The 57,352-nt window shown below is 57.2% G+C and carries 53 protein-coding genes and 1 tRNA gene (2 of these 54 cut by a window edge); 31 read left to right on the forward strand and 23 right to left on the reverse strand.

Annotated features, from left to right (window positions below; translation table 11 throughout):
• Positions 1-67, forward strand: partial view of a LysR substrate-binding domain-containing protein gene (locus B4056_RS14745; protein ID WP_071668841.1) — the final stretch only. The gene continues 854 nt to the left of window position 1, outside the view; 67 of the gene's 921 nt are visible here — the last part of the coding sequence; the start codon falls outside the window, past its left edge; it ends in the stop codon at positions 65-67.
• On the opposite strand, the gene smrA is transcribed toward B4056_RS14745, so the two are convergent.
• Positions 64-627 (reverse strand): DNA endonuclease SmrA, encoded by a 564-nt coding sequence (gene smrA / locus B4056_RS14750; RefSeq protein ID WP_071668842.1) that lies wholly within the window; start codon positions 625-627, stop codon positions 64-66. The genes B4056_RS14745 and smrA overlap by 4 nt on opposite strands.
• Positions 628-878: 251 nt before the next feature.
• On the opposite strand from smrA, the gene B4056_RS14755 reads away from it, so the two are divergent.
• The 4 genes from B4056_RS14755 (at position 879) to B4056_RS14770 (ending at position 5,562) form a co-directional block, all read left to right on the forward strand.
• On the forward strand, positions 879-1,631 hold the full coding sequence (locus tag B4056_RS14755; RefSeq protein ID WP_039384441.1) for an FNR family transcription factor: 753 nt from the start codon (positions 879-881) through the stop codon (positions 1,629-1,631).
• Positions 1,632-1,749: 118 nt separating this feature from the next.
• The gene (gene uspE, locus B4056_RS14760) at positions 1,750-2,706 is read left to right on the forward strand and encodes a universal stress protein UspE (protein WP_071668843.1); all 957 of its coding nucleotides are present in this window, start codon (positions 1,750-1,752) and stop codon (positions 2,704-2,706) included.
• Positions 2,707-3,008: 302 nt separating this feature from the next.
• Entirely contained in the window at positions 3,009-3,965 is a 957-nt protein-coding gene (ydgH, locus tag B4056_RS14765; protein WP_039384446.1) for a DUF1471 family protein YdgH, read from the forward strand.
• A 205-nt stretch (positions 3,966-4,170) separates the two neighbouring features.
• On the forward strand, positions 4,171-5,562 hold the full coding sequence (locus B4056_RS14770; protein ID WP_039384450.1) for a basic amino acid/polyamine antiporter: 1,392 nt from the start codon (positions 4,171-4,173) through the stop codon (positions 5,560-5,562).
• Here the strand turns inward: B4056_RS14770 and B4056_RS14775 are convergent, their stop codons facing one another.
• Positions 5,563-5,976, reverse strand: coding sequence for a hypothetical protein (locus B4056_RS14775; protein ID WP_065649316.1), 414 nt, complete (start codon positions 5,974-5,976; stop codon positions 5,563-5,565).
• Between the two features lie 176 nt (positions 5,977-6,152).
• Between B4056_RS14775 and rstA the strand changes: the two genes are divergently transcribed.
• The 5 genes from rstA to B4056_RS14800 all read left to right on the forward strand — a co-directional run bounded on the left by rstA (position 6,153) and on the right by B4056_RS14800 (position 11,340).
• On the forward strand, positions 6,153-6,875 hold the full coding sequence (gene rstA / locus B4056_RS14780) for a two-component system response regulator RstA (RefSeq protein ID WP_039384454.1): 723 nt from the start codon (positions 6,153-6,155) through the stop codon (positions 6,873-6,875).
• On the forward strand, positions 6,875-8,185 hold the full coding sequence (gene rstB, locus B4056_RS14785) for a two-component system sensor histidine kinase RstB (protein ID WP_039384456.1): 1,311 nt from the start codon (positions 6,875-6,877) through the stop codon (positions 8,183-8,185). The genes rstA and rstB overlap by 1 nt, the downstream gene beginning before the upstream one ends.
• Before the next feature lie 12 nt (positions 8,186-8,197).
• Positions 8,198-9,682: a carboxypeptidase M32 gene (locus tag B4056_RS14790; protein WP_039384459.1), complete on the forward strand. Its 1,485-nt coding sequence runs from the start codon at positions 8,198-8,200 to the stop codon at positions 9,680-9,682.
• 158 nt (positions 9,683-9,840) lie between these two features.
• Positions 9,841-10,263: an acid resistance repetitive basic protein Asr gene (gene asr, locus B4056_RS14795; RefSeq protein ID WP_039384462.1), complete on the forward strand. Its 423-nt coding sequence runs from the start codon at positions 9,841-9,843 to the stop codon at positions 10,261-10,263.
• Between the two features lie 270 nt (positions 10,264-10,533).
• Complete coding sequence (locus B4056_RS14800; RefSeq protein ID WP_039384464.1) at positions 10,534-11,340, forward strand: trypsin-like serine peptidase; 807 nt, start codon at positions 10,534-10,536, stop codon at positions 11,338-11,340.
• Between the two features lie 43 nt (positions 11,341-11,383).
• Here B4056_RS14800 and hrpA read toward each other — a convergent pair whose 3' ends face one another.
• The gene (gene hrpA, locus B4056_RS14805) at positions 11,384-15,280 is read right to left on the reverse strand and encodes an ATP-dependent RNA helicase HrpA (protein WP_166713863.1); all 3,897 of its coding nucleotides are present in this window, start codon (positions 15,278-15,280) and stop codon (positions 11,384-11,386) included.
• Between hrpA and B4056_RS14810 the strand changes: the two genes are divergently transcribed.
• The 3 genes from B4056_RS14810 to B4056_RS14820 all read left to right on the forward strand — a co-directional run bounded on the left by B4056_RS14810 (position 15,267) and on the right by B4056_RS14820 (position 17,615).
• Entirely contained in the window at positions 15,267-15,515 is a 249-nt protein-coding gene (locus B4056_RS14810; protein WP_128083770.1) for a hypothetical protein, read from the forward strand. The genes hrpA and B4056_RS14810 overlap by 14 nt on opposite strands.
• Positions 15,516-15,531: 16 nt before the next feature.
• Positions 15,532-16,131, forward strand: a complete 600-nt coding sequence (gene azoR / locus B4056_RS14815; protein WP_094110923.1) for an FMN-dependent NADH-azoreductase — start codon at positions 15,532-15,534, stop codon at positions 16,129-16,131.
• Between the two features lie 341 nt (positions 16,132-16,472).
• Positions 16,473-17,615: a hypothetical protein gene (locus B4056_RS14820; protein WP_288655148.1), complete on the forward strand. Its 1,143-nt coding sequence runs from the start codon at positions 16,473-16,475 to the stop codon at positions 17,613-17,615.
• Between the two features lie 70 nt (positions 17,616-17,685).
• Here B4056_RS14820 and B4056_RS14825 read toward each other — a convergent pair whose 3' ends face one another.
• From B4056_RS14825 to B4056_RS14835, 3 genes are read right to left on the reverse strand one after another with little or no spacing between them, the layout of a single operon-like run.
• Complete coding sequence (locus B4056_RS14825; RefSeq protein ID WP_288655150.1) at positions 17,686-18,015, reverse strand: YdbL family protein; 330 nt, start codon at positions 18,013-18,015, stop codon at positions 17,686-17,688.
• The gene (locus tag B4056_RS14830; RefSeq protein WP_094110958.1) at positions 18,015-18,200 is read right to left on the reverse strand and encodes a YnbE family lipoprotein; all 186 of its coding nucleotides are present in this window, start codon (positions 18,198-18,200) and stop codon (positions 18,015-18,017) included. The genes B4056_RS14825 and B4056_RS14830 overlap by 1 nt, the downstream gene beginning before the upstream one ends.
• Before the next feature lie 2 nt (positions 18,201-18,202).
• Entirely contained in the window at positions 18,203-20,815 is a 2,613-nt protein-coding gene (locus tag B4056_RS14835; RefSeq protein ID WP_288655152.1) for a YdbH family protein, read from the reverse strand.
• 164 nt (positions 20,816-20,979) lie between these two features.
• Between B4056_RS14835 and B4056_RS14840 the strand changes: the two genes are divergently transcribed.
• Entirely contained in the window at positions 20,980-21,972 is a 993-nt protein-coding gene (locus B4056_RS14840; RefSeq protein ID WP_094110927.1) for a 2-hydroxyacid dehydrogenase, read from the forward strand.
• A 15-nt stretch (positions 21,973-21,987) separates the two neighbouring features.
• Here the strand turns inward: B4056_RS14840 and B4056_RS14845 are convergent, their stop codons facing one another.
• The gene (locus B4056_RS14845) at positions 21,988-22,260 is read right to left on the reverse strand and encodes a DUF333 domain-containing protein (protein WP_039384475.1); all 273 of its coding nucleotides are present in this window, start codon (positions 22,258-22,260) and stop codon (positions 21,988-21,990) included.
• Positions 22,261-22,449: 189 nt separating this feature from the next.
• Here B4056_RS14845 and B4056_RS14850 point away from each other — a divergent pair, with 189 nt between their 5' ends.
• On the forward strand, positions 22,450-23,106 hold the full coding sequence (locus tag B4056_RS14850; protein WP_150034376.1) for an MgtC/SapB family protein: 657 nt from the start codon (positions 22,450-22,452) through the stop codon (positions 23,104-23,106).
• Positions 23,107-23,285: 179 nt separating this feature from the next.
• Positions 23,286-24,221 (forward strand): tRNA 2-thiocytidine(32) synthetase TtcA, encoded by a 936-nt coding sequence (gene ttcA / locus B4056_RS14855; RefSeq protein ID WP_288655155.1) that lies wholly within the window; start codon positions 23,286-23,288, stop codon positions 24,219-24,221.
• A 49-nt stretch (positions 24,222-24,270) separates the two neighbouring features.
• Here ttcA and B4056_RS14860 read toward each other — a convergent pair whose 3' ends face one another.
• From B4056_RS14860 to B4056_RS14870, 3 genes are all read right to left on the reverse strand, one after another.
• On the reverse strand, positions 24,271-24,417 hold the full coding sequence (locus B4056_RS14860; RefSeq protein WP_166713867.1) for a hypothetical protein: 147 nt from the start codon (positions 24,415-24,417) through the stop codon (positions 24,271-24,273).
• A gap of 246 nt (positions 24,418-24,663) precedes the next feature.
• The gene (zntB, locus tag B4056_RS14865; RefSeq protein WP_039384477.1) at positions 24,664-25,647 is read right to left on the reverse strand and encodes a zinc transporter ZntB; all 984 of its coding nucleotides are present in this window, start codon (positions 25,645-25,647) and stop codon (positions 24,664-24,666) included.
• Between the two features lie 95 nt (positions 25,648-25,742).
• Positions 25,743-27,362 carry a peptide ABC transporter substrate-binding protein gene (locus tag B4056_RS14870; protein WP_288655157.1) on the reverse strand — a complete coding sequence of 540 codons (1,620 nt, stop codon included), beginning with the start codon at positions 27,360-27,362 and terminating at the stop codon, positions 25,743-25,745.
• Between the two features lie 183 nt (positions 27,363-27,545).
• On the opposite strand from B4056_RS14870, the gene mpaA reads away from it, so the two are divergent.
• A complete protein-coding gene (mpaA, locus tag B4056_RS14875; protein WP_039384479.1) occupies positions 27,546-28,259 on the forward strand; it encodes a murein tripeptide amidase MpaA in 714 nt (237 codons plus the stop codon).
• Here mpaA and ycjG read toward each other — a convergent pair.
• Positions 28,228-29,214 (reverse strand): L-Ala-D/L-Glu epimerase, encoded by a 987-nt coding sequence (gene ycjG, locus B4056_RS14880; protein WP_039384480.1) that lies wholly within the window; start codon positions 29,212-29,214, stop codon positions 28,228-28,230. The genes mpaA and ycjG overlap by 32 nt on opposite strands.
• Positions 29,215-29,363: 149 nt before the next feature.
• Here ycjG and tpx point away from each other — a divergent pair, with 149 nt between their 5' ends.
• The gene (gene tpx / locus B4056_RS14885) at positions 29,364-29,867 is read left to right on the forward strand and encodes a thiol peroxidase (RefSeq protein WP_039384481.1); all 504 of its coding nucleotides are present in this window, start codon (positions 29,364-29,366) and stop codon (positions 29,865-29,867) included.
• Positions 29,868-29,929: 62 nt separating this feature from the next.
• Here the strand turns inward: tpx and tyrR are convergent, their stop codons facing one another.
• The 7 genes from tyrR to pspA form a co-directional block, all read right to left on the reverse strand.
• A complete protein-coding gene (gene tyrR, locus B4056_RS14890) occupies positions 29,930-31,495 on the reverse strand; it encodes a transcriptional regulator TyrR (protein ID WP_288655160.1) in 1,566 nt (521 codons plus the stop codon).
• Positions 31,496-31,706: 211 nt separating this feature from the next.
• A complete protein-coding gene (locus B4056_RS14895; protein ID WP_039384483.1) occupies positions 31,707-32,777 on the reverse strand; it encodes a YcjF family protein in 1,071 nt (356 codons plus the stop codon).
• Positions 32,774-34,171: a YcjX family protein gene (locus B4056_RS14900; RefSeq protein ID WP_288655162.1), complete on the reverse strand. Its 1,398-nt coding sequence runs from the start codon at positions 34,169-34,171 to the stop codon at positions 32,774-32,776. The genes B4056_RS14895 and B4056_RS14900 overlap by 4 nt, the downstream gene beginning before the upstream one ends.
• Complete coding sequence (pspD, locus tag B4056_RS14905) at positions 34,152-34,400, reverse strand: phage shock protein PspD (protein WP_039384485.1); 249 nt, start codon at positions 34,398-34,400, stop codon at positions 34,152-34,154. The genes B4056_RS14900 and pspD overlap by 20 nt, the downstream gene beginning before the upstream one ends.
• 45 nt (positions 34,401-34,445) lie before the next feature.
• A complete protein-coding gene (pspC, locus tag B4056_RS14910) occupies positions 34,446-34,793 on the reverse strand; it encodes an envelope stress response membrane protein PspC (protein ID WP_039384486.1) in 348 nt (115 codons plus the stop codon).
• On the reverse strand, positions 34,790-35,014 hold the full coding sequence (gene pspB, locus B4056_RS14915; RefSeq protein WP_039384488.1) for an envelope stress response membrane protein PspB: 225 nt from the start codon (positions 35,012-35,014) through the stop codon (positions 34,790-34,792). The genes pspC and pspB overlap by 4 nt, the downstream gene beginning before the upstream one ends.
• 59 nt (positions 35,015-35,073) lie before the next feature.
• The gene (pspA, locus tag B4056_RS14920; protein WP_071668851.1) at positions 35,074-35,739 is read right to left on the reverse strand and encodes a phage shock protein PspA; all 666 of its coding nucleotides are present in this window, start codon (positions 35,737-35,739) and stop codon (positions 35,074-35,076) included.
• 164 nt (positions 35,740-35,903) lie between these two features.
• Between pspA and pspF the strand changes: the two genes are divergently transcribed.
• The 8 genes from pspF to B4056_RS14960 all read left to right on the forward strand — a co-directional run bounded on the left by pspF (position 35,904) and on the right by B4056_RS14960 (position 44,921).
• Complete coding sequence (pspF, locus tag B4056_RS14925; protein ID WP_288655165.1) at positions 35,904-36,911, forward strand: phage shock protein operon transcriptional activator; 1,008 nt, start codon at positions 35,904-35,906, stop codon at positions 36,909-36,911.
• A gap of 503 nt (positions 36,912-37,414) precedes the next feature.
• Positions 37,415-39,031, forward strand: a complete 1,617-nt coding sequence (gene sapA, locus B4056_RS14930) for an ABC transporter substrate-binding protein SapA (protein WP_288655168.1) — start codon at positions 37,415-37,417, stop codon at positions 39,029-39,031.
• A gap of 3 nt (positions 39,032-39,034) precedes the next feature.
• A complete protein-coding gene (gene sapB / locus B4056_RS14935) occupies positions 39,035-40,000 on the forward strand; it encodes a putrescine export ABC transporter permease SapB (RefSeq protein WP_039384506.1) in 966 nt (321 codons plus the stop codon).
• Complete coding sequence (sapC, locus tag B4056_RS14940; protein ID WP_039384510.1) at positions 39,987-40,877, forward strand: putrescine export ABC transporter permease SapC; 891 nt, start codon at positions 39,987-39,989, stop codon at positions 40,875-40,877. The genes sapB and sapC overlap by 14 nt, the downstream gene beginning before the upstream one ends.
• Positions 40,877-41,872: a putrescine export ABC transporter ATP-binding protein SapD gene (sapD, locus tag B4056_RS14945; RefSeq protein ID WP_039384513.1), complete on the forward strand. Its 996-nt coding sequence runs from the start codon at positions 40,877-40,879 to the stop codon at positions 41,870-41,872. Before sapC ends, sapD begins: the two co-directional genes overlap by 1 nt.
• Complete coding sequence (sapF, locus tag B4056_RS14950; protein ID WP_039384515.1) at positions 41,872-42,675, forward strand: putrescine export ABC transporter ATP-binding protein SapF; 804 nt, start codon at positions 41,872-41,874, stop codon at positions 42,673-42,675. Before sapD ends, sapF begins: the two co-directional genes overlap by 1 nt.
• Before the next feature lie 141 nt (positions 42,676-42,816).
• Complete coding sequence (gene fabI, locus B4056_RS14955) at positions 42,817-43,605, forward strand: enoyl-ACP reductase FabI (RefSeq protein ID WP_039384517.1); 789 nt, start codon at positions 42,817-42,819, stop codon at positions 43,603-43,605.
• Between the two features lie 194 nt (positions 43,606-43,799).
• The gene (locus B4056_RS14960; protein ID WP_094110934.1) at positions 43,800-44,921 is read left to right on the forward strand and encodes a CMD domain-containing protein; all 1,122 of its coding nucleotides are present in this window, start codon (positions 43,800-43,802) and stop codon (positions 44,919-44,921) included.
• Here the strand turns inward: B4056_RS14960 and B4056_RS14965 are convergent.
• The 5 genes from B4056_RS14965 to B4056_RS14980 form a co-directional block, all read right to left on the reverse strand.
• Positions 44,912-45,808, reverse strand: a complete 897-nt coding sequence (locus B4056_RS14965; RefSeq protein ID WP_094110935.1) for a LysR family transcriptional regulator — start codon at positions 45,806-45,808, stop codon at positions 44,912-44,914. The two genes, B4056_RS14960 and B4056_RS14965, sit on opposite strands and share 10 nt — an antisense overlap.
• A gap of 509 nt (positions 45,809-46,317) precedes the next feature.
• Positions 46,318-46,749: a cell envelope integrity TolA C-terminal domain-containing protein gene (locus tag B4056_RS14970; RefSeq protein WP_223811752.1), complete on the reverse strand. Its 432-nt coding sequence runs from the start codon at positions 46,747-46,749 to the stop codon at positions 46,318-46,320.
• Positions 46,750-46,821: 72 nt separating this feature from the next.
• Positions 46,822-47,013, reverse strand: coding sequence for an Rz1-like lysis system protein LysC (gene lysC / locus B4056_RS17070; protein ID WP_422662155.1), 192 nt, complete (start codon positions 47,011-47,013; stop codon positions 46,822-46,824).
• 277 nt (positions 47,014-47,290) lie between these two features.
• Positions 47,291-47,365 (reverse strand) — tRNA-Lys (locus B4056_RS14975).
• Positions 47,366-48,087: 722 nt separating this feature from the next.
• Entirely contained in the window at positions 48,088-49,677 is a 1,590-nt protein-coding gene (locus B4056_RS14980) for a PTS transporter subunit EIIC (protein WP_039384533.1), read from the reverse strand.
• A 242-nt stretch (positions 49,678-49,919) separates the two neighbouring features.
• Between B4056_RS14980 and B4056_RS14985 the strand changes: the two genes are divergently transcribed.
• From B4056_RS14985 to pdeR, 5 genes are all read left to right on the forward strand, one after another.
• Positions 49,920-52,229 carry an FdhF/YdeP family oxidoreductase gene (locus tag B4056_RS14985; protein ID WP_039384537.1) on the forward strand — a complete coding sequence of 770 codons (2,310 nt, stop codon included), beginning with the start codon at positions 49,920-49,922 and terminating at the stop codon, positions 52,227-52,229.
• A gap of 124 nt (positions 52,230-52,353) precedes the next feature.
• Positions 52,354-54,288 (forward strand): exoribonuclease II, encoded by a 1,935-nt coding sequence (locus tag B4056_RS14990; RefSeq protein WP_094110938.1) that lies wholly within the window; start codon positions 52,354-52,356, stop codon positions 54,286-54,288.
• A 180-nt stretch (positions 54,289-54,468) separates the two neighbouring features.
• Positions 54,469-56,535 (forward strand): carbon starvation CstA family protein, encoded by a 2,067-nt coding sequence (locus B4056_RS14995; RefSeq protein ID WP_094110939.1) that lies wholly within the window; start codon positions 54,469-54,471, stop codon positions 56,533-56,535.
• Positions 56,528-56,824, forward strand: a complete 297-nt coding sequence (locus B4056_RS15000) for a YbdD/YjiX family protein (RefSeq protein ID WP_039384547.1) — start codon at positions 56,528-56,530, stop codon at positions 56,822-56,824. Before B4056_RS14995 ends, B4056_RS15000 begins: the two co-directional genes overlap by 8 nt.
• A gap of 153 nt (positions 56,825-56,977) precedes the next feature.
• A protein-coding gene (pdeR, locus tag B4056_RS15005; protein WP_288655177.1) for a cyclic di-GMP phosphodiesterase crosses the window boundary here: on the forward strand, positions 56,978-57,352 show its start. 1,608 nt of this gene lie beyond the right edge of the window; the window shows 375 of its 1,983 coding nt (coding positions 1-375); it begins with the start codon at positions 56,978-56,980; its stop codon lies beyond the right edge, outside the window.

Here is a 57,352-nt window from a genome sequence, read left to right on the forward strand (position 1 = left end):
CAGCGGCTATCCGCTCAGCCTCAGCGCTGAAGTGCTGATCGCCACGATCCGCAAGTTTCACCATTAGCGGCTGCGCTTTGCATGCCGCTCGCGGTTGTCGAGCCGCGCCTGCTCAGTTTTACGCAAACTCACATAAAGCGCGCCCGCACCGCCGTGCTGCGGCTGTGCGGTACAGAAGCTTTGCACCTGATCAAACTGCTGCAGCCAGCGCGCCAGATAGCTGCGCACAATGTTGGCATGCGACTCGTCATCACGTCCTTTGCCGTGAATAATCAGCAAATTACGCAGCCCCTGCCGGCGCGCTTCCTGCATAAAACTGAACAGCGACTGGCGGCAGGTCTCCACCGGCTGACGCAGCAGATTCAGGCTCGCCTCCAGCGGATATTTGCCCAGCCGCACTTTATCCACGACGCCCTGCTGAATGCCTTCTGCCCGGTACTCCAGCGGTGATGTGAGCGGGACAATCTCCAGAAAACCGCGCGTAAGAAAGTTCTCTTCGCTCTCCGGCGGCACAGTCCGTGGCGCTTTAGTGGAGGGCGCACGCAGCCACTGCGTATTAGCACAATCTTTCAGGGGCGTGACATCCCCCATGGCATCGCGGAACAGGTCTTCATCATCAAGGTTCATCATGTTTCCCCATACCCGTTTAAGCATATGCGCACGGCATACTGATAAAACTGAAGAATAGCAAAGGTTGCCGTACGGGGTAAAAGGTCTGCACCGCAGAGGCCGGATGCTGTTACGCCGCGCGGGTGAGATCAATCGGGCGAATACCCATTAATTGTAAGGTTTTTGTGCCAGATCCAGCCTGCATGCATTCACAGCAGGAAGAAAAATGGTAAAATTGACGGCAGTCAATAATCATCGAGCGTACAGATATGATCCAGGAAAAACGCAGCATTCGACGTATTCAGTCTGGCGGATGTGCGATCCACTGTCAGGATTGCAGTATCAGCCAGTTGTGTATTCCTTTCACACTGAATGAGCATGAGCTTGATCAGCTGGACAACATCATCGAACGTAAAAAGCCGATTCAGAAAGGCCAGACATTATTCAAAGCGGGTGACGAACTGAAGTCGCTGTATGCCATTCGCTCCGGCACAATCAAGAGTTATACCATTACCGAACAGGGCGACGAGCAGATCACCGGCTTTCATCTGGCAGGCGACCTGGTCGGGTTTGATGCCATCGTTAACGCTAAGCACCCGGGCTTCGCACAGGCGCTGGAGACGGCCATGGTCTGCGAAATCCCTTTTGAGACGCTGGACGATCTGTCAGGCAAAATGCCCGCACTGCGTCAGCAGATGATGCGTCTGATGAGCGGAGAGATTAAAGGCGATCAGGATATGATTATGCTGCTCTCCAGAAAAAATGCTGAAGAGCGGCTGGCCGCCTTTATCTGGAATCTCTCGCGGCGCTTTGGCCAGCGCGGTTTTTCGCAGCGCGAGTTCCGGCTGACCATGACGCGCGGCGATATCGGCAATTATCTGGGACTGACGGTTGAAACCATCAGCCGCCTGCTGGGGCGTTTTCAGAAAAGCGGCATGCTGGCTGTTAAAGGCAAATATATCACTATTGAAGATCACGCCCTGCTCTCTGAGCTGGCGGGTCAGGCGGAACAACCCGCCTGAGGCGTTGCCGGGTCAGTAATTGTTATTTTATTGATCCGGCTACACCTTTTCCGCTTCTGCACGCCCGGAACTTAGGCTATCTTTATTCCATATGGCCTGGGTCTAAGGAGAGTGCGCTATGTCCCGTTACCAACATGTTCTGGTCGCGATCGATCCTCAGCAGGACGATCAGCCGGCGCTGCGTCGCGCGGTTTATCTGAATCAACGCATCGGCGGAAAAATTAAAGCGTTTCTGCCTATCTATGATTTCTCCTATGAAATGACCACCCTGCTTTCGCCTGATGAGCGCACGAATATGCGCAAAGGGGTGATTAGCCAGCGCACCGAGTGGATCCGTGAGCAGGCGCAGGCCTATCTGGATGCCGGCGTAGATATCGAAATCAAAGTGGTCTGGCACAACCGCCCTTTTGAAGCGATTATTCAGGAGGTGCTGGCGCACAATCATGACCTGGTGCTGAAAATGGCACACCAGCATGACCGGCTGGAGTCGGTGATTTTTACCCCCACCGACTGGCATCTGCTGCGTAAATGTCCCTGCCCGGTGTGGATGGTAAAAGATCAGCCGTGGCCGGAAGGCGGTAAAGCGGTGGTGGCGGTAAACCTCGCCAGCGAAGAGCCGCATCACGATGAGCTGAATCAGAAACTGATCCGCGAAACCGCGCGTCTGGCGGAAATGGTAAATCACACCGAGGTCCATCTGGTGGGCGCTTATCCGGTTACGCCGATTAATATCGCCATTGAGCTGCCCGATTTTGATCCCAGCGTCTATAACGACGCTATCCGCGGTCAGCATCTGGTGGCGATGAAAGCGCTGCGACAGAAATTCTCCATCGGTGAAGAGTTTACTCACGTCGCTAAAGGCCTGCCGGAAGAGGTGATCCCCGATATCGCTTCACAGCTGGATGCCGGTATTGTCGTGCTCGGTACGATAGGCCGTACCGGCCTCTCGGCGGCCTTTCTTGGCAACACCGCTGAGCAGGTTATCGACCATCTGCGCTGTGATTTACTGGCCATCAAGCCGGATGATTTTAAATCGCCGGTCGATCGTGATGATGAGGAAGATGAAGAGGATTAACCGTCACGGGCGCTGCGGCGCCCCTGCATGATGACGCCCGTCCTGATCCATTACCCCGCTTAACAACATCCTATACCGCAGCGCGTAGCCTGAACGGGCTACGCGCTTAACTGCCCGACAGACGCATTCGCGATTTCAGAAAAAATATTGCCGCAAAAAGAGACATGCATCCATACGGCATTCACGCTAAATTGGCTGAGACAGGCTGATTATTACATGCAATAATCAGCGGCTAATCTGTTATACATCAAGAGTCCAGCACGTTTTCGTACTCATTTTGCGTAAGGCGAAGGATCATTTTTATGAAGCTGAAGAACACCATTCTGGCGTCTACTCTGTTATCGCTGCTGGCAGCTAACGCGTTTGCTGCCAAAGAGCTGACGCCGGAACAAGCGGCCGGCCTGAAACCATTCGAACGTATTAATATCAACGGCCGCTTCAACGCAATCGGTGATGCCACCAGCGCAGTCTCGAGAGCAGCAGATGAGAAAGGCGCTGACTCGTTTTACGTTCAGGGCATCAATGATACCAACGGTAACGGCGGCAACTGGCGCGTCACCGCAGATTTATACAAAGCGGACGCCGCTAAAGCATCGACCGATACGCAGTATCGCGTGATCAACGGCGTTAAAGAGCTGCCGAAAGCGGAAGCCTACCGCCTTGAACCGTTCGACACGGTTTCAGTCAGTGGCTTCTTCTCCAGCCAGCCCGCGGTAAATGATGCGATCTCCAGAGCCGCACAGAAAAAAGGCGCCGCCTCATTCTTTATCGTGCGCCAGGTTGATGCCAATAACGGCGGCAATCAGTACGTCACCGCCTATGTCTATAAAGCTGATGCCAAAGCGCGTATCGTCCAGGATACATCAAACTCGATTCCTGCTGATTCTGAAGCCGGAAAAGCCGCGCTGGCCGCTGGCGGCGCAGCGGCGTCGCGCGTGGCGCTGCCGGGCGTAGCCTCTTCTGATACGCCAAGCACCAATGTAGGTCGCTTCTTTGAGACGCAGAGTTCAACCGGCAAACGCTATACGGTGAAGCAGTCAGATGGCCGCAGCGTGCAGGAAGTCAATGCGATTACCGCCGCGCAGATGCAGCCGTTTGATACCATCACCTTCTCCGATCATTTCGGCACGCCGACTGAGATTTCAGAGGCCGTCGGCAAGCGGGCTATCGCCAAAGGCGCGAAGTATTACCACATCACGCGCCAGTGGCAGAACCAGAGCGGTGGCAACCTTACCGTTACCGCCGACCTGTTTAAATAATGATGCAGCGGGGCAGCCAGACTGCCCTGCTGTTTGCATAGTTCCTGCACAAATCTGCATACTCTTGCATTGCCATCCCTCTCTCCTCCTCGTAAAATCTGCCGCCTGTTTTCAGGGGATTCCGTTTTAATCTGCGCCTGATGGTGCACTACACTTCTACGGAAAGTTCACGACCCAGCATACTCTGCTGTTCAGGAAAGGCATTTTGGATAAAAAATTAGGTCTTAGCGCGTTGACGGCTCTGGTGCTCAGCTCCATGCTTGGCGCGGGCGTGTTTAGCCTGCCGCAGAATATGGCGGCCGTCGCGGGGCCGGCGGCGCTGCTCATCGGCTGGCTCATCACCGGCGTGGGTATTATTTTTCTCTCCCTCGCAATGCTGCTGCTGACGCGGCTCAAACCGGAGCTCGACGGCGGTATCTTTACCTATGCCCGCGCCGGGTTTGGTGAGCTAACGGGATTCTGCTCGGCGTGGGGCTACTGGCTCTGCGCCGTGATCGCCAACGTCTCTTATCTGGTGATTGTGTTCTCTGCGCTGAGCTTTTTTACCGATACGCCGCAGCACGTGGTGTTTGGCGACGGTAACACCTGGCAGGCGATGCTGGGCGCTTCGGTGCTGCTCTGGCTGGTACACTGGCTGGTGCTGCGCGGCGTGCAGACCGCAGCGAGCATTAATATGCTGGCCACGCTTGGCAAGCTGGTCCCGCTGCTGCTGTTTGTGGTGCTGGCGCTGCTGGCATTTAATTATGACCGGTTCAGCTTCGATTTCAGCGGCGCTGAGCTGGGTCAGCCCCTGTGGCAGCAGATCAAGCAGACCATGCTTATCACGCTGTGGGTATTTATCGGCGTTGAGGGAGCCGTGGTGGTATCGGCGCGCGCGCGCAATAAACAGGATGTGGGGCGCGCCACGCTGCTGGCGGTGCTGGCGGCGCTGCTGGTTTATCTGCTGGTCACGCTGCTCTCGCTGGGGGTGATCCCGCGCGCTGAGCTGGCGCAGCTGCGCAACCCGTCAATGGCGGGGCTGATGACGCATCTGCTGGGTCACTGGGGCGATGCGGTGATAGCCGCGGGGCTGATTGTCTCGGTCTGCGGCGCCTATCTCAGCTGGACCATCATGGCGGCTGAAGTTCCCTTTATCGCTGCCCGGCAGGGTGCATTTCCGCGCAGCCTCGCCCGACAGAACCGTCATAACTCGCCTGCGGCGTCGCTGTGGCTGACCAACGGCAGCGTACAGGTTTGCCTGATCGCCATCGCGCTGACCGGCGCTGACTACAATACCCTGCTCACGATCGCCTCAGAGATGATTCTGGTGCCTTACCTGCTGGTGGGACTCTATCTGATGAAGGTGGTGCGCGGCCAGCAGAAACCGCTGGCGATGAGCATCGGGCTGGGTGCCACGCTGTATGGCCTCTGGCTGCTCTACGCCTCAGGCCCGCTGCATCTGCTGCTCTCCGTGGTGCTTTACGCGCCGGGACTGCTGCTGTTTCTCTACGCGCGCCGCGGCGGACGCGGTGACAAACCGCTGCTGCAGCTGGAGCGCATGGCGATTGTGCTGTTGATGGCGGCATCGCTGCCCGCGCTGTGGCAGCTTACGCAGTAATCAATGCGCGAGTGCCGGAATGGAGACGCACAGCAGATCGTTCTGCTGTGTAAGATTGAGGGGTTTGCTGTATTCGTGGTGGATCCCATCAAGCTGTTCCGCAGAGAGCGGATAAGGCAGCTGGATATCAAACCGGCTGATATGCTGCTGCTCCGCCAGCGTGATCAGCCGGGCGATATTGATCTCATCGCTGACCTGCGTTGAAATGATTTGCAACGCTAATTCTTTCAAGTGATCGTCGCTGGCCTGTAAGCTGTGCGCAGACTTACGGGTCACCATGCCAAAAATGGGCATGACACCGTAAATGGCGTCAACAAAGCTCCAGCGTTTTTTGCAGGAAGCGGAGAGAAAGTCACTGTAATTGAAGCAGATGCGATCACTGTATCCGGCTGAAGCCAGCTCTTTATCAGACACCCTCGCACTCCTCCTGTTTTTCAATGCGGTTCCGAACCTTGCGCCTTAACGCGCCGCTAATAATGGCACATTTCACGGTATACATACCAGTGAGACAGGGATATTTCGTGCGGTAGCGTAGTGCTCAGGACCAGGAAAAGCTATGCTGCTGCCATTCTTTTTCAGCGCGCTTACCTATGAACAAAATTGTCTATGTTGAAGATGAGCCGGAAGTCGGCGAGCTGATCGCCGCCTATCTGGGTCGCCATGATATTGACGTGGTGGTCGAAACGCGCGGCGATCGCGCCGAGGCGACGATTCTTAACGTCCAGCCGGATCTGGTCCTGCTGGATATTATGCTGCCGGGTAAAGATGGCATGACGCTCTGCCGCGACCTGCGGGCGCACTGGAGTGGTCCCATTGTCCTGCTGACCTCGCTCGACAGCGATATGAACCATATTCTCGCGCTTGAAATGGGCGCCAATGACTACATTCTCAAGACCACGCCCCCTGCCGTGCTGCTGGCGCGGCTGCGTCTGCATCTGCGCCAGGCGGTGGTCAACAAGCCGGAGAGCACGCCGGCACAGCAGCAGTCGCAGAAAGTGCTGCGGTTTGGTTCGCTGACCATCGATGCGCTGAACCGTCAGGTGCTGCTGTTTGATGAGAACATTACGCTTTCAACGGCCGACTTCGATCTGCTGTGGCAGCTGGCGAGCCACGCCGGCGAGATCCTCGATCGCGACGCGCTGCTGATGACGCTGCGCGGCGTGAGCTATGACGGCATGGATCGCAGTATTGATGTGGCTATCTCGCGGCTGCGCAAAAAGCTCTATGACAGCGCGACTGAGCCGTTTCGCATCAAAACCATCCGCAACAAAGGCTACCTGTTTGCGCCTCAGGCCTGGGATACCCGCAGCTGATGAGAAAGCTCTTTATTCAGTTTTACCTGCTGCTGTTTGTCTGCTTTCTGGTGATGACCCTGCTGGTGGGCCTGGTGTATAAGTTTACCGCCGAGCGGGCTGGCCGGCAGTCGATGAATGACCTGATGGCCAGCTCGCTGTTTCTGATGCGCAGCGAGCTGCGCGAGATCCCGCCGCGCGACTGGAACAAAACTATCCGCAGTCTCGATCTTGACCTCTCTTTCGATCTCAATATCGAACCTATGAGCAAATACCAGCTGGATGAGAGGGATATGAAACGTCTGCGCGCCGGCGAAATTGTCGCGCTCGACGATCAGTACACCTTTCTGCAGCATATTCCCCGCAGCCACTACGTGCTCTCTGTCGGGCCTATCCCCTATCTGTTTTATCTGCATCAGATGCGGCTGCTCGATATTGCGCTGGTGGCGTTTATTGGTATGTCGCTGGCACTGCCGGTATTTATCTGGCTGCGTCCGCACTGGCAGGAGATGCAGCGGCTGGAGAAAGCCGCGGAGCGCTTTGGCCGCGGTGAGCTGGACGTGCGCACCCATTTTGAAAGCACCTCCAGCCTTCACAGTCTCGGCGTAGCGTTTAACCAGATGGCGGATAACATCAATACGCTGGTGGCCAGCAAAAAACAGCTGATTGATGGCATCGCCCACGAGCTGCGCACGCCGCTGGTGCGCCTGCGCTACCGGCTGGAGATGAGCGATAACCTGACAGAGGCGGAGTCCGCCGCGCTGAATCGCGATGTGGGCCAGCTGGAGAGCCTGATTGAAGAACTGCTGACCTATGCCCGGCTGGACCGTCCGCGGGTCGACCTGCATCTGCAGTCGTTCGACCTGGCGCAGTGGCTGCGGCTCTATATTGCTGATGTACAGAGTATGCAGCCGCACACGCAGATCGCGCTGGATATTCCGCAGCTGCAGAATACCGGCAGCGCCGACATGCGGCTGATGGAGCGGGTGCTGGATAACCTCGTCAATAATGCGTTGCGCTACGCTACTGAGCGGCTGCGCGTCAGCCTCTGGTTTGACGGCACAACCGGCATTTTGCAGGTAGAGGATGATGGTCCCGGCATTCCGGCCGAAGAGCGCCAGCGGGTTTTTGAGCCTTTCGTTCGTCTCGATCCCAGCCGCGATCGCGCGACCGGCGGCTGCGGCCTCGGGCTGGCTATCGTCCATTCGATTGCCCAGGCGCTGCAGGGTCAGGTGGTGATCGAGAGCTCGCCGCTCGGCGGCGCCAGCGTTCGCTTTTGCTGGCCGGTTGATTTACCCTTGCGTGAGACACCCCCCCGCTTACCCGCTTAAGGAGATCTGGCTGTGACATCAGCTTATCAGGAACTTACCCGCACGTTTCAGCGCCTTTCCCGTTTCGGTCACCTCGGTGCGATTGCCGGGGTTGATATGCAGACTACCATGCCGCCCGGCGGCAGTCAGGCGCGTGGCGAAGCGCTAGCCGAACTCAGCGTATTTATGCATGAGCTGCTGACCGCGCCGGCGCTGGAAGGGCTTTTCTCTGCTGCTGAGCAGGAGTCGCTGAACGATGTTGAGCAGGCAAACGTGGCGGAGATGCAGCGCGCCTGGCGTCAGGCAACGCTGCTTCCCGCCGCGCTGGTCGAAGCAAAATCGCTGGCGGGCTCGCGCTGCGAGCATGCGTGGCGATCGCAGCGCCCGGCGAATGACTGGCAGGGCTTCAGCGCTAACCTCAAAGAGGTTGTCCGGCTGAGCCGGGAAGAGGCGCAGCTGCGCGCCGCTGCGGCCAGCACGTCGCGCTATGACGCGCTGCTGGATCTGTATGAGCCAGGCATGACCAGCGCCCGGCTTGACGCCACTTTTGGCGCGCTGAAAAGCTGGCTGCCTGATTTACTGCAGCGGGCGGTGGCAAAGCAGGCGCAGGCGCCGCTTCAGCCGCTGGGACCCTTTGCCGTTGAGTCACAGAAGCAGCTGGGGCTGAGCGTAATGAAGCTGCTCGGCTTCGATTTCAATCATGGTCGTCTGGATGTCAGCGCCCACCCTTTTTGCGGCGGTGTGCCGGACGACGTGCGCATCACCACGCGCTACAACGAAAGCGAGTTTCTCAGCGCCATGATGGGTGTGATCCATGAGACCGGGCACGCGCGCTACGAACAGAATCTGCCACAGCAGTGGCGCGGTCAGCCGGTGGCCCTGGCGCGCTCTACCGCGATTCATGAGTCGCAGAGCCTGTTTATGGAGATGCAGCTGGGCCGCAGCCGCGCCTTTTTGCAGCATATTCAGCCGCAGGTCGTCGCGCTGATGGGTGAGCAGCCTGCGCTGGAGACGCCTAACTTTATTCGTCTGGCGCAGCGCGTCAAGCCTGGCTTTATCCGCGTCGATGCCGATGAGCTGAGCTATCCGGCACACGTTATTCTGCGCTATGAGATTGAGCGCGCGCTAATTGAAGGTGAGATTGAGGTAGAGGATATTCCGGCGCTGTGGGATGAAAAAATGCAGCAGTCGCTCGGCATTGATACCCGTGGCAACTATCGCGATGGCTGTATGCAGGATATCCACTGGACCGACGGCGCGTTCGGCTATTTCCCGACCTATACGCTGGGCGCGATGTATGCGGCACAGCTTTATCAGGCAGTTAAGCGCGCGATCCCGCAGCTGGAGACGCTGATCCTCAACGGCGAGCTGCAGCCGGTATTTGACTGGCTGCAGCAGAATATCTGGCAGCACGGCAGTCGCTTCCCGACTGAACAGCTGCTGCGCAACGCCACCGGTGAAGCGCTGAATCCGGACTATTTCCGTCAGCACCTTGAGCAGCGCTACCTCGCCGATTGACCCCGCAGGCGGCCGCACCGGCCGCCGTTTTTCCGCCTTGTACAATCCGTTACACGCCGATACCAATCCCTCACGGAAAGCGAAATCGCTTTTTCATATAGTGTTTTCACCGGCCCCGCAGTGGGCTACATATGAAAAAATAGTCCGAGGATTAAGCGATGAAAAAATTATGTGCACTGGTAATCGCCGCTGCTATGGGTCTCTCTTCTGCTGCTTTTGCTGCTGAGACAACCGCTGCTCCGGCGGCAACTGCCACCACCAGCTCCACTACCGCTGCGCCAGCTAAACATAAAATGGTGCATCACAAACATAAAGCTGCTGCGCAGAAAGCCCAGGCTGCGAAAAAGCATCATAAAAAAGCAACCAAGCCTGCTGAACAGAAAGCGCAGGCCGCTAAAAAGCATCACAAAAAATCAACTCAGCCCGCTGCACAGAAAGCGCAGGCTGCCAAAAAGCACCACGTGAAATCCGCTAAACCTGCTGCACAGAAAGCGCAGGCGGCTAAAAAGCACCACGCTAAAGTTGCGCAGAAAGCGCAGGCAGCTAAAAAGCATCACAAAATGAAAAAATCAGCGAAATAAGTTCGCGCCAACACCACGATGTTGTTTAAAACACCCGGTTATGCCGGGTGTTTATTTACTGGAGTAGCGAAAAATGGTGCGTCGCTATCGCTTCGAAATTATTCTCTTTGTGATGATTCTCTGCGGCATTGTCGCGGCCAGTTTTTTTATTTGATGGCTGTAGCGCGCTGATTACTCCGATATTTCTCCCTTTTTTACCGCTCACCGACTATAGTTATCGCCTAAGCGTGATAACAAAAACTCCCTTTTATTCTCCCTGTCGAGAGAACTATGCGCCTGGCAATTCTGTTATTTATTGGTATTTTCGGCTTTACCCTCACAGCACACGCCGATGATGAAGACGGGCTGAGTCCCGAAGAGATCAAGACGCTGTTTTTTGGTAAAGACCATCGCCAGGCAATAAGCGACGTGGCCGCTGCGCCCTGGGATGCCATTGGTCAGCTGGAGACGGAAAGCGGCAACCTCTGCACCGCCACGCTGATCTCTGCTCATCTGGCCCTGACCGCCGGCCACTGCCTGCTGACACCGCCAGGCCGGTTCGATAAGCCGGTTGCGCTGCGCTTTATGGCGGGTGAAAAAGGCTGGCGTTACGAAATTCACGATATAGATGCCCGGGTTGAGCCGTCGCTGGCGCGGCGCCTGCAGGCCGATGGCGAGGGCTGGATTGTGCCCTCTGCCGCCGCGCCTTACGATTATGGTCTGGTGATCCTGCACAACCCCCCTTCAGGTATTGTGCCGATCCCGCTGTTTGATGGCTCTCGCAGCGATCTCACCGCCGCGCTCAAAGAGAGCGGACGCAAAGTCACGCAGGCGGGTTATCCGGCCGATCACCTCGATTCACTCTATTCGCATAGCGACTGTATAGTCACCGGCTGGGCGCAGCGCGCCGTGCTTTCGCACCAGTGCGATACGCTGCCTGGCGACAGCGGCTCCCCGCTGCTGCTGAAAAAAGATGATGGCTGGCAGCTCATCGCCGTACAGAGTTCGGCTCCGGCGCCGGTCGATCGCTATCGCGCGGACAACCGGGCCATTGCCGTGACCTCGTTTAAAGATAAACTCGAAGAGCTGGCTGAGTAAGCAGGCAGGCGCGCGATCACGCACACCTGCATGCGTTATGCATTCAGCTCAGCTGCTCCATCGCCTGCAGCACCCGCTTATCTGAAACCGGATAGGGAGTACCCAGCTGCTGAGCAAAGTAGCTGATGCGCAGCTCTTCAATCATCCAGCGGATCGCCACTACATCGGCATCATCCCGGCGCTGCGGCGGCAGCTTGCTGCGCCAGACGTTCCACGCCTGTTCCACCGCCTGTACCTTCAGCATGCGGGCGCGGTCGCTGTGCGGATCGGCGGGCAGCTTCTCCAGACGGCGCTCGATTCCCTGCAGATAGCGCAGCGTATCTCCCAGCCGATCGTAGCCGTTGCCGGTGACAAATCCGCGATAGACCAGACCGCTCATCTGCTGTTTGATATCCGCCAGCGCCAGCGCCAGCGTCATATCCACGCGGCCTTTCAGAAATTTGTTGATATTGAACACGCAGGTGAGGATCTGCTCAACCTGCTGCGCAATCGTCACCACGGTGTCGTTCAGCTCCGCCCGCACTTTATCGCGCAGCTGCTCAAAATTCTGCTGCTGCCACGCGGGGCCGCCCGCCTCCGCCATTAGCTTATCCACGCCGCAGGCAATACAGTCGTCTATCAGCTCCAGCACTTTGCCATACGGATTAAAGTAGAGCCCGAGCTTGGCTTTATTCGGCAGCTTTTCATGCAGATATTTAACCGGTGACGGAATGTTCAGCAGCAGCAGGCGACGCTGACCGCGCCACATCATCTTCTGCTGCTCCTCTTCACTGTCAAACAGGCGGATCGCCACGCTATCTTTTTCATCTACCAGCGCCGGCCAGGCTTTGACCTGATAGCTGCCGCGTTTCTGCTCATAACTCTGTGGCAGGTCGCCAAAACTCCAGATGTGCAGACCGCTCTGCTCCAGACCATCATCGGCAACCTTCGACAGCGTCTCCTGCACTTTGCCTTTCAGCGCCTGTTTCAGCTGATGCAGATCTTTACCTTCCTGCAGCTTGCGGTTGTGCTCATCCACAATGCGGAACGTCATTTTAAGGTGATCGGGCACCTGATCCCAGTGCCAGGCATCGCGCTCAATCGTCACGCCTGACATGCGCCGGAACTCACGCTCCAGCGCATCCAGCAGCGGCTGTGCCAGCGGCTGAACGCGACCGAGAAACGCTTCCGCGTAATTGGGGGCCGGCACAAAATTGCGGCGCAGCGGTTTGGGCAGCGATTTAATCAGCGCGATGATAAGCTCACGCCGCACGCCGGGGATCTGCCACTCAAAACCCGCTTCATCCACCTGGTTCAGCAGCGGCAGCGGGATATGAACGGTCACGCCATCCGCATCGGCGCCTGGCTCAAACTGATAGGTGAGCCGCAGCTTCAGATCGCCCTGCTGCCAGACATTAGGGTAGTCGAGCTGGCTGACCTTATCTGCCCCCTCTTTGATCAGCATCTGCTTGTCAAAGTTGAGCAGGTCCGGATTCTCTTTACTGGCCTGCTTCCACCAGCTGTCAAAGTGACGGGCAGAGACCACCTCTTTGCCCAGACGGCGATCGTAAAAAGCAAACAGCGTTTCGTCATCCACCAGAATGTCGCGGCGGCGTGACTTATGCTCCAGATCCTCAACTTCACTGCGCAGCTTCAGGTTGGTGCGGAAAAAGGCGTGGCGCGTCTGCCAGTCGCCCTCAACCAGCGCATGGCGAATAAACAGCTCGCGGCTCAGCTGCGGATCGATGCGGCTGTAATTCACTTTACGCGCCTGCACGATGGGCAGCCCGTAGAGCGTTACCTTTTCCGTAGCCATCACCGCGCCCTGTGCTTTCTCCCAGTGCGGTTCGCTGTAGCTGCGCTTGATGAGGTGCTGAGCCAGCGGCTCAATCCACTCCGGATCGATGCGTGCCGCCACCCGGCCCCACAGGCGGCTGGTTTCTACCAGTTCGGCCACCACGGTCCATTTGGGCGGCTTTTTAAACAAACCGGAGCCAGGGAATATGGCAAAGCGGGCGTTGCGCGCGCCGGTAAACTCCTGCTTCTCCGCATCTTTCTGTCCGATATGCGACAGCAGGCCGGTCAGCAGCGCACAGTGTACCTCACGATAAGGTGCCGGCTCGCTGTTGACGGGCATCCCCTGTTCACGCACGACCTGACGCAGCTGGGTGTAGATATCCTGCCATTCGCGCACGCGCAGATAGTTGAGATAGTCACTTTTACACTGGCGGCGGAACTGGTTGCCCGACAGCGCTTTCTGCTGCTCCTGGATATAGTTCCAGAGATTAACAAAGGTGAGAAAGTCAGACTCTTTATCAGCAAAGCGGCGATGTTTCTCATCGGACGCCTGCTGTTTCTCGACCGGCCGCTCGCGCGGGTCCTGAATCGAGAGCGCCGCCGCGATAATCATCACCTCGCGCACGCAGCCAAAGCGCTGCGCCTCCAGCACCATCCGCGCCAGCCGCGGATCCACCGGCAGCTGCGCCAGGGTACGACCAGAAGGCGTCAGCCGGTAGTGCTCATTTTCATTAAGAGTAATGGCGCCCAGCTCTTCCAGCAGCCGCACGCCATCCTGAATATTTCGTTTGTCAGGCGCTTCCACAAACGGGAACGCCGCAATATCGCCCAGCCCCAGGGCGGTCATCTGCAGGATCACCGACGCGAGATTGGTCCGCAGGATCTCCGGATCGGTAAAAGCGGGCCGGCTGAGGAAATCAGCCTCGGAGTAGAGCCGGATACAGATCCCTTCCGAAACGCGGCCGCAGCGCCCTTTACGCTGGTTTGCCGAAGCCTGTGAAACCGGCTCAATCGGCAGGCGCTGTACCTTGGTGCGATAGCTGTAGCGGCTGATTCGCGCGGTACCGGGATCGATGACATATTTAATGCCCGGCACGGTGAGCGAGGTCTCTGCCACGTTCGTGGCCAGGACAATGCGCCGCCCGCTGTGGGACTGAAACACGCGATTCTGCTCGGCATTGGAGAGACGCGCGTAAAGCGGCAGGATCTCGGTATGCGGTAAATCGCGCTTCATCAGCGCATCGGCCGTGTCGCGGATCTCACGCTCTCCGCTCATGAAGATCAATATATCGCCACGGCTCTCCTGCCCCAGCTCATCCACGGCGTCAAAAATGGCCTGCAGCTGATCGCGATCGCTCTCGTCCGCTTCTTCCGCGATAGGCCGGTAGCGCACCTCCACCGGGTAAGTCCGGCCTGACACTTCGATAACCGGCGCATTATTAAAGTGACGCGAGAAGCGCTGCGGATCGATAGTGGCGGAGGTGATGATCACTTTGAGATCGGGGCGGCGCGGCAGCAGCTCACGCAGGTATCCCAGCAGAAAATCGATGTTGAGGCTGCGCTCATGCGCCTCATCAATAATGATGGTGTCGTACTGCAGCAGCAGCCGGTCCTGCTGGATCTCCGCCAGCAGGATACCGTCGGTCATCAGTTTGACCTGCGTGCTGTCGCTGACCTGATCGGTAAAACGGACTTTATAGCCGATGGTACTTCCCGGCGCGGTCTCCAGCTCTTCCGCTATGCGGCTCGCCACGGTGCGGGCTGCCAGACGACGCGGCTGCGTGTGCCCGATCAGGCCTTTCACGCCGCGTCCCAGCGCGAGGCAGATTTTTGGCAGCTGAGTAGTTTTACCCGATCCGGTTTCACCGGCAACAATCACTACCTGATGATCGCGAATCGCGTCTGATATCGCCTGCTGCTTCTGGCTGACCGGCAGATTTTCCGGAAAGGTGATGCGCGGGGTACCCGCCACGCGCCGGGCGATGCGCTGTTCGGCAACGCTGAATTCCTCCGCCAGCTCTGCGGCAATGGTCTGCTGTGCGGCGCTGTTTTTCACCTTTGCCGCACCCTGCAGACGTCGCTGCAGGCGCTGGCGATCGCGCAGCGTCAGCGCATCAAGCCGGGCCCAGAGTGGAGCTAAAGGTGATTCAATGGATGATGACATAGGGATGGATTACCTGTTAGTGCAGCACGGTGGAAACACGCGCGGCGCCGGGACGCTTTCCCGGCAGATTCAATCAATTACCGGACGCCATAATAGCATATTCTCAGCCTGCTGGCTGAGCCGCTCCGGCTGGCTTATTCAATTAATTCGAACATTGGCCTCGAATTATTACGCTTTTACGCTGCCGGTGAACGCCGTAGAGTATGGCGCATTGAGCGGGAAGCCCGCCGCATAACCCACAGGAACCTATTATGAGCCACGTATTAATTCTGAAGTCCAGTATCCTTGCCGGCTATTCACAGTCAGGCCAGCTGGCTGATTTTTACGCTGAAGAAGCGCGCGCCAACGGCGACAGCGTAACCGTACGCGACCTGGCTGCCGATCCGGTACCGGTACTGGATGGTGAACTGGTGGGTGCTCTGCGTCCTTCAGATGCGCCACTTTCTCCACGTCAGCAGGAGGCGCTGGCGCTCTCTGATGCGCTGATCGCTGAGCTGCAGGCGCATGACACCATTGTTATTGCGGCACCGATGTACAATTTCAACATCCCGACGCAGCTGAAAAACTACTTTGACCTGATTGCCCGCGCGGGCGTGACTTTCCGCTACACCGAAGCGGGTCCGGAAGGTCTGGTTAAAGGCAAACGTGCGGTGATCCTGAGCAGCCGTGGCGGTATCCACAAAGATACCCCAACCGATCTGCTGACGCCGTATGTGAAGCTGTTCCTCGGCTTTATCGGCATCACTGACGTTGAGTTTGTCTTCGCGGAAGGTATCGCCTATGGTCCGGAAGTGGCGACCAAAGCGACCGCTGATGCGAAAGATGCGATTAAACAGCGCGTCTCTGCCTGATTAATAAAAAAAGATATTCTGCTTCATTTTACCGGGCCTGAGCGCCCGGTTTTTTATTTTAACGTCAATATATCTTTGCTTCCCGGCGGCTGCCCGCTTTTTTAATTTACACTGCAGTATCACTCTCTCATTCTGCTTTACGATTTCAACCCTGTTACTGACAACCCGCGCCCGCATTTTAATTAAAGCGCAGCACCGCCCGACGTTTAATAAAAATCGAAATACGAAAGTTTCCTCACCAGTAACGTGGCACGATTAATCCGCAATCAAATCCAGCCGTGCAGGCTGTAATTACATTTGAACTTTTCCTCAAATAATAATTTTTTTACCAGGAGAATAATATGGCCTTACTGTTATGCTATATCCATGTAAGCGATACGCTGCCCGGACAAACTGCAACCGTTAACTCTTTTTCGGGTGTGAGCGACAAGATTAAAATGTTTGAGATGCCCATTAAAAGAACGGGTAACTATGACGCACAGTTGAATGCCAATGTTAAAAACACACGCGAAATCGCTGTAATTGAAGCTAAAAAGAAGGTTTCGCAGCTGACATCAGCTTTTGAAAAACTTCATAGCACGGGCAATCGCACGCCATCTTCTTCCGTAACACGCCCTATCGCTGCACCGGTTATAGCGACGGCTGTAGCAGCGCCAGTTGCGAGAGTACAGGATATCTCTATCGCCCGACCGAGTGTGTCAGCATCTTCTCTGGCAGAAGCAAAACCTGACCCTGTCACCACTCAGGCAAAAACTACAGCCGGGCATAAAGGCGCGCCCTCATTGCTAACCCCAATTAAGCATCAATTTGCGCAGTTCTGGTCATCGATAAAAAGTTATATTTCGTCACTGACAGATGCATTCCGGCAGCAACAGAGCGAAAAAATAGCACACTTTGAAAATACCGCCAGAACCAAATATGAAGGCTGTAAATCAATGACTGAAATAATAAACGCATATGACAATAGTCCTTCCAATGCTCTCTTTCTTTATAACGCAGCAAAACAGGAGCTAATATTTAATGCTATAAGTGACATCATTGATCAGGCAGGAAAAGAAAATAAAGAAATCGATCTGCGTAAGCTATGCGATCAGGCTAATCGCTATGCGGTTAATTCAGGCGCTAACGCCAGATTTTTCACGCTATCAAAAAATAACACTATCGGGCACAATATAAAATATGGCGTACCAATTATGCAGCAGCGCGTCAGTCGGGTAGAGGAAGACATTGGAAGTAAAAACGCAACCTCCGCAACCTTACGTCGTAATTCGCAGAGCTTAAGTGGGCGCCAGCGTGCTAACTCAGTACAGTCAATAACCCGGAGGATGGTTAATGACGCCTATTCAAAACTGTTTAATGATATACACAATGACAAAAGAAATATTTATGGTGCACGCCACAGCTTCGACCGTAACGAAATGCGTGCCGCGCTGCTTGAAGGGCAGCCGGCGCTGACAGGCTTAAGAACCAGCAGTGCAGCATAATGTCTGACAGCAGCAGATCCTTCGCAAGCCACACCCGGTGGCGGGAAAGCGCTGAGCCTCCCGCCACCGGTTACTTCCGCAGCCACTGGCCGTTGATGCCGCGCACATATTCCCCTGCGCTGGCCCGGCTCACCAGCTTCTCTCCGGCAATCCGCGCGACGTCGCTGGTTGTGAGTTTGTTTTCCCCGGCAATGCGCTGATACGCCATCCGGCGGCCCTCATTGATACGACTCACCAGCGCCAGCGTGACCTCATCCTGCTGCCGTGCAGCAACATAGCCGCTCAGCGTTTCTCCGACCCGCCCCTGCTGCCGCGCCTCATCCAGCGTCAGCGCATGGGCAGACCCGGCCAGCAAAACCAGCAGCAGCGCAACGGCGCGTATTGTTCGGTTGCGGGCCATCAGAACAGCCCGCTCTGGTTCTGCAGCAGCGCCTCGACATCTTTATCCACTTTAATGTGGATCTCATGTTCAATTTTCACATTCATATTTATCGTAATCGGCGCATCAGGAGCGGCCACTTCAATCCGCGGTACGCATCCTGCCAGCATAATGCTGCCTGCCAGCAGCGCACCTCTTAACCTCATCATCAGGGATCCCTCTTTGATGGCAGGGTGGCGTTCTGCTCCACCCAGGATTGTAAATTATCGCCAAAGCGCAGGCTGCGCCATAGCTGGAACAAATTCTCCTGATGACGATAGTTGAGATTGATTGTCTGGCGCCGGTTGCTGAATTGGCTGACGCCGGTGACCTGCGACTGCATCATCAGATTACCGGTATTATCCAGATCGAGTGTGGCCCAGGAGCGTGAAATCTCCAGATAACGCAGCCAGCTGAGCGCTGCCCCGGCGGCGACATTGTCTTTTACAATCGCGTCTGCCGTATCCTTATCCAGCCGAAACGTGAGCGGCCCGCTGTTAGCAATCCAGCCATTTCTGATCAGCCACTGCGGATTACTGAGCCACAGCGGCAGCTCGCCATTAACCTTACCCGACATAGCAAACTGTTTGGGCTTGAGTGCCGTCACCAGCCGGCTGAGATCGATCTGGCGCAGCGAAATCCTGGCCGCTTCGCGCTGCGGCATGCGCAGCGCCGGCATACTGACGTGCCCGCCCAGTAAATCGAGCGTCACGTTACTCAGGGTAAGCGGCTGTCTCTCCTGCCAGGGATAGTAACCCTGCAGATCGGCCGTGATATTCTGCAACGCAAACTGATTGTTAACCTCGCGGATACGCAGCGAAACCGGTCCGCGCCGTCCCAGCTGCCACTGCTGAGCGCGGTAGCGAAACGGCAGCGCAAAATCGATGCCGTTGATGTCACTGTCCGGCAGCTGCAGGCTGCCCTGCTGAACCGCAAAGAAGCCGCCTGCCTGAAATGCCTGGCTGGCTCCGGCTGAAAACGCGACCTGCGCCCGCAGCTCACCGCTGCGAATACGCATTTTTAAGTCGCTGCTGAGCAGCGGCTGGAACACGCGCAGCGACTGTGCCGGCCACCAGGCCTCCCCGCGTAGCCGCTCACCATCCCAGCGCCCGTGCACGCGCAGCGGGCCAATATCTTCAGCGCGCAGTTCACCGCGCCATAAAAACCGTGCCGGATCGCGACCTTTCACATCAAACGTCAGCCCTGCAGGCGGCAGCCAGCCGCCGTAGCTGAAGTGCGTTTGTCCCGCATCAAGACGAAAACTGCCTGCAAAACCGGGCTGCGTGCTATCCCGCTGCCAGCGCAGCGGCGCAGTGAGCCGGATACGCGGCCGGTCAATCTGCACCGGCCCCCACGCCAGCTGATTCAGGCCGGTATTGAGCGTATCCAGCGTAATGCGCTGATCCAGCCAGCTGCCGGTGCCTGCGACATCCCACTCTGCGTTAAACGGCTGCAGTTTGCCGTCGCCCCAGTAGCGCCAGCGCCAGCTGCCGCTGTCTGGCCAGAACGCAGCGGCGCGGCCATCCAGATGCAGCGTAAAGTGACCATAGTCGCGCTTATGCGCCGTCAGAATCGCCTGCAGCCGGCCATCAATGCCCTGCGCTGAAAGCGAAACGCCCGCCAGGGGCCAGCGCGCTTCACCCACTTCAGGGAGATCCAGCAGCTGACCGCGCAGGCGCAGCAGTGCGCCTGGCTGGAACGTCAGCGTCGGCGCGCTGAGTGCGCCGCGCAGCTCGCCGGGCAGGCTGCCATAGAGCTGCAGCCCGGCAAATTTACTCTCGCCGGTAATGCGCAGCGGCAGCGCGTTATCCGTTACGCGCAGCGGTCCCGGCCCTACGCTCAGTACCACATTACCTTTACCGCCGCGCCCCTGCGTCAGCAGATTCAGCCGCCCCTGCACGCGCAGGTTGTCCATCCCCTGCTGCCATCCGGTCAGGGTCAGCCCCACGCCGCCTGACAGCATCTGACTGGCCAGAGGCCAGCGCCAGCGCCCGTCGGCGATCTGAAACGTATCGCGGTCGCTCTGCCACGGCAGCTCAAGCAGCGGTGTCTCATCGCCCTGCTCCTGAACGATCAGCTTACCCTGCTGCTGCTGCCACTGCAGATCCAGCGTCAGCGGCTGCGGCCACTGAGCCACGCTTAGCTCACTCTGCAGCGCGCCGGTTACTGGCAAGCCATCCGCAAATGTGGGCAGCGCTACGCTGCCATGTAACGCCAGCGGTTGTGTCAGAAAAGGATGTTGTAACTTAAGAGAGTCGACCGTCAGCGTCTGGCCCTGTAAGCGTGCGCTCAGGCTGAGATTATCGCCGCGATAGCGCAGCTGCTGCTGTTCCGGTGCAAGCGTGAGATCGAGTTCACCGGCATAGTGCTGCCACGGCAGGACGGCCAGCCTGCCGATATGCACATCGGCCCCCGGCAGGCGCTGCTGCCAGTCGGCCAGCGTACGCGGTACGGCAGAAGCTGGCTGCGGCGGCAGCGACTGCCAGCAGGCGCTGTTAAGCGTGACACGCTGTGCGCTAAGCTGCCAGCGCTGCTGTGAGCGGCCCAGCGCCACCTGCTCAACCTTAGCCAGCGTACAGCTGCCCGTCAGGTAACGCAGCTGCGGCAACGTCACTGCGCCCTGCTGCCAGCCCGGCCTGCCCTCAATTTCGATGCGCGTCTCATCCGGCAGCCAGATGCCGGCCAGCCGTGGCAGCCACTGCGTCAGCGTCAGCAGCAGGCCCAGCAGCAGCAGAATCAGCGCCAGCAAGGCGGCAAGTAGTCGGCGAAGGCCACGCGTCATGGCGGGTAACTATCCTGTTGTTTATATTTTCCTGCCGAAATGATGACACGTAATCATTCGCAAATGAAGGTGTTAGCCTGGCCTGCTGCGTGAAGAAAAGCAAAGTCGCGCAGAAACCGTTATCCTTTAATGATACCGACATGGCATTTTTCAGGAGCGAAACAATGAAAGTTGCGGTTTACAGCACCAAGCACTATGACCAGAAATATTTTGAACAGGTCAACGCCCGTTTTGGATTTGAGCTGGTGTTCTTTGATTTTCTGCTCAGCGAGGATACGGCAAAAAATGCTGCCAGCTGTGACGCGGTCTGTATTTTCGTAAATGACGACTGCGGCAGAGCGGTACTGGAAGAGCTGGCGGCATTGGGCATTAAGTATATTGCCCTGCGCTGTGCCGGATTCAACAACGTCGATCTGCAGGCGGCTGCTGAGCTGGGCATGGAGGTAGTACGCGTGCCCGCCTACTCCCCGGAAGCGGTGGCGGAACACACGGTGGGTATGATGTTGGCGCTGAATCGCCGCATTCATCGCGCTTATCAGCGCACCCGTGACGCAAACTTTTCGCTTGATGGCCTGACCGGCTTCAACATGCACAATAAAACCGCAGGCGTGGTCGGTACGGGGAAAATCGGCGTGGCTACGCTGCGGATCCTGAAAGGATTTGGCATGAAGCTGCTGGCCTGTGATCCCTACCCGAGCGACGCTGCGCTTGAGCTGGGTGCAGAATATGTCGATCTGAAAACGCTGTTTGCCCGCTCGGATGTGATTACGCTGCACTGCCCGATGACGCCGGAAAATCATCATATGCTTAACGCGCAGGCGTTCAGCGAAATGAAAGATGGCGTGATGATCATCAATACCAGCCGCGGCGGCCTGATCGATTCGCAGGCGGCTATTGAAGCGCTAAAACAGCAGAAGATCGGGTCGCTGGGAATGGACGTCTATGAAAATGAACGCGATCTGTTTTTTGAGGACAAATCGAACGACGTTATTCAGGACGACATTTTCCGCCGCCTCTCTGCCTGCCACAACGTGCTGTTTACCGGACATCAGGCGTTTCTGACCGCAGAAGCCCTGACCGCCATCTCAGAAACCACGCTGGGTAATCTGCAGCAGCTCGATCAGGGCGAAGCGTGCCCGAACCGGGTTAAGCCCTGAAATGGTGCGCCCGCATCAGCGGGCGCACGTGCCACCCATGAGCGCCTGTTCATCGCAGCGGCGGCCGTTTGACAGCTGACACATGCCGATACGTGAACCATCCAGCTGGCGGGAAAATGCCAGCGTGCCCCCGGCACCGCTGCAGCTGCTTTCTGCCATCGCGGACATCACGACGTGCGGCTGGACGTGAGCCGCGGTCGCCTGCTGCGGCGGTTCGTTATCAGGGGTACTGCTGCAGGCGGAGAGCAGCAGTGCTGCACCAGCCAGCAGTAAAGAGGCAGCTTTCATTAGTCGGACTCCGGGGACAGGGGACGAAAAGTGCTCACAGCATATGACAGCCTCTGCTGCGAATCGAGTGCGGACATAGCTTTTTACAAAATTTCAGACCTTTCATTGCAAGCAGAATTATCCTGAAGAGAAGATTTTTGCCGGTTATCTTCTAAAATAATCCGTTATTTCAATTGCTCAGGGGAAATTATGTTAACCGATATGCTGTTACGCATCGCGCTGGCCGGCGTTCTCGGCGGGCTTATCGGACTTGAGCGTCAGATGCGGGCAAAAGAGGCGGGTCTGCGTACCCATATTCTGGTGGGGATCGGCAGCGCCCTGTTTATGCTGGTCTCGAAATATGGCTTTGCCGATATGCTTAGCAGCGACCATGTGGGTCTTGATCCCAGCCGCATCGCGGCGCAGGTCGTCAGCGGTATGGGCTTTCTCGGGGCCGGTACCATCATTATTCAGAAGCAGATCGTAAAAGGCCTGACTACCGCAGCGGGCCTCTGGGTTACCGCCGCCATCGGTCTGGTTATCGGTAGCGGGATGTATGAAATTGGCATTTATGGCACGCTGCTGGCGCTGGTCGTGCTGGAGGTTTTTCGCCGCCTCAGCCACTGGCTGATTGGCCGCCATCATACGCTGATTGTGCATCTGAAAGCCAAAAGCGTCCCGCTGGTGTTACTGGTGCTGCAGCGTGAAGGGATCCGCTACGGGCATATCGCGGTGGTCAACCGTGACGAAGATAGCGGCCTGTGTGAACTCAGCGTAGAGGTCACACTCTCCCGCCGGGCACCGCGCCACAGCCTTTATGAGAAGGTCATGGATATTAAAGGGGTGCAGTCACTGGAGATGGTATAGAGGCGCAGACAGAGCAAAATTATTAGCCACGGATGCGGCAACAGATTAAAAGCGTTCACGCGAGGCTGGTATTCGCGCGCGCAATCCGTACCATACGCATCCATAACTACAGGTTTATGACCGCCAATGCGGGTTTCAGCCGCCTGTTCTGTTCGCCGGCACTCTCAAGCGTGAAAATAATGTCAGAAAATCAAGACGTAACAAAAAAAGAGCAATACAACTTCAATAAACTGCAGAAGCGCCTGCGCCGCAACGTCGGCGAAGCGATTGCTGACTTCAACATGATTGAAGAAGGCGACCGCATCATGGTCTGTCTCTCAGGCGGTAAAGACAGCTATACCATGCTGGAGATCCTGCGCAGCCTGCAGCAGAGCGCGCCGGTGAATTTTTCGCTGGTGGCGGTCAATCTCGATCAGAAGCAGCCCGGCTTCCCGGCGCATATTCTGCCCGCTTATCTTGAGACGCTGGGCGTGGAGTATAAAATTGTCACCGAAGATACTTACTCTATTGTTAAAGAGAAGATCCCGGAAGGCAAAATCACCTGCTCACTCTGCTCGCGTCTGCGTCGCGGTATTCTCTATCGCACCGCCAGCGAACTGGGCTGTACTAAAATTGCGCTCGGCCATCATCGCGACGATATCCTGCAGACGCTGTTTCTTAATATGTTCTACGGCGGCAAAATGAAAGGCATGCCGCCCAAGCTGATGAGTGATGACGGCAAGCATATTGTTATCCGCCCTCTCGCCTACTGCCGTGAAAAAGATATTATCCGCTTTGCTGAAGCGCGCCAGTACCCGATTATCCCCTGCAACCTGTGCGGTTCGCAGCCCAACCTGCAGCGTCAGGTGGTGGCCGATATGCTGCGCGACTGGGATAAACGTTTTCCGGGCCGCATTGAAACCATGTTCAGCGCCATGCAGAACATTGTGCCTTCGCATATGGCGGATATCAGCCTGTTCGATTTCAAAGGCATCCGCCATGGCGATGAAGTGGTTGATGGTGGTGATATTGGCTTCGATCGCGAAACGCTGCCGATGCAGCCCGCGGGCTGGCAGCCGGATGAGGATGCAGCAGCCACCGCGGAGCTGCGGCTGGATGTATTAGAGATAAAGTAGTTCTGCTGAGAACTACAAAGGCGCGTATCCCGGCGGGAACGCGCTTTTTTTATTGATGCGGCGGCGGATCGCTGATGGGTGGCACATCGGGATCGTGCGGCGGCTCCGGCTCCGGAATGGGCTGCGGCTGCGGAACAGGCTCCGGAATCGGCACCGGGTCGGTTGGGATCGGTTCACTGGCGTGGATAGCTTGCATCGCTTTCTCCTGTTGCGGAACGTACTTTAAGCGTAGGAAAGCTTTGCTGAACAAGCCAGCATAAAAAAAACCGGCCCTGGGGCCGGTGTCAGAGGAATTAACTGTGCTATGCAGTAATTCGCAAACAGGAAGTAAGACAATATGGAGTACAACGCCCATCGCCTGACGTTGCATTCACCTGCGAAAGAGAGTGTGCCGCGATTTTCCGCAGGGTGAGTTGATATCGATCAGCTTTTCCCGCTTTTGCTACAGCCATTTGCGTTTTTTCAGCCATACCGCCACGCCCCCGACCATCAGCAGCAGGATCAGACAAAACAGCAGAAAACCGTGCTGCCAGTTACCGCCCGGAATGCCACCGAGGTTGACGCCAAACAGTCCGGTAAGAAAGGTCGCAGGCAGAAAAATCATCGCCATCAGTGACATGGTATATGTCCGGCGGTTCATCGACTCCGCCAGCAGCGAGGCGACCTCGTCAGCGAGGATGCCGGTGCGCGCCACGCCGGCGTTGAGATCGTCCAGGCCGCGGCCCAGACGGTCCGCCACGTCCTGCATGCGTCGCCGGTCGTCGTCACTCATCCACGGGAGTTTCTCGCTGGCCAGTCGCGCATAGACATCACGCTGCGGTGCCATATAGCGGCGCATGACGATCAGCTGCTTGCGCAGCAGCGCCAGCTCGCCTCTGGCCGGCACCTGCTGATCCATCAGCGCATCTTCCAGCTCAATAATCTTGTCATGCATATCTTCAATGAATTCGCTGGCGTGATCGGTCAGCGCGTCGCAGACATCCACCAGCCAGCTGCCGCCGTCTGCCGGGCCATTACCATGCTGCAGCTCATTGAGCACTTCATCTATCGCGTTGACTTTGCGGCGGCGCGTAGAGACGATCAGTTTGTCATTGATGAATACGCGCATCGCCACCAGCTGATCGGGACGCGAGTCGGCGTTGTGGTTCACGCTGCGCAGCACAATCATAAAGCCGTCGCCAAGCCGCGTGACGCGCGGCCGCATACTGTCGCCTGCCAGCGCATCGCGCACGGCATCGGGGATCAGCGGCGTATTCTGCAGCCACTCCGCGCTCTGGCGCTGCGCGTAATTCAGATGCAGCCAGCAGTGGCGCTCGCAGTGGATGATATCGTCATCTTTAATCGCGATAACGCCACCTTTGCCATCAAACTGACAGGCAATAATGGCATCTGATACCTGTAATGCTTTCCCTTCAATAACGTTCACGTCCCCACTCCACGCTCTCAATCAACAGGCTACAGTCTAGCGCCGCGCCTTTCAGTTGCAATCGCGCCGGTGTATGCAAACGTGACGCAAGGTACTCAGTGCTTTTCAATCCACAACTCGCGACTGTAAGCCACATCTTCCGGGTTGGTGATGGGATAGCCTTTTACCCACGGTTTTATCAGGCGGCCGTTTGTATATTGATATAGCGGTGCGATGGGTGCCTGGTCGGCAATGATCTGCTCCGCTTTGTTGTAATCTGCATTGCGCGCCTGCACGCTGGTTTCGGTACTCGCTTTCGCCAGTAGCGCGTCATACTCCGCGCTGTTGAAACGCGCAATATTCCCGCTGTGGCTGGCCGTCAGCAGACTGAGAAAGGTAGAGGATTCGTTATAATCACCGACCCACGAGGCGCGGATCACATCAAAATTTCCGCTGTTGCGGCTGTCGATATAGGTTTTCCACTCCTGGTTTTGCAGCGTAACCTCTGCGCCCAGAGTCTTTTTCCACATCGAGGCGACGGCGATAGCAATTTTCTGATGGCTTTCTGAGGTGTTATAGAGCAGCGTCAGATGCAGCGGCTTAGCTGGACCGTAGCCCGCTGCCGCGAGCAGCGCTTTCGCCTGCGCATTCAGCTCCTGCTGGCTATGCTGCTGCAGATAGCTCTGCTGTGACGTAAAACCGGCCGTCACATCGGGAGTGAAATGCCACGCCGGCTTCTCGCCGGTCCCCAGCACCTTCTCCGCAATAATGCGGCGATCGATACTCCACGAAAGCGCTTTACGCACGCGCACATCAGCCGTCGGTCCTTTCTGCGTATTAAAGGCGTAGTAGTAGGTCCCGAGCTGGTCAGGGGTATAGACCTCACCCGGCAGACTCTTTTTCAATAGCGCAAACATATTTTTCGGGAATGATTCGGTGATATCGATATCCCCGGCGCGGTAGCGCTTAGTGGCGCTGGACTCTTCATTGATGGGCAGAAAGGTCACCTGCGTCAGCACTGAATGCTTGTCGTCCCAGTAATGTTTATTGCGCACCAGAACAATCTTTTCGTTTACGACCCGCGTTTGTAACTGATAGGCGCCATTTCCCACCAGCTTGCCCGGTGCGGTCCACGCGTCACCTTCAGCCTGGATAACTTTTTGCGGCACGGGAAACAGCGCGGCGTTGGCCATCATGGCTGGCAGCCACGGCACCGGTCGTGACAGCGTCACTTTCAGATGGGTGGCATCGGTGGCCGTTACGCCCAGTTTCTCCGGACTCATGCTGCCTTTGGTAATCGCTTCCGCATTTTCAATACCGCTCAGCGCCGCAAACCAGGCAAAAGGCGAACTGTTTTTCGGATCGACCAGACGCTGCCAGCTGTAGACAAAATCCTGCGCAGTGACCGGGCTGCCATCTGACCAGCGCGCATCTTTGCGCAGCGTAAACAGCCAGATTTTATTGTCATTACTGCTCCAGCTCTCAGCGACGCCGGGCACAATCTGGCCTTTTGCATCCTGGCTGGTGAGGCCTTCAAACAGGTCGCGCATGACCTGAATTTCCGGCAATCCCACGGCTTTCATGGGATCAAGCGAGGCGGGTTCATCTTTGATGTGGCGAACAATTGTCTGCTGGCTGGCGAGCTGCGCGCCAGCCGGTATCTCAGCAGCAGTAGCCGGGAAAAACGTGCTGCTGACGATCAGCGCCAGCGCCGTGGGGAAAAACAGAGGCTTCATCATCACTCCTTAACAGAAAAAAGGGCGACCTGAAGTGCGTAATGTCGCCAGCAACTCCGGCAACTGTAACGCAAATTGCTGATTGGTATGTAGCTATTTCCCGGTTTGCTGTTTACCGTTAATGTAGTGCCGGACAGGCGCGCGCCCCGCTCGTTTGCAGAGCCGCTCACAGGAGAGCCTGATATGTCATTTCATCACCCGCGACCGCAGCGCGGTCAGCTTGATGCGGTCTGGCAGCAGTATGGGCGCTCGGCGCTCGGCGCCCCGCTGCTCTGGTTTCCGGCGCAGTCAGCTGATGAAGAGAGCGGACTGATTATCGCCGGCACTCACGGCGATGAGAACGCCGCAATCGCCACGCTTTCCGCCGCGCTGCGGACGCTGCCAGCCTCCCTGCGCCGCCATCATGTCATTCTGGCCGTGAATCCGGACGGCTGTCAGCTCGGGCTGCGCGCCAACGCGCGCGGCGTCGATCTCAACCGTAACTTTCCCGCCGCTAACTGGCAGCGGGGCGATACGCACTACCGCTGGAACAGCGCCGCTGACGCACGCGATGTGGTGCTCTCTACTGGTGAGAAGCCCGCCTCCGAACCCGAAACCAGCGCGCTGTGCCAGCTGATCCATCAGCTGCAGCCGCGCTGGGTGGTCTCATGGCATGAACCGCTGGCCTGTATCGACGATCCCCATCACAGCGCGCTGGCGCGCTGGCTGGGTGAGCAGACCGCATTGCCGGTGGTAAGCAGCGTGGGATACGCCACGCCGGGTTCTTTTGGCAGCTGGTGCGCCGATCTGGGGCTACTCTGCATTACGGCGGAAATGCCGCCGATTTCCGTTGATGAGGCGACCGAACGCTATCTTGAGGCGATGATTAATCTGCTGCGCTGGCAGGCGCCGCATTAAGTGTGCCATAGCTGAATGAGAGCGCGGGATCGACATCTGCTGCCAGCCAGGTCGGGCCATCCAGATCGGTGAAGGCGGCCTGTGAAACCAGCGGCAGCGCGGCCCGGATAGCGCGCGAGGTACAGAGCATACAGCCCAGCATCAGCGTAAATCCCTGCTCACGCGCGGTAGCGGCCAGCGCCAGCGCCTCTGTCAGGCCGCCGGTTTTATCCAGCTTGATATTGATCATCTCGTAGCGCCCCGCCAGTTCCGCCAGGCTGTCGCGCGTATGGCAACTCTCATCTGCGCAGATCGGCAGCGGATGGACAAAATTTGCCAGCGCAGCATCCTGCCCGGCGGGCAGCGGCTGCTCCAGCATCGCAATATTGAGATCCGCCAGCAGCTGACAGCGTGCCGCCAGCCCTTCCGCTTCCCAGGATTCATTTGCGTCGATAATCAGGGTCGCTTCCGGCACCGCGCTGCGGATCGCTACCAGCCGCTCACTGATCAGATGATTATCCATTTTCACTTTGAGCAGCTTTGCACCATGCTGCCACAGCGCCAGCGCGCTGCTGGCCATCGCTTCCGGCGTATCGATACTGATGGTGCGCGCCGTGGCTACCTGCCCGGCCAGAGGGCGATCGCACAGCGCGGCCAGCGTCTGCCCATGCTGCTGGCGTTCCAGATCCCAGAGCGCACAATCAATGGCATTGCGCGCCGCACCCGCCGGCATCGCCTGCTGCAGCGCGCTTCGGGTTAAGCCCTGCTGCAGCGCGGGCAGCTGAGCGGCAATCTGCGCCAGCACTGAGGCCTCGCTCTCACCATAACGGGCATACGGGGTCGCTTCTCCGGTGCCTTTAATACCATTCTCTTCAATTTCCACCACCACAACCTGCGCTTCCGTCCGGCTGCCGCGCGAGATAACGAACGGCGAATGCAGTGGCCAGGCTTCAGGATAACTCTTCACTGTTCTCATTTTTACACCTTAAAATTGTGCGCCTGATGTGAAGCTGAGCGATTATTGTAAGAAAGGTAATCGTAAACCCCTAAAAATTATGGCATAAACTTTAACGGTTTTCGTAAAGTCGCGCGCTGCGCTGACTTTTCATTTAAAAAGGAGATTGTATGTCACAGAACGTTCACTTTCAGGGTAATCCTGTTCCGGTTGCCGGCCACTTCCCGCAGGCAGGCGAGCAGGCGCAGCCTTTTACGCTGGTCACTAAAGATCTGGCTGATGTTTCGCTGGCAGACTATGCCGGAAAGCGCAAAGTGCTGAACATCTTCCCGAGTATCGATACCGGCGTCTGCGCCGCCTCGGTTCGCAAGTTTAACGAGCGCTCCGGTGATACCAGCAACACCGTGGTGCTCTGCATTTCAGCTGACCTGCCGTTTGCCCAGTCACGCTTCTGCGGCGCGGAGAACGTCGCCAATGTGGTCACGCTTTCCGCTATGCGCGGCTCTGAGTTCAAAGAGAATTATGGCGTCGCTATCTCTGACGGCCCGCTAAAAGGCCTGACCGCCCGTGCGGTAGTGGTGCTTGATGAGAATGACAAGGTGCTTTACAGCCAGCTGGTCAATGAGATCACCGAAGAGCCCGATTACGATGCAGCGCTGGCCGCGCTGAAGTAAGTTGCTCATAAAAAAACCGTCCTTACGGGACGGTTTTTACTGTTCAGAACAGGCCAGCGCCGCTACTCGCTCTCTCCGCGCTTCTGCCCTAATCCATATTCACGCAGTTTATTGGCAATCGCCGTGTGCGATACGCCCAGACGTTTGGCCAGCTTACGCGTGCTGGGATAGGAGAGATAGAGCCGGGTCAGTACCGAACGCTCAAAGCGGCCGGTGATCTCATCCAGCGATCCCTCCAGCGCCTCTTCACCCAGCGACACATCCAGCGCCTGCTCCGGCAGCACGATATCCTGCGGACGCAGCTCATAACCTTCCAGCTGCGTCATGGCCCGATAGAGCGTGTTTTTCAGCTGCCGGACATTGCCCGGCCAGCTGTAGCGCGTCAGGAACGGCAGCAGCTGCGGTGACAGGCGCGGGCGCGGCAGCCCCTGCTCATCGGCAAAACGCGCCACAAACATCTCTGTCAGCGGCAGAATATCAAGCGGACGCTCGCGCAGCGGCGGCAGATTCAGCGTCAGCACGTTGAGCCGGTAAAAGAGATCCTCGCGGAACTCCCCGCGCTGTACCATCTCAATCAGGTTCTTTTGCGTGGCGCAGATCACCCGGACATCAACATGCACTTCATGATCTTCGCCTACGCGGCGAAAGGTCCCGTCGTTGAGAAAACGCAGCAGCTTGGTCTGCATACGCGGCGACATCTCACCGATTTCGTCCAGCAGCACCGAGCCGCCGCTGGCCTGCTCAAAAAAGCCCTTTTTCCCTTCCAGCGCGTTGGGATAGGCGCCGGCCGCGTGGCCAAACAGCTCGCTCTCCGCCACGTCGTCCGGAATCGAACCGCAGTTGAGCGCGAGAAACGGTTTTTTACCGCGTGCGCTGCGCAGGTGGCAGGCGCGCGCCAGCATATCTTTGCCGGTGCCGGTATCGCCCACAATCAGCAGCGGCGCATCGTGCATCGCCAGTTTACGCGCCTGCTCAATGACCTGACGCATTTTAGGCGTCACCGCCACGATATGGTTAAACTCGGACTCATCCGTGACGCTGAGATTCTGCAGCTGACGTCCCATACGCGCCGTGGACTTCAGCGTGATCATTGCGCCCACCGGGTTATCGCCCTGCTCATCGCTGTCTGCAAGGTAGATGGGTCGCGCTTCCAGCAGAAAGTCACGCCCCTGAATCACCACATGCTGGGTCTGCGCCTCTACCCGTTCGCTCTCCAGCCAGCGCTGAAAATTAACGCCGCCAATCAGTGACGCCACGCTGTGATTGCGGATTTTCTGCTCATCCAGCGCAAACAGATGCTGTGCCGCCGGATTGGCCAGCTCAATTTTGCCTTTAAGATCGATAGAGAAGACCGGCTCCGGCATCGCCACCAGCAGCGCGCTGAGCGCGCGATGTTCGCGCTCAGAGGGCAGATATGCCACGGTACGCACGTCGGTGACGCCGGGCGTGCGCCGGATCTCTGCCATCAAATTGCTGAAAGCGTCAAACTCCAGCGCAGAAAAGCTGAGATAGATGCGGCCCTGCGGGGCAATTTCGATGCCGCGTAAATCGATATTGCGGGCGACCAGCAGGTCGAGCAGTTCACGCGCCAGACCGATTCGGTCATGACAAAAAACTTCCAAACGCATGGCAGTAAGCCTTAGTCAGGTTTTGATTTCAGAGATAATACGCTAACTTGCAGCACCCCAGAAGGGCTGTGTCATGAAAAGTTGACAGTGCAGCACAGATTCCCCTTTTCGCCGGGTCAGACAGAGCTGCTTATGCCAGTAAGAAACGAAAAAGGCAACGTTTACGTTGCCTTTTAGCATGGGAGCAGAATGAAAGTGGCAGGAACGTTGATTATTTAGCACTCTGCTCTGAGGCGGAGCTGCCTTTTGCCAGCGAGGTTTTAAGCTGGCTCACCAGGTCGCGGCGGAAGTCGCCAAGGCGGGGTTTATCCTCTTCCAGCCACGGCAGCGGACGGCACAGCTCCATCGCTTTTATGCCCAGCCGCGCGGTCAGCAACCCGGCACCGATACCCTGTGCGGCACGGGCTGAAAGACGCGCCGCGATATCCTGCGACATCCAGTCCATCCCCACTTCGCGCACCAGTTCGGACGCGCCGGCAAAGGCCATATTGAGCAGCACCAGACGAAACAGACGGATACGGCTGAAATAACCCAGTTCGATGCCGTAAATCGCGGCGATACGATTCACCAGCCGCAGATTACGCCAGGCGATAAACGCCATATCCACCAGCGCCAGCGGGCTGACGGCAATCATCAGGGTCGATTCCGCGGCGTGGCGGCTGATTTCACTGCGCGCCTGGCGATCGAGTACCGGCTGCACCAGCTGTGCGTAGAGCGTGACAATCTCGCGATCGTTATGCGTCTCATGCAGCGCGGCATACCAGCGCTGCAGCGCCGGATGCGCCTGATCGAGCCGCGCCTGCTGCGCGAGATTTTCACAAAAGGCGCGTGCTTTGCCGATGCCGTGACTCTGCAGCAGGTCACGCGCCACATCGCGCGATTCTGCGCGCTGGCGCAGCCGCCACAGACGCCGCCACTCCGCAATCAGTGCGCCGGCGCCAGCCAGCACAATCAGCCCGCCTGCCGCCCCGCTGCCCAGGGCAAACCAGTCGCGCGCCTGCCACGCATCGTGCATAAACTGTACGCCCTGAGCCAGCACGCTCACGGTGAACACCGCCACGCCGGCAGCGGCTATTTTACGCCACAGGCTGCGTTTAGGTCGCAGCGCCGCCTCCACCATCTTTTCACCGGCGCCTTCAGGCAGCGGATCTGCCCCGGTCGCTGCGACAAAATCGGCGGTTTTTACGTCAAACGTCTGCGCAGCACGCAGCGGCGGCTGCGCATCGCTGCTGAGCGGACGGGCAAAATCGATTCGCGCTTTTAACGGCGTCTCATCACTCATCGCAATTTATCTCCCAGTAAAAATTCCAGCGCGGCATCCATGCGGATATGCGGCAGAGGCCGGTCTATATCCAGCGATTGCGGCCGGAATTGCTCAAACTGAAACCCCTGCTGCTGCCAGAAGCTGTTCCCCGGCAAACGGGGCGGCACCTCACCCGGATAAACGGTGAGCGGCTCACCATCTGTCAGCCGCTCACCGCGCAGTGCCGGCAGCTTTTCGCCCCGGTGATCCACCAGGCCGCTTTCGGTAGCCTGTATAGCGGCCAGTCCGAGGCAATCCATGCTGATACCTTCAAATGCGGCGTTCTGCCAGGCATCCTGTACCAGCTGCTGCAGCAGCGACACCATATTGGCGTGCTGATCGGCGGTGATGTGATCGGCTTTCGTCGCGGCAAACAGCAGCTTGTCTATCACCGGGGAGAAGAGGCGCCGGAACAGGGTCCGCTGGCCGTAATGAAAACTCTGCATGAGCTGAGTCAGCGCCAGACGCATATCGTTAAACGCCTGCGGCCCGCTGTTCAGCGGCTGCAGGCAGTCCACCAGCACAATCTGCCGGTCAAAACGCAGAAAATAATTTTTATAGAAGCCTTTCACCACGTGCGAACAGTAGTAGTTATACCGCTGCTGCAGTACGGCAAAATTACTGCCGGCCGGCGCCTGTGCCAGTTTGCTCACAGCCTGCTCATCCGCATCGGGCCACGGGAAAAACTGCAGCGCCGGCGCGCCCGCCATCTCGCCCGGCAGCACAAAGCGGCCCGGCTGAATAAAGTGCAGCCCCTGGCTTTTGCAGTGGTGCAGATAATCTGTCCAGGCGGCGGCAATCTCTGCCAGCTGGTTTTCATTAGCGTGTGCCAGCGGATCGAGGTTATGGCAGAGCTCACGCCAGCGGGCTGACCATTTCTCTCTGTCGCCCTGCAGCAGTCCGCGCATCTGCCGCGACCAGCTGACATAATCCTGCGCCAGCATGGGCAGATCGAGCAGCCATTCACCGGGATAGTCAACGATCTCAAGATAGAGCGTGGCGGTATCTTTGAAGTGACGCAGCAGTGAGTTATCAGGCCGGTAGCGCAGCGCGAGGCACATTTCGCTGACGCCGCGCGTTGGGGTGGGCCATGCGGGTGGCGCGCCGTAGAGCTGAGCCAGTCCTTCATCATAGGTAAAGCGCGGCGTACCGAGCTCGCGCTGCGGCACGCGCTTGACGCCAAGTAAACGCTCTTCGCGTACCACTGAAAACAGCGGCAGGCGCGCGCCGTGATGGACGTTCAGCAGCTGATTGACCAGCGAGGTAATAAACGCGGTCTTGCCGCTGCGGCTCAGTCCGGTGACCGCCAGGCGCAGATGACGATCCACGCCGCGGTTCATCAACGCGACAAGTTCATTTTGCAGTTTTTTCATCGTTCTCCCTGATGAATCGCGCTGACAGACGGCGAAACGCCCTGCTCAGCAGCGGTTCCAGGGCGGCCGCCAGCAACAGGCGCAGCGGACGGCGCGCCACCGATTTAACAGCCCAGCCGGCGAGCCCGCCGGGACCATATGTTACCGCACTGATAATGATGAATTTTCCGGCCGACTTCAACGCAGGCGTTGCGCGACGGCGCAGAGCAGTCATTCGCTGAGTATGCATAAAGCCCCTTATGAGTTGAGATGCGGACCCGCGAGGGTCCGGGGATCAGAGCTGACGAAAACGGCTGCGCACGCTGAAGGTTTCAGAGGTCACGTAACGCTCTACATCGCGAACGCTGCGCTCATCCTGGCTCAGGGTCAGCGCCAGCTCATCCAGCAGTTCACGGGCCGTTGGCTGCTTCTGATCCGGCAGCGTGGCCGGTTTCTCATCCAGCACATAGCCGAGAATAAAATAGGCGGTCACGGTGATCATAAACAGGCCAAAGAACAGTGACAGCACGACGATGACGCGCAGCAGACGCACCGGTATGTCGAGATATTCCGCTACGCCGGCACATACGCCGCGTACTTTGCCCTGCTGCGGAATGCGCCAGAGTTTGCGATCGCCTGTCATGGCTGCCTCCAGTTTGGATGCTCCGCATCAAGAATCGCTTCCAGCGCCTGAACGCGTTCGCGCATACGTTGCGCCTCCTGCGTCAGCTGCTGCAGCCGCTGCATATCATTATTTGACAGTTCACCTGCGCTGCGCCGGTTGCTGTAATGCAGCCATAACCAGATGGGTGCGACAAACAGCACAAAAATCGTCAGGGGTATGGCAAGAAAAAGTGCGCTCATTGACTCTCCTTAATCATCTACACCGTTTCAGCCGGGCCCGAAAACGGGCCCGGACGCGATCACTCACCGCGGTTCATTCTGGCTTTCAGTGCGGCAAGCTGCTGGCTGATTTCATCATCAGCTTTCAGCTCAGCAAACTGCTGATCCAGCGTTTTTGATTTACCAAAGCGCTGGCTTTCCGCTTCAGCTTCCATATGGTCGATACGACGTTCAAAGGACTCAAAGCGCGCCATCGCATCATCAATTTTGCCGCTGTCGAGCTGACGACGAACATCGCGTGATGAGGAAGCCGCCTGATGGCGCAGCGTCAGCGCCTGCTGGCGGGCGCGGGTTTCACCGAGCTTATTTTCCAGCTCGCCGATCTCGCCTTTCATTCGCTCCAGCGTTTCATCCACCTGCGTTGATTCCTGCTGCAGCAGGCTAATCAGATCGGTGAGTTTCTGTTTCTCAATCAGCGCAGAGCGTGCCAGATCCTCTTTCTCTTTGCTGATAGCCAGCTCCGCTTTTTCCTGCCACTCCGACTGCTGGACCTCAGCCTGTTCAATACGGCGCAGCAGCTGCTTTTTCTCAGCCAGCGCGCGCGCTGAAGTTGAACGTACCTCAACCAGCGTGTCTTCCATTTCCTGAATCATCAGGCGTACCAGTTTCTGCGGATCTTCTGCGCGCTCAAGCAGCGAGTTAATGTTAGCGTTTACGATGTCAGCGAAACGAGAAAAAATACCCATAATGATGTTCCTCAATATTGTCATGTATATGGTCGGGACGCCTGTAGTGCTTACAAGATGCGTGCCAACTTTTAAGTAACTGATTTTATTGAGTGCGCTGGGTTTACATTCCTGCTGCGAAAGGCCAGGATGAGTAAATTACACAACTGTTGGTGAAATTCATCATGGCTAATGGCAACGATAACCTGCTGGGCGAGTCGAATAATTTTCTTGAGATGCTGGAGCAGGTGTCTCAGCTGGCACCGCTGGAAAAACCGGTGCTGGTCATTGGTGAGCGCGGCACCGGTAAAGAGCTGATCGCCAGCCGGCTGCACTATCTGTCTGAACGCTGGCAGGGCCCTTTTATCTCGCTTAACTGTGCAGCGCTTAATGAGAGCCTGCTCGACTCGGAACTCTTCGGGCATGAGGCGGGCGCTTTTACCGGCGCGCAGAAGCGTCATCTTGGCCGCTTTGAGCGCGCCGACGGCGGCACGCTGTTTCTTGATGAGCTGGCGACCGCACCGATGCTGGTTCAGGAGAAGCTACTGCGCGTAATCGAATATGGCCAGCTGGAGCGCGTTGGCGGTAATCACGCGCTGCAGGTTAATGTACGCCTGGTCTGCGCCACCAATGAAGATCTGCCCGCGCTTGCTGCTGCCGGAAAATTCCGGGCGGACCTGCTGGATCGTCTCGCCTTTGATGTGGTGCAGCTGCCGCCGCTGCGCCAGCGACGCAGCGATATTCTGCTTATGGCGGAGCATTTTGCTATTCAGATGTGTCGCGAGCTGCGTCTGCCGCTGTTTCCCGGCTTCAGCGAACGTGCGCAGTGGGAGCTGCTGGATTACCACTGGCCCGGCAATGTGCGCGAACTGAAGAATGTCGTGGAGCGTTCCGTGTATCGTCACCGCAGCACCGAAGAGCCGCTGGACACGATCATCATCAATCCGTTTGCTTCACGTGCCACAGATTCAGCAGAGCCGCAGCGCCCTGCCGAATCTGCAGTCCTGCCCGCGCTGCCGCTCGATTTGCGCCAGTGGCAGTATCAGCAGGAGCGCGCGCTGCTGGAAGTGAGCCTGCAACAGGCAAAGTTTAACCAGCGGCGCGCGGCCGGGCTGCTGGGTGTGACCTATCATCAGCTGCGGGCAATGATGAAAAAGCATGATATTCAGGTACGGGATGAGGGTGAGCAGTAAGGTGGCAGCAAGGCGGCAAGTGAAGCAGCGACCGGGAGCATACATCAGTATGTAACCGCTTCTGCTGAACGCGGCCAGTGCAGCTGCCGCAGACCAGACAGCCTTTTTTCAAACTGACTGGTGTGGCAGCAAGGCGGCAAGTGAAGCAGCGACCGGGAGCATACATCAGTATGTGACCGGTTCTGCTGAACGCAGCCAACGCCGCTGCCGCGCCAGTCAGGAAGAAAAAAAAAGCCCGCACAGGGCGGGCAACATAATACTGGAAGCAATGTGAGCAATGTCGTGCTCTTCTCCGGCAGAGCCACCGGTGAAGCGCAGGTGAATAATAATCATTCCTATTATCATCTGTAAAGCTTTATTGAGAATTTTTCTCATTCCCACACAGTTACTGCGCCTGCTTTCTGGACGATATGGCTGTTATTGCTGCTGGCGTGCGGGGGAGTTTGGGAACTCTTACCGGTTTGCGATACACTCTGGCTATTGCCTCAGAATCGTTGAGTTCTATGCTAAAAATTCTCTTCTCGCTGCTGCTGAGTTTCAGCGCTTTGAGCGCGTCTGCTGCGCCTGCGGAATCGATCCGTCAGACCGGCTTTGTCTATTGTGTAAACGGCAGCGTTAACACTTTTAACCCGCAGATGGTCAGCAGCGGCCTGGTGGTTGATACCCTGGCCGCGCAGCTCTACGACAGACTGCTGGACGTTGACCCTTACACTTATCGTTTAATACCCGATCTGGCGCAGAGCTGGGAAGTGCGCGATAACGGCGCAACCTACCGGTTTCATCTGCGGCGGAATGTCTCTTTCCAGCATACCGCCAGCTTTACGCCCCGCCGCACGCTGAACGCCGATGATGTGGTATTCAGTTTTGCGCGGATGTTTGACCGGCATCATCCGTGGCATAATGTTAACGGCGGCAGCTATCCCTATTTTGACAGCCTGCAGTTTGCCGACTCCGTCCAGAGCGTCAAAAAGCTGGATCGCTATACCGTGGAGATCCGCCTGAACGCGCCTGACGCCTCTTTTTTATGGCATATCGCTACCCACTACGCGCCGGTACTGTCACAGGAGTATGCCGCGCAGCTGGATGCCAAAGGGCAGCAGGAGAAGCTGGATCGCGAACCGGTGGGCACCGGCCCCTATCAGCTGAGCGAGTATCGTACCGGGCAGTATCTGCGTCTGGCGCGCAATCCCTGGTACTGGAAGGGCATACCGCGCCTGCAGCAGGTGGTGATTGACCTGGGCGTTGGCGGCACCGGACGCCTGTCAAAACTGCTGACCGGCGAGTGTGACGTACTGGCTTATCCGGCGGCGAGCCAGCTCTCGATCCTGCGCGACGATCCGCGTTTGCGCATGACGCTGCGCCCCGGCATGAATATCGCTTATCTGGCGTTTAACACCCGCAAAGCGCCGCTGGACCGGCCTGAAGTGCGGCACGCGCTGGCGCTGGCAATCAATAATGAGCGCCTGATGGAGTCCATTTATTACGGCACGGCGGAAACTGCGGCGTCTATCCTGCCGCGCGCCTCGTGGGCCTATGACAGCGACGCCCGCGTAACGGAATATAATCCGGACAAATCGCGCGCGGCGCTGAAAGCCCTCGGCATCGAAGACCTGACGCTGCGTCTGGTGGTGCCAACCACCTCCATGTCCTGGAACCCCAGCCCGCTTAAAACCGCCGAGCTGCTGCAGGCGGATCTGGCGCAGGTCGGCGTTAACGTTATTATCACCCCGGTTGAGGGCCGCTTTCAGGAAGCGCAGCTGATGGCGATGAACCACGATTTAACCCTGAGCGGCTGGGCCACCGACAGCAACGATCCTGATAGCTTCTTCCGTCCGCTGCTCAGCTGTGCGGCGATCCGTTCCCAGACCAACTATGCTCACTGGTGTTCCCCGGCGTTCGATGAGTCTCTGCAGCGCGCCCTGCTCTCTCAGCAGCTCTCCGCGCGGATTGAAAGCTATGACCGTGCACAGCAGCTGCTTGCTCAGGAGCTGCCGGTATTGCCGCTCGCCTCTTCACTGCGCGTGCAGGCGTACCGGCACGATATTCAGGGGCTGGTACTGAGTCCGTTTGGCAACGCCTCTTTCGCCGGCGTACATCGTGATGAGCAGAGCGGAGAGTAACCGATGATTATCTATTTACTGCGCCGTTTGCTGCTGCTGGTGATCACCCTGTTTCTGCTGTCGCTGGTGAGCTTCAGCCTGAGCTATTTCACCCCAAACGCGCCGCTCGAAGGCGCGTCGCTTCTCGATGCGTGGTGGTTCTGGACCCAGGGTTTGCTGCAGTTTGATTTTGGCGTCTCCAGCATTAACGGGCTGCCGGTTGATCTGCAGCTGCGTGAAGTCTTCCCCGCCACGCTGGAGCTGTGCGTGCTCGCGTTTATGCTCGCGCTGCTGGCCGGTATTCCGCTCGGTATCTGTGCCGGGGTCATGCGTAAAAAATGGCCGGACAGAGCGATCAGCGCGCTGGCGCTGCTGGGCTTTTCCATGCCGGTATTCTGGCTGGCGCTGCTGTTTACCCTGTTTTTTTCACTAACGCTCGGCTGGCTGCCGGTATCGGGTCGATTCGACCTGCTTTATCCGGTGCAGAATGTCACCGGGTTTGCGCTGATCGACGCCTGGCTGAGTCCGTCGCGCTGGCGTCATGAGATGCTGCTGAGCGCGCTGTCACATATGGTGCTGCCTGTGATCGTGCTCGCCGTAGCACCCACCACCGAAGTGATCCGGCTGCTGCGCATCAGTACCAGTGAAGTGATGGATAAAAATTATGTTAAAGCGGCGGCTACCCGCGGCCTGTCGCGCTTCACCGTAATCCGCCGTCACGTGCTGCATAACGCTCTGCCACCGGTGATCCCGCGGCTGGGACTGCAATTTTCGACCATGCTGACGCTGGCGATGATCACCGAAGTCGTTTTCAACTGGCCGGGTCTGGGACGCTGGCTGATTAACGCCATCCGCCAGCAGGATTATGCGGCCATTTCCGCTGGCGTAATGGTTGCGGGCGGGCTGGTGATTATCGTCAGCGTTCTCTCTGATATTCTTGGCGCCGCCCTGAACCCGCTAAAGCACAAGGAGTGGTATGCCCATCGATAACGTTTACGCCGAGAAGCGGCTGCCAAGCACGCTGCGCCTCAGCTGGCATCACTTCTACCGCGATACGGGCGCGATGATCGGCCTGTATGGCTTTGGCACGCTGCTGCTGCTCTGCCTGTTTGGCCGGCTGATCGCGCCGTATGGCATCGATCAGCAGTTTCTGGGCTATCAGCTGCTGCCGCCCTCCTGGTCACGCTACGGCGACGTCTCATTTTTCCTCGGCACTGACGACCTGGGCCGTGATGTGCTGAGCCGCCTGCTGAGCGGCGTGGCGCCGACGGTGGGTTCCGCGCTGGTGGTGACGCTGCTGGCCGCGCTGGCCGCGCTGCTGCTGGGTATTCTGGCGGGCATGACGCGCGGCGTGCGTTCCGCCGTGATGAACCACGTTCTGGATACGCTGCTGTCAATTCCGTCACTGCTGCTGGCGATTATCGTGGTTGCTTTTCTCGGGCCGCAGCTGGCGCACGCCATGCTGGCGGTGCTGCTGGCGCTGATCCCGCGGCTGGTACGGGAGATCTACACCGCCGTGCACGATGAGCTGGAGAAAGAGTATGTTGTGGCGCTGCGTCTGGACGGCGCCCGCAATCTCAGCATTCTCTGGAACGCGGTGCTGCCCAATATCCTGCCGCTGCTGATTGGTGAGTTTACCCGCTCACTGTCGATGGCAATCCTGGATATCGCCGCGCTGGGCTTCCTGGACCTGGGCGCACAGCTTCCTTCGCCGGAATGGGGAGCGATGCTGGGAGATGCGCTGGAGCTGATCTATGTTGCGCCCTGGACGGTGATGCTGCCGGGTGCGGCGCTGATGATAAGCGTCCTGATTGTTAACCTGCTGGGCGACGGTATCCGTCGCGCGGTTGAGGCGGGAGCTGAATAATGCCGCTACTGGATATCCGCAATCTGACGATTGAGTTTATGACGCCCGAAGGGCCGGTCAAGGCGGTGGACCGCATTAACCTGACGCTGAGCGAGGGAGAGATCCGCGGGCTGGTGGGGGAATCAGGCTCCGGAAAAAGCCTGGTGGCTAAAGCGATCTGCGGCGTTACGAAAGATAACTGGCGCGTTACCGCCGATCGTATGGTGTTTGACGACATCGATCTGCAGCGTCTTTCGCCGCGCGAACGGCGTAAAATCATGGGGCACAATGTCTCGATGATTTTTCAGGAGCCGCAATCCTGTCTCGATCCCTCGGAGAGCGTCGGCCGCCAGCTGATGCAGGCGATCCCACGCTGGACGCATAAGGGCCGCTGGTATCAGCGCCTGTGGTTCTGGCGCAAAGCACGCGCTATTGAATTACTGCACCGGGTAGGTATTCGCGATCACAAAGATATTATGCGCAGCTTTCCCTACGAACTTACCGAGGGCGAGTGTCAGAAAGTGATGATAGCGATTGCGCTGGCAAATCAGCCGCGCCTGCTGATTGCCGATGAGCCGACTAACGCCATGGAGCCTACCACCCAGGCGCAGATATTTCGCCTGCTGAGCCGCCTGAACCAGAATAACAACACCACGATTCTGCTGATCAGCCACGATCTGCGCACCATGAGCAAATGGGCTGACCGCATTAACGTGATGTATTGCGGACAGACGGTGGAGACCGCGCAGAGCGAAGAGCTGATGAGCACGCCGCACCACCCCTACACGCAGGCGCTGATCCGCGCGATGCCCGATTTTGGCAGCGCGCTACCGCACAAAAGCCGTCTGAACACGCTCTCCGGCGCGATTCCGTCGCTGGAGCATCTGCCGATTGGCTGCCGGCTTGGCCCGCGCTGCCCCTACGCGCAGCGCAAATGCGTTGAAACGCCGCGCCTGACCGGCAGTAAATCGCATCTGTTTGCCTGTCACTTTCCGCTTAACCGGGAGCGTCAGTAATGGAAACCCTGCTGGAAGTACGCAACCTGAGCAAAACCTATCGCTATCGCACCGGGCTGTTTCGTCGCCAGCACGTCGAGGCGGTAAAAAATGTCAGTTTTACGCTGCGTGAAAAGCAGACACTGGCAATCATTGGCGAGAACGGCTCCGGCAAATCCACGCTGGCCAAGATGCTGAGCGGCATGGTGGCTCCGAGTGCCGGTGAAATGCTGATTGACGATCATCCGCTGAGCTATGGCGACTACGGCTATCGCAGCCAGCGCATCCGGATGATTTTTCAGGACCCGTCGACCTCGCTGAATCCGCGCCAGCGCGTCAGTCAGATCCTCGACCTGCCGCTGCGTCTGAATACGGAGCTGGATGATGAGGCGCGCGAGCAGCGTATTATCAGCACGCTGCGTCAGGTCGGGCTGCTGCGCGACCATGCAGGATACTATCCGCATATGCTGGCGCCGGGCCAGAAGCAACGCCTGGCGCTGGCGCGGGCGCTGATCCTGCAGCCCAAGGTGATCGTGGCCGATGAGGCGCTCGCCTCGCTGGATATGACCATGCGCTCTCAGCTGGTTAACCTGATGCTGGAGCTGCAGGAGAAACATGGCATCGCCTATATCTACGTCACGCAGCATCTTGGCATGATGAAACATATCAGCGATCAGGTGCTGGTGATGCATCAGGGTGAAGTGGTTGAGCGCGGCGGCACCGCGGATGTTTTAGCCTCGCCGCTGCATGAGCTGACCAAAAGGCTCATCGCCAGCCACTTTGGTGAAGCGCTGACCGCTGAAGCCTGGCGGCGCGCGCTCTGAATGCCGCCCGTCTCGCGGAAAACGCGGTGCGGTTTACCGTATTTGACACAGACGTGCTAGAATCCGCACGTCGATTAACGTCGGTCGTATACTTTTTAATCATCACGACCGCCAACAACAATGACCATAAGGATTACAGCTATGGGTTTTCTTTCCGGTAAGCGCATTCTGATTACTGGCGTTGCCAGTAAACTCTCCATCGCCTACGGTATTGCGCAGGCGATGCATAAGCAGGGCGCAGAACTGGCTTTCACCTACCAGAACGACAAACTGAAAGGTCGTGTGGAAGAGTTCGCTAAAGAATTGGGTTCAGACATTGTTCTGCCTTGCGATGTTGCAGAAGATGAGAGCATCACTGCCCTGTTCACTGAGCTGGCAAAAACCTGGCCAAAATTTGACGGTTTCGTGCACTCTATCGGCTTTGCCCCGGGCGATCAGCTGGATGGTGACTACGTCAATGCCGTGACCCGCGAAGGTTTTAAAATCGCGCACGACATCAGCGCTTACAGCTTCGTGGCAATGGCCAAAGAGTGCCGCGCGATGCTGAACCCGAATGCAGCCCTGCTGACCCTCTCTTATCTGGGCGCAGAGCGTGCTATTCCAAACTACAACGTTATGGGTCTGGCGAAAGCGTCGCTGGAAGCTAACGTACGCTACATGGCTAACGCAATGGGTCCGGAAGGCGTGCGCGTCAACGCCGTATCTGCGGGTCCAATTCGTACCCTGGCTGCCTCCGGCATCAAAGATTTCCGTAAAATGCTCTCCCACTGTGAAGCGGTTACCCCGATTCGCCGTACGGTGACCATCGAAGACGTAGGTAACTCTGCGGCCTTCCTGTGCTCCGACCTGGCAGGTGGTATCACCGGTGAAGTTGTTCACGTTGATGGCGGCTTTAGCATTGCTGCGATGAACGAGCTGGAACTGAAATAAGTTTTGCAGGGGCGAGCCTGACTCGCCCCACTCCCTCTTTGACCGCACTATATACCCATTCGATATTAATTATTCCCCTTCATTCTTTTGCCTGTGCCTGACCATCAGCGACGATAAGCCTGCCCCCGAGTGGCGACACGCTTTTCAGAATTTCCCGTCGTACGCTCAGCCCGAATTTAGCGAAAGGATGGATTATGGAACAACGCCGTTTTACCGGCCATAACCTCTGGCTGTATGAAAGCCAGGCTCGCCCATACACCTCCACCACTGCCCCGCTGGTCCCCGAGGCCGCCCTGGTTAACGATCGATTCCTGCTTGGTCTGCAGCAGGAAGTAACGGTTTTACAGCCGCTGTTTCGCCGCTTTCAGCCGGCATTGCTGGCGGCTCGCGATGTAAGCCAGCTGTTGTTTCCCGACAGCCTGACGGCATCGCAAACGCATACGCTGACACTCTATGACCGGCTAAGCGCGGCCCTGACGGTCGCCCAGGTAGCGGGCGTTCAGCGCCTGTGCAATCACTACTCAGCGCGCCTCAACCCGCTCCCCGGTCCCGACTCTTCCCGCGAGAGCAACAATCGCCTGACGCAGATGACGCAGTATGCCCGTCAGCTGGCGATGCAGCCGGCGCTTATTAACGCTCACAGCCTCGGCGCGCTGGAGGCGGTGGGACTGACAGAGCCCGATATCATCACGCTGACCCAGATTATCGGTTTCACAGGATTCCAGGCGCGGATGGTGGCTGGCGTGCAGGCGCTGCTGGCACAGCCGGTACGCTGGATCCCCGGCGCATCAGTGCCGCCCGACGCCTGCGCCACGCTGTTTGCTGAAGATAATCTCTGCTCGCCCGGGCTGAAGCCGCTGGAGCGACGTTACGCCAGCCTGCAGCAGCTGAGCGCGCAGGCTGACTGTCTGAACGATAGCGATCTGGAGCCGCTGAGCTGGCTGCTGATGTATGATGCGCCGGTTCTGAGCGGCCTGCAGCGCCTGAAACAGCAGCTGCTGCCGGTTAACCCGGAGGCGGAAGCGCTGGCGCTGGCGGTCAGCGCGCGTATTCTCGGCTGTCGTCAGCGTTTTACACGCTACGCCGGTGAGTGGCGTGAAGCGTTGCTGGCTGACGCTGCGCATAATCGCGACGCGGTGGCTGCGCTGAGCGGGCAGCTGACGCGTCAGCCCGATCGGTTTAGTGCCGCCCACCTGCAGCCGCTGATCAACAGCGGCTGGGATCATACCGCCCTGTTTACGCTGTTGCAGAGAGTGGCGCTGGCCAGCTGGGAAGACCGGCTTACTATGGCGCTGGCAGAGACGCGTCAGTCATGAAGATGGCGGCGCGCCTCATCAAAAAAGTGCTGCGCCAGCGGTGAGGCACGTCCCGGCTCTGCGATCACCAGCGCAGCCTGTCGTCCCATTGGTGCCATATCGATCGGGCGCCGCGCCAGGTTCTGCAACAGTTCGGGCAGCAGATGTCCGCACGGTGATACCATTACGCCGAGGCCAACCTGTGCGCTCTGCAGCAGTTGCATAATGGAGGCGCTCTCAACGATCACACGCGGCAGCACACCGGTTTCGCGCAGCTGGCCATCAAGATAACGCCGGAAATAGCGCGTGGGTTCAGCCAGACAGAGCGGCTGCGCTGCCAGGGTATGCAGTGAGAGCCGCTGCTGCTTCAGCAGCGCCGGAAAGTGCTGCGGGTTAAAAATCGCTTCCACTCCGCCGTCGTTCAGCAATGCCGTCTGAAAGTGCAGCTCGCGCAGGGACGTCAGCTCAAAAAAGCCGATGCCGCCGTCAACGGTATGGCTGTTCAGCGCTTCCAGTAACTGATCGGCGCTCATCGCCGCGACGCGATAGTCCAGCTGAGGATAGCGCGCCTCGACCGCTTTAAGCAGCGCCGGCAGTGCCACGCTGCACTGCGGCATCACGCCCAGCCGCAGCGTACCGTTTACGCCATGCTTAAGAGATTCAACCTCCAGCTTCAGTCCCTGATAGACAGAAACAATTTCCCGCGCCCAGGTCAGCACCCGCTCACCTTCCGGGGTAAAGCCGTCAAAGTTGTTACTGCGGTTAATCAGCGATAACCCCAGCTCACGCTCGAGGTTTTTGAGCCGCATTGAGAGCGTAGGCTGGCTGACAAAACTCGCTTCTGCCGCCCGGCCAAAATGGCGCTCCCGCTCAAGATTACACAGGTAAATTAATTGTTTTATGTCTATTTTGATTACCTATCAACGACTTATGAACTATAAAACATCTGATAAAATTATTATGTACTAACCTGCGTAATAAATAAAAAATTGCTCAGATACAGAGTGCGGATGATCAGGTAGCTCAGCATGAATGTCAAAATGAAACATCTGTGTGCCGCATCTCGCACGTTACCTTCTCATTACGATGACATCATTCAGCGGCTCACCTTCCATAACCTCGCCCTCTTCCGTCGCCAGGCTGTAGCGGTACATCTTGCACGGCCCTGAGTAGCCGTTGCACTGATACACAATTATGCTGCCGGGCTTTACCGCTGCAGCTGAGACCTGATCCCCATTGATTAATACACCGTGATGTGGCAGATGCCTGGCTTATTAATTCCAGCAAAAAACCGCCTGGGGGCGGTTAAAAAACGGTGTGAATCGCTGCTCTTTGGCTGAATTACAACCTGCCAATGGCCGCTACTCCTTGCTGGATAATTCGTTAGCCGATTTTCTCCAGAGAAGCCCGGCTCTTTCTACTGAGGTGCGACACGAACTGGTATAACTTCATTCATGCTTTTCGGACGCATAGGGAATGTTTCTGACTCTATGGCTCCTTTTATAGCGTCGACTGCTGCAGCACAGAGCTTTTGGTTTCCTTCAAGCACCATGACATCCGTAGGCTGCTGGCCTACTGGCTGTGTAACTTGCAGGGTGCAGATCTTGCCTCGGTATAGATCAGTATCAAAGAGGCGATATTGTATGGCAGAAGTGAACTGGCATACCCACAGAAGTGTATCTCTGTCTGCTTTCGCCTGAGGAATTTGCGACTCACATTGATTCTTCAACTCGACCGCAGTTGGAAATTTAGAAGATTGCTTCGCCTTTAGTCTGGCCTGAGATTGCGGATTAGACTGACAACCAGCCAGCAGTACGACAAGAGCTAAAAAAAACGATTTTTTCATCATGGCTTCCATGCGGGTAATTTGGTCTCTTATATCACCCAAATTACCCGCATGGAAAGTTACACCTAGCCAGGGCTAACATTCCCTGAATGCATCCTGTTGCGAGGCTCTGTTTTCGTCAATCCTGCTGATGGCTCTTAATTTGCCGTTGCACTCATTCAGCGAATCCAGCAGCCGCAAGTTAAGCAGGATGCCGTCACCCCAGGTCGTCAGTTTCGGAAGAGCTGGCACCGGGCAATTACTGAGCAGGCTTGCCGGTATCGGCAGCTGCGGCTCCTTTTCTGTTCAGGGATTGATGACAGGGTGAACAGAACAAGCCCGGTTAAACTTCTTACTGCCACCTGAGGAACTTCCCTGATCCTTCCCGCCGCTAAATGCCCGATGCAGCTTTAGTTGATCATAATGAGAACGCCGCGATTACGGCTATTCGCGTGTAAAAGATGCCCGCTGTCTCACGGATAGATTTGAGATCGCTTTGAGTGGCGGGGGTGAAAACGAAAAAGGCACTGCCGAAGCAGTGCCTTTGGTGTTGCAAAATGAGAGCTGGACCGCCGTCGGGGATTTTAACCCCGCTCTCTGCCCTAAGTAGCCAGCGCTCTGTCCAATGAGCTAACGGCGGATAACTGCGGTGCCAGACGTTTTCAGATTGCTGTTAAAGCAGCTGGTGAGCCTTACCCGATGGCAAACTGATACTGCCCGCGAAGGCAATTTAACGTATGACCTGATTATAACATATTGGTTACCCGACGATGCCGGGACAGAGCAAACAGAGGGGCAAGCGCGGTCTGGCCAGCTGTCAGCTGGCTCTGCCTGAGCCGGTAAGCGATACGGGCCGGGGGATAACTCATAAGCATTAATGATAAATAAACATTTACTTATAGGATTATTCTGATACATTAGGTGTGCAAAGATTGCACACAGCAAAAGGACTATAAAAATGAAAAAAGTCGCCACGCTTCTGGTTTTAACTGCAGCATTTGTTTTTTCAACGGCAGCGGTTGCCTGTCCTAAAGGGACCCACCCTCACGGCGGTACCGGCTCGCACCATGCTGGCGGTACGTGTTATTGATTCCTGTAAGTGCGTTTGCAGGATAAAGAGCCAGCGTTGTTCTCAGCCAGCCCACCGACAGGTGGGTTTTTTTATGCCCTCTGCGCTTCATAACCGGTAAGCGCTGCGCACAAAAAAGCTGCCCGCAGGCAGCTTCAGGGTAATGCCCTACCCGGCGCTTATCTCCGGCACTCGCAATGGCTTAGCTCTTGAAAGGGCAGCGCCACTATCGCAAATATCAGTCCGGCACGTTTAACAATGATTGCGATATTCACTATTAGCAGGCTTATAAATCAGCTTACCCCGAGCGCCTGTTTGACTTCATTCGCAATTTTTTCAACCTGCGGGCCATAGATCACCTGCACATCATGTTCCGTCACGCGGTTAACGCCGTTAGCTCCGGTGGAAAGCAGCGTCTGATCAACTACCTCATTCATTGCCTTGACGCGTACCCGCAGGCGGGTAAAGCAGCAATCGACTTCCTCTATATTCGCTTCGCCGCCCAGACCGCTGATAATGACTCTGGTACGCTCGTCTGCCGTGACCTGCGGCGCTTTCTGCTCATCTTCACTCTCGCGTCCCGGCGTCTCTACCCCCATACGCGTGATGACCAGGCGAAACAGATAGTAATAAAGCGGCGCGTAACAGGCACCCAGCACTAGCGTCCACCACCAGTGGGTCTTACTGCCGCCGAGAATGCCGAATACCACCAGATCGATAGCGCCGCCCTGCACGTTGCCAATCATCAGGTGCAGCATCGACATCAGCATAAACGAGAGGCCGGTCAGCAGCGCATGCAGCACATAAAGTACTGGTGAGACAAAGATAAAACAGAACTCCAGCGGCTCAGTAATACCGGTGGTAAATGAGGTCAGCGCCCCCGCCAGCACCAGCGCTTTTACCCGCTGCTTATGCTCCGGACGGGCCGTATGGTAGATCGCCAGGGCGGCGGCCGGCAGACCAAACATCATGACCGGGATTTTGCCCTGCGCCAGAAACTGCGTGGCGGTGCGCACGGTGTCATCCGGAATCGCCCCCGGATGCGTCAGCGAACTGTTAAAGATATTGAGCGCGCCGACGACGCTCTGCCCCTCGACGGTGGCCATCCCGCCAATCGGGGTAAAGCGCACCGTCTCGTTCAGAATATGGTGCAGGCCGGTCGGGATCAGCAGCCGTTCGCACGCTCCCAGCAGAAAGGCGCCATATTGCCCGCTTTTACCAATCATCTCTCCGACCCAGGCAATACCGGCTCCGATAGTTGGCCAGATGAGCGCCAGCAGCACGCCCGCCAGCGGCAGCACAACCACGGTAATAATCGGCACAAAGCGGCGTCCGCCAAAAAAGCTGATCGCCACCGGAAGCTGCTGAGTATAAAAGCGGTTGTGCAGTACTACCGTAAGCAGCCCGGCAATCACCCCGCCCAGTACGCTCATGTTGTAGGTAAAAATGCCCAGCATCTGGATATATTCTGCCGACAGCATCATCGCGCTGGTTTGATCCATCCCCGCCTGCTGCAGCGCCTGCGGCGTGGTGGTTGCGGCGGTCAGCCCTTTGGCTGCCAGGGTGGCGCTGATGCCTGTGTTCATCATCAGATAACCAATGACGGCGGCAAAAGCGGCCGTGGGTTTCTCCGCTTTCGCCAGCCCGATTGCGCTGGCAACGGCAAAGAACAGCGGCAGGTTGGCAAAAAGTGCACCGGCAACCTTGCGGATAAAGCCGATGATCAGCTGTGGCACCTGCATCTGTGCAAAGGCTTCACCGGTGATCGCCGGGTTCTGCAGCGCGGCGGCCAGTCCGAGAAATATGCCAGCGGCGGCGATAACCGAGATAGGCATCATCAGCGCTTTACCAAACGCGTGGATCTGGCTGGTGAGTTGTTTCATGACGCGCTCCTTCACACGGTGAAAGAGCAATTATTAGCCACTATTACGCTGCTTACGCAGCCGCGTGTCTCTCAGAGCTGAGGTAATTTGAATTAGATCACAGTTTGTCGCCATGGCGATAAACGCCGCCTATCGCTCAATTAAGTCAATCAATTAGACAACCTCTGTTCTCAGTCGCACACTTCTTTTCAACAGAAGACATATTCTGATAACAACTCATAAACAATAAGCCTGCGACTACCATGAAATTTAAACGTAAAATTCAGCCTTACCGCGCTGCTGCTGGCGGCTGGGGTTCACTGGAAGCGACCACCCGTTTCGTATTTGACAGCAAAGCTGCCCTGAAAAATATGCGTAATCTGATGCGCATGAACAAAGCGCGCGGCTTCGACTGCCCCGGCTGTGCCTGGGGCGATGATAATAAAAGTACGTTTAGCTTCTGTGAGAACGGCGCCAAAGCGGTGACCTGGGAAGCGACGCGACGCGTGGTCGAGCCTGAGTTTTTTGCTCAGCACAGCGTCAGCACGCTCTATCAGCAGAGCGACTATTTTCTCGAGTATCAGGGGCGTCTGACGCACCCGATGCGCTATAACAGCACCACCGATCACTATGAACCCATCAGCTGGGATGCGGCGTTTGCGCTGATTGCTCAGCACCTGAAAGCGATGGACCATCCCGATCAGCTGGAACTCTACACTTCCGGGCGCGCCAGCAATGAAGCCTCCTGGCTCTATCAGCTGTTTGGTCGTGTGATGGGCACCAATAACTTCCCTGACTGTTCCAACATGTGCCATGAAGCCAGCGGCAGCGGCCTGAAACGCAGCATCGGTGTCGGAAAAGGCACCATTCGTCTCGACGATTTCGATCACGCTAACGCCATTTTTGTGCTCGGGCAAAACCCGGGGACCAACCATCCGCGCATGCTGCACAGCCTGCGTCACGCTGCCGATCACGGCGCAAAAATTGTGACATTTAATACCCTGCGTGAACGTGGTCTGGAGCGCTTTGCCGATCCGCAAAAGCCGCTGGAAGTGGTCACATCCAAAGCCGGCACCATCAGTTCCGCCTACTATCAGCCCAACCTCGGTGGCGATATGGCCGCCCTGCGCGGCATGGTGAAAGCGCTGCTGGAAGTGGAGCGCGCGCGCCTTGCTGCCGGTGAGCCGGGCATTTTCGATCGGACGTTTATCGCCGCAAATACGCAGGGCGTTGAGGCCTATCTGGACGCGGTAGATAACACCTCGTGGCAGCAGATTGTGCAGCAGTCAGGCCTGAGCGAAGCGCAGATCCGCGAAGCGGCGGCCATTTATCAGAGCGCGGAACGGGTGATTATCACCTGGGCGATGGGGATCACGCAGCATAAGCACTCCGTCGACACCGTACGCGAAATCGTCAACCTGCAGCTGCTGTTTGGTCAGCTGGGTAAAAAAGGTGCCGGCCTCTGCCCGGTACGTGGCCACAGCAACGTGCAGGGCAACCGCACCATGGGTATCGATGAAAAGCCTTCTAAGCCTTTCCTTGATGCCATGGGCGCCCATTTTGGTTTTGAACCCCCGCGTAATGCCGGTCACAACACCGTTGAAGCGCTGGGCGCCATGCTGCGTGATGAAGTGAAAGTGCTGATTGCTCTCGGCGGCAATCTGGCGGCGGCAGCGCCCGACTCTCCGGTTACGGAAGCCGCGCTGCAGCACTGTGGTCTGACGGTGCATATCAGCACCAAGCTCAACCGCAGTCATCTGGTGCCGGGTCATGAAGGGCTGATCCTGCCTACGCTGGGCCGCACCGAGCGCGATCGTCAGGCTGGTGGTAATCAGTTCATTACCGTTGAGGACTCATTCAGTATGGTTCACGCTTCAGAAGGCGTGGGCATCCCGCTGGCGGAGACGCAGCGTTCAGAAACCGCCATTGTGGCAGGTATCGCCCACGCGACGCTGGGCAGCGATCATATCGACTGGCTCGGCATGGCGGCGGACTACAATATTATCCGCGATCATATCGCCGCGACGATCCCGGGCTTTGCTGATTTCAATACAAAGTGCGACCAGCCTGGCGGTTTTTATCTCGGCAACGCGGCGGCAGAGCTGCGCTTTAATACGCCATCGCAGCGTGCTGAATTCAGCGCGTCCGCCCTGCCCGACTCGCTGTTTCCTCAGCTCGGCAGCGACGTGACCGTGCCGTTTACGCTGCAGACGCTGCGTTCACACGATCAATACAACACCACGATTTACGGTCTCGACGATCGCTATCGCGGCGTCTATGGTCAGCGTGAAGTGGTGTTTATTCATCCTGAGGATATGGCGGCGCTGGGCTTTACCGAAGGCCAGCAGGTGGATATTGAAACCCTCTGGAATGATGGCCTGACCCGTCGCGTCAGCGGCTTTAAACTGGTGCCGTACAATATTCCGCGCGGGAATCTCGCAGCCTACTATCCGGAAACCAACCCGCTGGTACCGCTCTCAAGCTACGGCGATATCAGCGGAACGCCGACCTCTAAATCGGTGCCGGTGAAGCTCACGCTTAGCGCCGCCCTGCCCACGCAGCGTATCGCCTGATTACGCGTTATTCTCTGAAACAAAAGCCGCGCTCTGCGGCTTTTTAACCCGTTTTAACCTTGCCGCGCGCCCCTGATTCGCGTAAAACTGTCCACCGCTCTTAGGCCACGAAACTGACTAAATTATGTTCCAGGATAACCCGCTGCTCGCGCAGCTGAAAGAGAAGCTTCACGCGCAGAATCCGCGCGCCGAAGGCGTTGTGAAAGGCACAGAAAAAGGCTTTGGCTTCCTTGAAGTTGATGCTCAGAAAAGCTACTTCATTCCGCCACCGCAAATGAAGAAAGTGATGCACGGCGATCGTATCACCGCGGTGATCCACACCGATAAAGATCGTGAAAGTGCAGAGCCGGATACCCTGATTGAGCCGTTTCTGACGCGCTTCGTCGGCCGGGTGCAGAAAAAAGACGATCGTCTCGCCATCGTGCCGGATCATCCGCTGCTGAAAGATGCCATTCAGTGTCGCGCCGTGCGCGGTCTGACGCACGATTTCCAGAACGGTGACTGGGCTGTGGCTGAAATGCGTCGCCATCCGCTGAAAGGCGATCGCGGCTTTTATGCTGAGCTGACTGAATTTATCGTTACCGCAGACGACCACCTGGCGCCGTGGTGGGTCACGCTGTCGCGCCATAACCTGGAGCGCGAAGCGCCAGAGAGTGAATGCGGCGGAATGCTGGATGAGCAGCTGACGCGTGAAGATCTCACCGCGCTGAATTTTGTCACCATCGACAGCGCCAGTACGCAGGATATGGACGATGCGCTCTATGCGGAAGCGCAGGCGGATGGCAGCCTGCTGTTGACCATCGCTATTGCCGATCCGACCGCTTACGTAGCGGAAGGCAGCGAGCTTGATAAGCTGGCCGCCCGGCGCGCGTTTACCAACTACCTTCCCGGCTTTAACATTCCTATGCTGCCGCGCGAGCTCTCCGATAATATCTGTTCGCTGCGCCCGCATGAGAAACGTCCGGTGCTCGCCTGCCGGGTGACGGTCCAGCCGGATGGCGCACTCGCTGACGACGTGCATTTCTTTGCAGCCTGGATTGAATCCAAAGCCAAACTGGTTTACGACAACGTCTCAGACTGGCTGGAAAACAGCGGCAGCTGGCAGCCGGAAAATGAGGCGATTGCTGAGCAGATCCGTCTGCTGCATCGTCTCTGCCTGGCGCGCAGTGAATGGCGTCAGACCCATGCGCTGGTATTCAAAGATCGCCCCGATTTCCGCTTCCTTCTGGGAGAGAAAGGCGAAGTGCTGGATATTATCGCTGAACATCGTCGTATCGCTAACCGCATGGTTGAAGAGGCGATGATTCTGGCCAACATCTGCGCGGCGAACGTGCTGCAGAAAAAACTGGGTTTTGGCATCTACAACCTGCACACCGGCTTCGATCTGGCCAACGCTGAACAGGTAGCCGGCGTGCTGGCTGGTCACGGCATTACCGTCGATCCGCAGGCCATTACGACACTGGAAGGGTTCCGTCAGATGCGTCGCGAACTCGACGCGCAGCCGACTCAGTATCTCGACAGCCGCATTCGCCGTTTCCAGAGCTTTGCTGAGATTGGCACCGAACCCGGCCCGCACTTTGGTCTGGGTCTGGATGCCTATGCGACGTGGACCTCACCGATCCGTAAATTTGGCGATATGATCAACCATCGCCTGCTGAAAGCTATTGTGCGCGGTGAGAGCATTGCCCGTCCGCAGAGTGACGTTACGGTTATCATGGGTGAGCGTCGCCGCCTTAACCGGATGGCTGAGCGCGATGTGGGTGACTGGCTTTATGCGCGTTTCCTGACGCCTTTCGCCGGCAGCGAGCGCAAATTCAGCGCCGAGATCATTGATGTATCGCGCGGCGGTATGCGCGTACGCCTGCAGGAGAACGGTGCGGTGGCCTTTATTCCGGCGCCGTTTATTCATGCGGTACGCGATGAGCTGGTCTGCTCGCAGGAGAGCGGCACGGTGCAGGTTAAAGGTGAAGTGGTGTATCGCGTCACCGATATTATTGATGTCACCATCGCCGAAGTGCGCATGGAGACCCGCAGCGTGGTTGCCCGCCCGGCAGCCTGACGGCGCTCATAGTGCGGGATAACAGATGTTATCCCGCCTCTTCTTTTCTGCTCTGCTTTAAAATTTGTATCGCGCTTCACACTTCTGCTTTTACTACCTTTCGTTAACATTTTTTTACCTTACTTTTAACTCGTTGTATTTCGCTTGCCTGTTTTTCCGGCCTCTACAAGGAGTTAACTCATGAACAACGTCAAAACCGGCATCGTCTGGTTAGCAGTGGCGTTAATCGGTGCTGGCGCATTTGCCATGCTTGCGCTCAGCCGCGGCGAACATGTCAATGCGGTCTGGCTGGTTATTGCATCGGTCGCCTGCTACAGCATCGCTTACCGTTTCTATAGCCTGTTTATCGCCCGCCGCATCTTCGAACTTGACGACCGCCGCCGTACGCCGGCAGAGCGCCTCAGCGATGGTCTGGATTATGTTCCGACCAACAAATGGGTGCTGTTTGGTCATCACTTTGCCGCCATTGCCGGTGCAGGACCGCTGGTCGGACCGATTCTGGCCGCACAGATGGGCTTTCTGCCGGGCACTATCTGGATCCTGGTAGGGGTGATGCTCGCCGGCGCGGTGCAGGACTTCCTGATCCTGTTTATCTCTACCCGCCGTGACGGGCGCTCGCTGGGTGAAATGGCGCGCCAGGAGCTGGGCTCTTTTGCCGGCGTGGTGACGATGCTCGGTGCGCTGGGCGTGATGATCATTATTCTCTCTGCGCTGGCGCTGGTGGTGGTTAAAGCACTCGCTAACAGCCCGTGGGGACTCTTCACCATCGCAGCTACCATTCCCATTGCGCTGTTTATGGGCGTCTATATGCGCTTTCTGCGTCCGGGAAAAATTGCTGAGGTTTCCCTTATCGGTTTTGTACTGATGATGGCAGCGATTATCTATGGAGGCGATGTGGCCGCCGATCCTTACTGGGGCCCCTTCTTTACCCTTAAAGGCACAGAGCTGACGTGGGTGCTGGTGATCTACGGTTTCGTCGCCTCTTCGCTGCCGGTCTGGCTGCTGCTGGCACCGCGCGACTACCTCTCCACCTTCCTGAAGATTGGCGTTATTGTCGGGCTGGCAATAGGAATTCTGTTTGCTATGCCGGAGCTGAAAATGCCGGCGGTCACAAAATTCATTGATGGCACCGGCCCGGTGTTCTCCGGTGCGCTCTTCCCGTTTTTGTTTATCACTATTGCCTGCGGGGCTATCTCCGGGTTTCATGCGCTGGTCTCCAGCGGCACCACGCCTAAACTGGTAGAGCGCGAAAGCCATATCCGGTTTATCGGTTACGGCGCCATGCTGATGGAGTCGTTCGTGGCTATTATGGCGCTGATCTGCGCCTCGGTACTGGACCCGGGCGTCTACTTCGCCATGAACTCCCCGGCTGCGCTGATTGGAACCACCGTCGAGAACGCGTCGCAGGTGATTAATGGCTGGGGCTTTGTTGTCACGCCGGAGATGCTGAGCGGCATTGCACGTGACGTCGGTGAAAGTACGGTGCTCTCACGCGCCGGTGGCGCACCCACCTTCGCCGTGGGTATGGCACACATCATCACCGAGGTATTCAACAGTCGCGCGATGATGGCGTTCTGGTATCACTTTGCCATTCTGTTTGAGGCCTTATTTATCCTGACCGCCGTGGATGCCGGCACCCGCGCCTGCCGTTTTATGGTGCAGGACTTAGTGGGTACCGTGGTTCCGGCAATGGGCAGCAACCGCTCCTGGCTGGGGAATATGGCCGGCACCACCGTTGCCGTTGCCGGCTGGGGCTTTTTTGTCTATCAGGGGGTGGTCGATCCGCTGGGCGGGATCAATACGCTGTGGCCGCTGTTCGGCATTGGTAACCAGATGCTCGCCTCAATGGCGCTGATCCTCGGGACAGTGGTGCTGTTTAAGATGAAAAAACAGCGCTACGCGTGGGTCACTATTCTCCCTACCGCATGGTTATTTATCACCTCGATGACCGCGGGCTGGCAGAAGATTTTTCATGAAAAACCCGCCATCGGCTTTCTGGCTCAGGCGCGCAAATTTCAGCAGGGCATCGACAATGGCATCGTGATCGCCCCGGCCAAAAGCGTGGCGGATATGCAGACCATTATCTTCAGCAATCAGATCAACGCGGCGCTGTGCGGCTTCTTTATGCTGGTTGCAGTCACCATGCTGGTTGCCGCCTTCTTTGTTATTCGTCGTGCGCTCCGCAGCACGTCACCGACCGTGCGCGAAGCAGAGGTTTCACTGCGTAAGGAGGTACGCCATGTCTGAGTCCATCTATCGCTGGACGCCTCCCGGCGCAGGCTGGCAGATAAAGCGCTGCTTACTGATAGTGAGTGCCGCTGATACCCCGCCGCTCTCCCGCTGGCAGCAAATCTGGCGCGGATTGCAGCAGAGCTTTCGTTTAATGGTTGGCGTGCACGATTATCAAACTTATCTGAAGCATATGCGCCTCCATCATCCTGAAACGCCGCCCATGGATGAGCGCACTTTTCACCGGCACTGTCTCAATGCCCGCTTTCCGAGCCAGGCTGGAAACCCCGGCAGATGTCCCTGCTGATGATTATAAGCCCCGTTTTCGGGGCTTTTTCGTGCCATTCTTTAATAAAAACAAAAATATATTCGGTTTGCATCTTGTGCTTACGCAGGAGGTTGAATACTGTTGCTAAAATAATGAGATAGAGTCTTAGAGACATGGCCGGAGGAAGTTTAAATGACCGATGAACAGGGGCAAACCTTGCTGTATGCCTTGTTTGGCACCACCAGCCCCCATTGGCGGTTAACCTCTGACAGTGACGCACTGCATTTTGCCGAAGATGAAAATGCCAATACCAATCTGGCCGTTTCGCTTACTCCGGCGCAGGCCAGTCTGTTACGGGCGATGACGGTGATCACCTCCAGCATTAATCTTACTCTGCCGCTGCACGGAACCCCGGTGCCAATGCACTTTGTCGGACGTAAAGTGAACCAGTCTACCTGGGCCGGCACCGCCTCTGCATGGGGTGATACGTCGTCGGTTGCCCGCGATCTCACCCAGGGACTCTCTTTCGCCGAACAGGTGGTATCTGAAGCTAACTCGGTTATCGTT

The sequence above is a fragment of the Pantoea sp. UBA7232 genome (genome assembly GCF_002473195.1).
In the GTDB taxonomy this organism is placed as follows: domain Bacteria; phylum Pseudomonadota; class Gammaproteobacteria; order Enterobacterales; family Enterobacteriaceae; genus Pantoea; species Pantoea eucrina.

What these genes read in the sequence shown, in the direction of transcription:
- smrA (WP_071668842.1), bottom strand. Translation starts at nt 627, where the DNA reads ATGAACCTTGATGATGAAGACCTGTTCCGCGATGCCATGGGGGATGTC.
- B4056_RS14755 (WP_039384441.1), top strand. Translation starts at nt 879, where the DNA reads ATGATCCAGGAAAAACGCAGCATTCGACGTATTCAGTCTGGCGGATGT.
- uspE (WP_071668843.1), top strand. Translation starts at nt 1,750, where the DNA reads ATGTCCCGTTACCAACATGTTCTGGTCGCGATCGATCCTCAGCAGGAC.
- ydgH (WP_039384446.1), top strand. Translation starts at nt 3,009, where the DNA reads ATGAAGCTGAAGAACACCATTCTGGCGTCTACTCTGTTATCGCTGCTG.
- rstA (WP_039384454.1), top strand. Translation starts at nt 6,153, where the DNA reads ATGAACAAAATTGTCTATGTTGAAGATGAGCCGGAAGTCGGCGAGCTG.
- rstB (WP_039384456.1), top strand. Translation starts at nt 6,875, where the DNA reads ATGAGAAAGCTCTTTATTCAGTTTTACCTGCTGCTGTTTGTCTGCTTT.
- asr (WP_039384462.1), top strand. Translation starts at nt 9,841, where the DNA reads ATGAAAAAATTATGTGCACTGGTAATCGCCGCTGCTATGGGTCTCTCT.
- B4056_RS14800 (WP_039384464.1), top strand. Translation starts at nt 10,534, where the DNA reads ATGCGCCTGGCAATTCTGTTATTTATTGGTATTTTCGGCTTTACCCTC.
- B4056_RS14810 (WP_128083770.1), top strand. Translation starts at nt 15,267, where the DNA reads ATGGATGATGACATAGGGATGGATTACCTGTTAGTGCAGCACGGTGGA.
- hrpA (WP_166713863.1), bottom strand. Translation starts at nt 15,280, where the DNA reads ATGTCATCATCCATTGAATCACCTTTAGCTCCACTCTGGGCCCGGCTT.
- azoR (WP_094110923.1), top strand. Translation starts at nt 15,532, where the DNA reads ATGAGCCACGTATTAATTCTGAAGTCCAGTATCCTTGCCGGCTATTCA.
- B4056_RS14820 (WP_288655148.1), top strand. Translation starts at nt 16,473, where the DNA reads ATGGCCTTACTGTTATGCTATATCCATGTAAGCGATACGCTGCCCGGA.
- B4056_RS14825 (WP_288655150.1), bottom strand. Translation starts at nt 18,015, where the DNA reads ATGGCCCGCAACCGAACAATACGCGCCGTTGCGCTGCTGCTGGTTTTG.
- B4056_RS14830 (WP_094110958.1), bottom strand. Translation starts at nt 18,200, where the DNA reads ATGAGGTTAAGAGGTGCGCTGCTGGCAGGCAGCATTATGCTGGCAGGA.
- B4056_RS14835 (WP_288655152.1), bottom strand. Translation starts at nt 20,815, where the DNA reads ATGACGCGTGGCCTTCGCCGACTACTTGCCGCCTTGCTGGCGCTGATT.
- B4056_RS14840 (WP_094110927.1), top strand. Translation starts at nt 20,980, where the DNA reads ATGAAAGTTGCGGTTTACAGCACCAAGCACTATGACCAGAAATATTTT.
- B4056_RS14845 (WP_039384475.1), bottom strand. Translation starts at nt 22,260, where the DNA reads ATGAAAGCTGCCTCTTTACTGCTGGCTGGTGCAGCACTGCTGCTCTCC.
- B4056_RS14850 (WP_150034376.1), top strand. Translation starts at nt 22,450, where the DNA reads ATGTTAACCGATATGCTGTTACGCATCGCGCTGGCCGGCGTTCTCGGC.
- ttcA (WP_288655155.1), top strand. Translation starts at nt 23,286, where the DNA reads ATGTCAGAAAATCAAGACGTAACAAAAAAAGAGCAATACAACTTCAAT.
- B4056_RS14860 (WP_166713867.1), bottom strand. Translation starts at nt 24,417, where the DNA reads ATGCAAGCTATCCACGCCAGTGAACCGATCCCAACCGACCCGGTGCCG.
- B4056_RS14870 (WP_288655157.1), bottom strand. Translation starts at nt 27,362, where the DNA reads ATGAAGCCTCTGTTTTTCCCCACGGCGCTGGCGCTGATCGTCAGCAGC.
- mpaA (WP_039384479.1), top strand. Translation starts at nt 27,546, where the DNA reads ATGTCATTTCATCACCCGCGACCGCAGCGCGGTCAGCTTGATGCGGTC.
- ycjG (WP_039384480.1), bottom strand. Translation starts at nt 29,214, where the DNA reads ATGAGAACAGTGAAGAGTTATCCTGAAGCCTGGCCACTGCATTCGCCG.
- tpx (WP_039384481.1), top strand. Translation starts at nt 29,364, where the DNA reads ATGTCACAGAACGTTCACTTTCAGGGTAATCCTGTTCCGGTTGCCGGC.
- tyrR (WP_288655160.1), bottom strand. Translation starts at nt 31,495, where the DNA reads ATGCGTTTGGAAGTTTTTTGTCATGACCGAATCGGTCTGGCGCGTGAA.
- B4056_RS14895 (WP_039384483.1), bottom strand. Translation starts at nt 32,777, where the DNA reads ATGAGTGATGAGACGCCGTTAAAAGCGCGAATCGATTTTGCCCGTCCG.
- B4056_RS14900 (WP_288655162.1), bottom strand. Translation starts at nt 34,171, where the DNA reads ATGAAAAAACTGCAAAATGAACTTGTCGCGTTGATGAACCGCGGCGTG.
- pspD (WP_039384485.1), bottom strand. Translation starts at nt 34,400, where the DNA reads ATGCATACTCAGCGAATGACTGCTCTGCGCCGTCGCGCAACGCCTGCG.
- pspC (WP_039384486.1), bottom strand. Translation starts at nt 34,793, where the DNA reads ATGACAGGCGATCGCAAACTCTGGCGCATTCCGCAGCAGGGCAAAGTA.
- pspB (WP_039384488.1), bottom strand. Translation starts at nt 35,014, where the DNA reads ATGAGCGCACTTTTTCTTGCCATACCCCTGACGATTTTTGTGCTGTTT.
- pspA (WP_071668851.1), bottom strand. Translation starts at nt 35,739, where the DNA reads ATGGGTATTTTTTCTCGTTTCGCTGACATCGTAAACGCTAACATTAAC.
- pspF (WP_288655165.1), top strand. Translation starts at nt 35,904, where the DNA reads ATGGCTAATGGCAACGATAACCTGCTGGGCGAGTCGAATAATTTTCTT.
- sapA (WP_288655168.1), top strand. Translation starts at nt 37,415, where the DNA reads ATGCTAAAAATTCTCTTCTCGCTGCTGCTGAGTTTCAGCGCTTTGAGC.
- sapB (WP_039384506.1), top strand. Translation starts at nt 39,035, where the DNA reads ATGATTATCTATTTACTGCGCCGTTTGCTGCTGCTGGTGATCACCCTG.
- sapC (WP_039384510.1), top strand. Translation starts at nt 39,987, where the DNA reads ATGCCCATCGATAACGTTTACGCCGAGAAGCGGCTGCCAAGCACGCTG.
- sapD (WP_039384513.1), top strand. Translation starts at nt 40,877, where the DNA reads ATGCCGCTACTGGATATCCGCAATCTGACGATTGAGTTTATGACGCCC.
- sapF (WP_039384515.1), top strand. Translation starts at nt 41,872, where the DNA reads ATGGAAACCCTGCTGGAAGTACGCAACCTGAGCAAAACCTATCGCTAT.
- fabI (WP_039384517.1), top strand. Translation starts at nt 42,817, where the DNA reads ATGGGTTTTCTTTCCGGTAAGCGCATTCTGATTACTGGCGTTGCCAGT.
- B4056_RS14960 (WP_094110934.1), top strand. Translation starts at nt 43,800, where the DNA reads ATGGAACAACGCCGTTTTACCGGCCATAACCTCTGGCTGTATGAAAGC.
- B4056_RS14970 (WP_223811752.1), bottom strand. Translation starts at nt 46,749, where the DNA reads ATGATGAAAAAATCGTTTTTTTTAGCTCTTGTCGTACTGCTGGCTGGT.
- B4056_RS14980 (WP_039384533.1), bottom strand. Translation starts at nt 49,677, where the DNA reads ATGAAACAACTCACCAGCCAGATCCACGCGTTTGGTAAAGCGCTGATG.
- B4056_RS14985 (WP_039384537.1), top strand. Translation starts at nt 49,920, where the DNA reads ATGAAATTTAAACGTAAAATTCAGCCTTACCGCGCTGCTGCTGGCGGC.
- B4056_RS14990 (WP_094110938.1), top strand. Translation starts at nt 52,354, where the DNA reads ATGTTCCAGGATAACCCGCTGCTCGCGCAGCTGAAAGAGAAGCTTCAC.
- B4056_RS14995 (WP_094110939.1), top strand. Translation starts at nt 54,469, where the DNA reads ATGAACAACGTCAAAACCGGCATCGTCTGGTTAGCAGTGGCGTTAATC.
- B4056_RS15000 (WP_039384547.1), top strand. Translation starts at nt 56,528, where the DNA reads ATGTCTGAGTCCATCTATCGCTGGACGCCTCCCGGCGCAGGCTGGCAG.